Source organism: Castellaniella sp. (assembly GCF_049671645.1).
Taxonomy (GTDB): Bacteria; Pseudomonadota; Gammaproteobacteria; order Burkholderiales; family Burkholderiaceae_B; genus Castellaniella.
The window spans coordinates 1-57,671 of record NZ_JBATVG010000017.1 but is presented as its reverse complement, the minus strand read 5'-3'; the positions used below and the strand labels follow the sequence as shown (position 1 = coordinate 57,671).

The 57,671-nt window shown below is 63.3% G+C and carries 47 protein-coding genes, 1 tRNA gene and 1 pseudogene (1 of these 49 running past the window's edge); 12 read left to right on the top strand and 37 right to left on the bottom strand.

The genetic code is table 11. From position 1 onward, the window contains the following. The 16 genes from cpaB to metE all read right to left on the bottom strand — a co-directional run. Positions 1-704 carry the 5' portion of a Flp pilus assembly protein CpaB gene (cpaB, locus tag WBG56_RS08235; RefSeq protein WP_424267128.1) on the bottom strand. It extends 337 nt beyond the left edge of the window, so only the first 704 of its 1,041 coding nucleotides appear in the window; it begins with the start codon at positions 702-704; its stop codon lies off the left edge, out of view. Next, the gene (locus tag WBG56_RS08230; protein WP_424267126.1) at positions 701-1,411 is read right to left on the bottom strand and encodes a hypothetical protein; all 711 of its coding nucleotides are present in this window, start codon (positions 1,409-1,411) and stop codon (positions 701-703) included. The genes cpaB and WBG56_RS08230 overlap by 4 nt, the downstream gene beginning before the upstream one ends. Further along, positions 1,408-2,127: a hypothetical protein gene (locus WBG56_RS08225; RefSeq protein WP_424267124.1), complete on the bottom strand. Its 720-nt coding sequence runs from the start codon at positions 2,125-2,127 to the stop codon at positions 1,408-1,410. Before WBG56_RS08225 ends, WBG56_RS08230 begins: the two co-directional genes overlap by 4 nt. A 1-nt stretch (position 2,128) precedes the next feature. Next, complete coding sequence (locus tag WBG56_RS08220; RefSeq protein WP_424267122.1) at positions 2,129-3,430, bottom strand: hypothetical protein; 1,302 nt, start codon at positions 3,428-3,430, stop codon at positions 2,129-2,131. Between the two features lies 1 nt (position 3,431). Next, a complete protein-coding gene (locus WBG56_RS08215; protein ID WP_424267167.1) occupies positions 3,432-3,662 on the bottom strand; it encodes a hypothetical protein in 231 nt (76 codons plus the stop codon). 287 nt (positions 3,663-3,949) lie between these two features. Next, positions 3,950-4,648 carry a fumarylacetoacetate hydrolase family protein gene (locus WBG56_RS08210; RefSeq protein WP_424267120.1) on the bottom strand — a complete coding sequence of 233 codons (699 nt, stop codon included), beginning with the start codon at positions 4,646-4,648 and terminating at the stop codon, positions 3,950-3,952. Positions 4,649-4,817: 169 nt separating this feature from the next. After that, positions 4,818-5,354, bottom strand: a complete 537-nt coding sequence (gene ppa / locus WBG56_RS08205; RefSeq protein WP_424267118.1) for an inorganic diphosphatase — start codon at positions 5,352-5,354, stop codon at positions 4,818-4,820. Between the two features lie 36 nt (positions 5,355-5,390). Beyond that, entirely contained in the window at positions 5,391-6,869 is a 1,479-nt protein-coding gene (locus WBG56_RS08200) for a heme biosynthesis HemY N-terminal domain-containing protein (RefSeq protein WP_424267116.1), read from the bottom strand. A 9-nt stretch (positions 6,870-6,878) separates the two neighbouring features. Beyond that, complete coding sequence (locus tag WBG56_RS08195; RefSeq protein WP_424267114.1) at positions 6,879-8,150, bottom strand: uroporphyrinogen-III C-methyltransferase; 1,272 nt, start codon at positions 8,148-8,150, stop codon at positions 6,879-6,881. A gap of 8 nt (positions 8,151-8,158) precedes the next feature. Beyond that, on the bottom strand, positions 8,159-8,941 hold the full coding sequence (locus tag WBG56_RS08190) for a uroporphyrinogen-III synthase (protein ID WP_424267112.1): 783 nt from the start codon (positions 8,939-8,941) through the stop codon (positions 8,159-8,161). A 4-nt stretch (positions 8,942-8,945) separates the two neighbouring features. Next, on the bottom strand, positions 8,946-9,878 hold the full coding sequence (hemC, locus tag WBG56_RS08185; protein ID WP_424267110.1) for a hydroxymethylbilane synthase: 933 nt from the start codon (positions 9,876-9,878) through the stop codon (positions 8,946-8,948). Between the two features lie 104 nt (positions 9,879-9,982). After that, on the bottom strand, positions 9,983-10,693 hold the full coding sequence (locus WBG56_RS08180) for a TerC family protein (RefSeq protein ID WP_424267165.1): 711 nt from the start codon (positions 10,691-10,693) through the stop codon (positions 9,983-9,985). 147 nt (positions 10,694-10,840) lie between these two features. Next, positions 10,841-11,722: a succinate--CoA ligase subunit alpha gene (gene sucD / locus WBG56_RS08175; RefSeq protein WP_424267108.1), complete on the bottom strand. Its 882-nt coding sequence runs from the start codon at positions 11,720-11,722 to the stop codon at positions 10,841-10,843. Between the two features lie 19 nt (positions 11,723-11,741). After that, a complete protein-coding gene (gene sucC, locus WBG56_RS08170; protein WP_424267106.1) occupies positions 11,742-12,902 on the bottom strand; it encodes an ADP-forming succinate--CoA ligase subunit beta in 1,161 nt (386 codons plus the stop codon). Positions 12,903-12,980: 78 nt separating this feature from the next. After that, positions 12,981-13,541, bottom strand: coding sequence for a DUF2889 domain-containing protein (locus WBG56_RS08165; protein WP_424267104.1), 561 nt, complete (start codon positions 13,539-13,541; stop codon positions 12,981-12,983). 167 nt (positions 13,542-13,708) lie between these two features. After that, complete coding sequence (gene metE, locus WBG56_RS08160; protein WP_424267102.1) at positions 13,709-16,006, bottom strand: 5-methyltetrahydropteroyltriglutamate--homocysteine S-methyltransferase; 2,298 nt, start codon at positions 16,004-16,006, stop codon at positions 13,709-13,711. Positions 16,007-16,108: 102 nt separating this feature from the next. On the opposite strand from metE, the gene WBG56_RS08155 reads away from it, so the two are divergent. Beyond that, on the top strand, positions 16,109-17,023 hold the full coding sequence (locus tag WBG56_RS08155; protein ID WP_424267100.1) for a LysR family transcriptional regulator: 915 nt from the start codon (positions 16,109-16,111) through the stop codon (positions 17,021-17,023). Positions 17,024-17,118: 95 nt separating this feature from the next. Here the strand turns inward: WBG56_RS08155 and recX are convergent, their stop codons facing one another. Beyond that, the gene (gene recX, locus WBG56_RS08150; RefSeq protein ID WP_424267098.1) at positions 17,119-17,616 is read right to left on the bottom strand and encodes a recombination regulator RecX; all 498 of its coding nucleotides are present in this window, start codon (positions 17,614-17,616) and stop codon (positions 17,119-17,121) included. Continuing rightward, on the bottom strand, positions 17,606-18,679 hold the full coding sequence (recA, locus tag WBG56_RS08145) for a recombinase RecA (protein WP_424267096.1): 1,074 nt from the start codon (positions 18,677-18,679) through the stop codon (positions 17,606-17,608). The genes recX and recA overlap by 11 nt, the downstream gene beginning before the upstream one ends. Before the next feature lie 262 nt (positions 18,680-18,941). Between recA and WBG56_RS08140 the strand changes: the two genes are divergently transcribed. The 4 genes from WBG56_RS08140 (at position 18,942) to WBG56_RS08125 (ending at position 23,968) form a co-directional block, all read left to right on the top strand. Beyond that, entirely contained in the window at positions 18,942-19,643 is a 702-nt protein-coding gene (locus WBG56_RS08140) for a response regulator (protein ID WP_424267094.1), read from the top strand. A gap of 7 nt (positions 19,644-19,650) precedes the next feature. Continuing rightward, positions 19,651-21,111 carry a sensor histidine kinase gene (locus WBG56_RS08135; RefSeq protein ID WP_424267092.1) on the top strand — a complete coding sequence of 487 codons (1,461 nt, stop codon included), beginning with the start codon at positions 19,651-19,653 and terminating at the stop codon, positions 21,109-21,111. Between the two features lie 50 nt (positions 21,112-21,161). Then, positions 21,162-22,790 carry an MFS transporter gene (locus tag WBG56_RS08130; RefSeq protein ID WP_424267163.1) on the top strand — a complete coding sequence of 543 codons (1,629 nt, stop codon included), beginning with the start codon at positions 21,162-21,164 and terminating at the stop codon, positions 22,788-22,790. A gap of 272 nt (positions 22,791-23,062) precedes the next feature. After that, complete coding sequence (locus WBG56_RS08125) at positions 23,063-23,968, top strand: recombination-associated protein RdgC (protein WP_424267090.1); 906 nt, start codon at positions 23,063-23,065, stop codon at positions 23,966-23,968. A 133-nt stretch (positions 23,969-24,101) separates the two neighbouring features. Here the strand turns inward: WBG56_RS08125 and WBG56_RS08120 are convergent, their stop codons facing one another. The 4 genes from WBG56_RS08120 to WBG56_RS08105 all read right to left on the bottom strand — a co-directional run bounded on the left by WBG56_RS08120 (position 24,102) and on the right by WBG56_RS08105 (position 34,607). After that, on the bottom strand, positions 24,102-25,394 hold the full coding sequence (locus WBG56_RS08120) for an aspartate carbamoyltransferase (protein ID WP_424267088.1): 1,293 nt from the start codon (positions 25,392-25,394) through the stop codon (positions 24,102-24,104). Positions 25,395-25,637: 243 nt separating this feature from the next. Then, a complete protein-coding gene (locus WBG56_RS08115; RefSeq protein ID WP_424267086.1) occupies positions 25,638-26,222 on the bottom strand; it encodes a hypothetical protein in 585 nt (194 codons plus the stop codon). A gap of 85 nt (positions 26,223-26,307) precedes the next feature. Further along, positions 26,308-28,596: a penicillin-binding protein 1C gene (pbpC, locus tag WBG56_RS08110; protein WP_424267084.1), complete on the bottom strand. Its 2,289-nt coding sequence runs from the start codon at positions 28,594-28,596 to the stop codon at positions 26,308-26,310. Beyond that, positions 28,593-34,607, bottom strand: coding sequence for an alpha-2-macroglobulin family protein (locus WBG56_RS08105; RefSeq protein WP_424267082.1), 6,015 nt, complete (start codon positions 34,605-34,607; stop codon positions 28,593-28,595). The genes pbpC and WBG56_RS08105 overlap by 4 nt, the downstream gene beginning before the upstream one ends. A 166-nt stretch (positions 34,608-34,773) precedes the next feature. Between WBG56_RS08105 and WBG56_RS08100 the strand changes: the two genes are divergently transcribed. Together WBG56_RS08100 and WBG56_RS08095 are read left to right on the top strand one after the other, a co-directional pair. Continuing rightward, positions 34,774-34,852, top strand: a tRNA-Ile gene (locus tag WBG56_RS08100). 156 nt (positions 34,853-35,008) lie between these two features. Further along, a complete protein-coding gene (locus tag WBG56_RS08095; protein ID WP_424267080.1) occupies positions 35,009-35,269 on the top strand; it encodes a hypothetical protein in 261 nt (86 codons plus the stop codon). A gap of 172 nt (positions 35,270-35,441) precedes the next feature. Here the strand turns inward: WBG56_RS08095 and WBG56_RS08090 are convergent, their stop codons facing one another. From WBG56_RS08090 to WBG56_RS08075, 4 genes are all read right to left on the bottom strand, one after another. After that, positions 35,442-35,756: a DUF4148 domain-containing protein gene (locus WBG56_RS08090; RefSeq protein ID WP_424267078.1), complete on the bottom strand. Its 315-nt coding sequence runs from the start codon at positions 35,754-35,756 to the stop codon at positions 35,442-35,444. Positions 35,757-36,228: 472 nt separating this feature from the next. Next, entirely contained in the window at positions 36,229-37,293 is a 1,065-nt protein-coding gene (locus WBG56_RS08085; RefSeq protein ID WP_424267076.1) for a glycosyltransferase, read from the bottom strand. A gap of 83 nt (positions 37,294-37,376) precedes the next feature. Continuing rightward, entirely contained in the window at positions 37,377-38,207 is an 831-nt protein-coding gene (locus tag WBG56_RS08080) for a flagellin (protein WP_424267074.1), read from the bottom strand. Positions 38,208-38,345: 138 nt separating this feature from the next. After that, entirely contained in the window at positions 38,346-39,608 is a 1,263-nt protein-coding gene (locus tag WBG56_RS08075; protein ID WP_424267072.1) for a tyrosine-type recombinase/integrase, read from the bottom strand. A 274-nt stretch (positions 39,609-39,882) separates the two neighbouring features. On the opposite strand from WBG56_RS08075, the gene WBG56_RS08070 reads away from it, so the two are divergent. After that, a complete protein-coding gene (locus tag WBG56_RS08070) occupies positions 39,883-41,055 on the top strand; it encodes a FliC/FljB family flagellin (RefSeq protein ID WP_424267070.1) in 1,173 nt (390 codons plus the stop codon). 126 nt (positions 41,056-41,181) lie between these two features. Here WBG56_RS08070 and WBG56_RS08065 read toward each other — a convergent pair whose 3' ends face one another. The 3 genes and pseudogenes from WBG56_RS08065 to WBG56_RS08055 form a co-directional block, all read right to left on the bottom strand. Continuing rightward, positions 41,182-44,409 carry a glycosyltransferase gene (locus tag WBG56_RS08065; RefSeq protein WP_424267161.1) on the bottom strand — a complete coding sequence of 1,076 codons (3,228 nt, stop codon included), beginning with the start codon at positions 44,407-44,409 and terminating at the stop codon, positions 41,182-41,184. Between the two features lie 15 nt (positions 44,410-44,424). Further along, a pseudogene (locus WBG56_RS08060) lies at positions 44,425-44,808 on the bottom strand (glycosyltransferase family 2 protein); the annotation flags it as partial. 31 nt (positions 44,809-44,839) lie between these two features. Next, positions 44,840-45,508 carry a class I SAM-dependent methyltransferase gene (locus tag WBG56_RS08055; RefSeq protein WP_424267068.1) on the bottom strand — a complete coding sequence of 223 codons (669 nt, stop codon included), beginning with the start codon at positions 45,506-45,508 and terminating at the stop codon, positions 44,840-44,842. Between the two features lie 129 nt (positions 45,509-45,637). Between WBG56_RS08055 and WBG56_RS08050 the strand changes: the two genes are divergently transcribed. From WBG56_RS08050 to WBG56_RS08035, 4 genes are read left to right on the top strand one after another with little or no spacing between them, the layout of a single operon-like run. Further along, positions 45,638-46,756: a DegT/DnrJ/EryC1/StrS family aminotransferase gene (locus WBG56_RS08050; protein WP_424267066.1), complete on the top strand. Its 1,119-nt coding sequence runs from the start codon at positions 45,638-45,640 to the stop codon at positions 46,754-46,756. A gap of 2 nt (positions 46,757-46,758) precedes the next feature. Continuing rightward, positions 46,759-48,036, top strand: coding sequence for an ATP-grasp domain-containing protein (locus WBG56_RS08045; protein WP_424267064.1), 1,278 nt, complete (start codon positions 46,759-46,761; stop codon positions 48,034-48,036). Positions 48,037-48,052: 16 nt separating this feature from the next. Next, positions 48,053-48,511 carry an adenylyltransferase/cytidyltransferase family protein gene (locus WBG56_RS08040; RefSeq protein WP_424267062.1) on the top strand — a complete coding sequence of 153 codons (459 nt, stop codon included), beginning with the start codon at positions 48,053-48,055 and terminating at the stop codon, positions 48,509-48,511. A 16-nt stretch (positions 48,512-48,527) separates the two neighbouring features. After that, positions 48,528-49,787: a CDP-glycerol glycerophosphotransferase family protein gene (locus WBG56_RS08035; protein ID WP_424267060.1), complete on the top strand. Its 1,260-nt coding sequence runs from the start codon at positions 48,528-48,530 to the stop codon at positions 49,785-49,787. A gap of 4 nt (positions 49,788-49,791) precedes the next feature. On the opposite strand, the gene WBG56_RS08030 is transcribed toward WBG56_RS08035, so the two are convergent. The 8 genes from WBG56_RS08030 to WBG56_RS07995 all read right to left on the bottom strand — a co-directional run. Then, on the bottom strand, positions 49,792-50,817 hold the full coding sequence (locus tag WBG56_RS08030) for a glycosyltransferase family 2 protein (RefSeq protein WP_424267058.1): 1,026 nt from the start codon (positions 50,815-50,817) through the stop codon (positions 49,792-49,794). 56 nt (positions 50,818-50,873) lie between these two features. After that, positions 50,874-51,902: a glycosyltransferase family 2 protein gene (locus WBG56_RS08025; protein WP_424267056.1), complete on the bottom strand. Its 1,029-nt coding sequence runs from the start codon at positions 51,900-51,902 to the stop codon at positions 50,874-50,876. Positions 51,903-51,925: 23 nt separating this feature from the next. Continuing rightward, positions 51,926-53,410 carry a glycosyltransferase family 2 protein gene (locus WBG56_RS08020; protein ID WP_424267054.1) on the bottom strand — a complete coding sequence of 495 codons (1,485 nt, stop codon included), beginning with the start codon at positions 53,408-53,410 and terminating at the stop codon, positions 51,926-51,928. Positions 53,411-53,440: 30 nt separating this feature from the next. Next, positions 53,441-54,724 carry a glycosyltransferase family A protein gene (locus tag WBG56_RS08015; RefSeq protein WP_424267052.1) on the bottom strand — a complete coding sequence of 428 codons (1,284 nt, stop codon included), beginning with the start codon at positions 54,722-54,724 and terminating at the stop codon, positions 53,441-53,443. Between the two features lie 43 nt (positions 54,725-54,767). Continuing rightward, entirely contained in the window at positions 54,768-55,550 is a 783-nt protein-coding gene (locus WBG56_RS08010; RefSeq protein ID WP_424267050.1) for a cephalosporin hydroxylase family protein, read from the bottom strand. After that, on the bottom strand, positions 55,537-56,253 hold the full coding sequence (locus tag WBG56_RS08005) for a metallophosphoesterase family protein (RefSeq protein WP_424267048.1): 717 nt from the start codon (positions 56,251-56,253) through the stop codon (positions 55,537-55,539). The genes WBG56_RS08010 and WBG56_RS08005 overlap by 14 nt, the downstream gene beginning before the upstream one ends. Continuing rightward, entirely contained in the window at positions 56,234-57,241 is a 1,008-nt protein-coding gene (locus WBG56_RS08000; RefSeq protein WP_424267046.1) for an ATP-grasp domain-containing protein, read from the bottom strand. Before WBG56_RS08000 ends, WBG56_RS08005 begins: the two co-directional genes overlap by 20 nt. Beyond that, a partial coding sequence (locus WBG56_RS07995) for a hypothetical protein (protein ID WP_424267044.1) occupies positions 57,238-57,671 on the bottom strand: 434 nt, incomplete at its 5' end. The genes WBG56_RS08000 and WBG56_RS07995, both read right to left, overlap by 4 nt.

Genomic DNA, 57,671 nt, shown 5'->3' with positions numbered 1-57,671 from the left:
CCCCGAACCGCCCGGCGATCGGCCCGGTCGTCCTCGGGATTGCGCAAAATGGCTGTCAGGGCGCCGGCCTGGCGAGCCGCTACCAGCTTGACGACATCCTCGGGCGCGGCATCCAGCGTCACGGTGGAATAAGAGGCATCATCGGTCCCAGACCCCGTCGTCCGCGTCTCCCGGCCAGTCGCCAGCACCAGCACACCCTGCAGCAAGGGAGCGGTCAGGCGCTTGCGTTGATGGTCAAAAGACACATACAGATCGATCAGATCGCCGGGCTGCAACAGACCGGAGAGCGAATTGACCTGATCCACCGGCAGCGTGATGGCCCGCCGCCCCGGCGCAAGATGGGCGGAAAACGCGGGCGGCGGCGCCAGTGTGTGCACGGACAGGATCGCTTCTCCGGCCCGCAGCGCGCTGGTCAGCACCCGGCCTTCCAGGTCCGCATAGCGGGCCGCCGGCAAGGCCCCGCTCCCTACCCACTGCGCGGGAAACTCGCGCAGCGCCAGATGCTCGGAGAGCAGACGTGTGCCAGCGGGCAGATCACGCGCCGCCACGATCCGTTCGACCATGGTCAGGCGAGCCTGGTCCTCGACCTGCTGGATGCGCTCGCGTACGTGCAGGGACAGAAAGGCGGCGGCCATCGCCCCGATGCCTAGAGCCAGCGAGGCCAGGATGGCCGCTCGGGGAATCCGGAGGAAAGGCAAGGTCATGAGGGCTCCTGGGGATGATGCCAGAATGTCAGGGCGACGGACTGGCGGCGCGCATGCAGGTGGACGGACAAGCGCCCGTCCCCGGGATGGCGCCAGTCTGTCGGCAACGGCACGGCAGCCGAGGCTGCATCGTGCCCTGCCGCGCCAGCGGGCGCTTCGGCCACGGACCAGCCGGCGGCGAGCAAGGCGCGCCGCACGGCGACTACAACCTGGACCAGGGTCCCCGGACAGTCAAAGCTGCTGAGCGATGCCGGATCGGCGGCGGCACGGCCCTGGACCTGCAGCACCCGCCGGGACCCTGGCGGCGCCAGCACGGCAGGATCGAAGCGCACGGCCGTAGACACCGCAGGCTCCAGGCGGGAGACCAGCCCGACGGTGCCGGCTGCCTGCGGCTGCAACTGCGCCAACCAATGTTCGGTTCCCCGCCCACCCGACAGCAACAGCATGTCCCCCACCCACTGCAGCCGCGTCAACCGCCGCCCGGCCCCCGCGGCCAATCGCCGCGCGGCCTCAGGGGGCGGAACCGGAGCCTGGAAAGACTGCACCGACAATCGCACCTGCGGCAAATCCAGCCGTTGCAAACCGGCCCAGACCCAACCGGGCTGAGCCACAGTCCGGGCAGGGTCCCACGGCTGGGCGGACACAGGCCCCGACAGGCTGAGAAGCGCCCCCAGCCACCAAGTCACTACCTGGCGCGGCCTCATCATGGCGCGCTCCGGCGCTGCAGATGTCGCTCCGGCACCCGGCCTGTCCAGGGACCGAGCCAATCCCAGCGCGGGCGCTCACGCCCCCAGGCGGCATCCACGCCCTGCAGCCGGCGATCCACGTCGCTGCCCGCCGCCTGAGCAGCCTGCCAGGCTTGCCCCCATACCTGTCCGCTACCTCCCAGCGCGCCTTGCACGGCAGCATCGTCCGCCGCAGCGCCGGCCCCTCGCATGATCGCCGTATGCCGTTGCAGGAACAAGGCCTGGTCGTCGAAATCCCGCAAGTCGCCCAATGTCCGATCCTGACCCGCCGTACGGGCGTGGGCCCGGAGCCGCCACAGAGTCTCATCGCCCAATTCCAATTCCCTGCGGATGTCCGCCGCCCCGGGCACAGGGTCGCCTGGACGACGACCCTGCCAGCCTGGCAGCGCGTCCAGGCGCACATGCATGCCATCGGGCAGCAGCGCGGCTCCGGACCGGGTCCGTCCGCGCTGCCCCGGAGCCAGACTGTCGGCCTTCGCCTGCGAGGAAAGATCGACTGCCGGCAGATCCTGGAGAGCCCAGGCAAAGGCCGCCTGGCGGCTGGCATGCGATAGCTGCAATGCGGCATCCTGGGTCCGTCCCAGCCAGGCGATTCCCAGGCATAAACCGGCCAGCGCGGCCAGCACCACCAGAGCTTCCGCCAAGGCCTGGCCGCCTTGATCGATCATCACGGTCATGTCAGTCTCCGGGAAGGGGCAATAGCGGCCGGGCCAACCGCGCCTGCCAATAAGGATGAAACAGATTGGCGGCTTCGGCCGCACCGTCGGTCCGGGGCACGGGACGGGAAAACAGGGTTTCCGCCGCGCTGCGGGCATGGACCGGCATGCCGGCGGCATCTGGCAGCGTCAAATGGACGACAAAGCCAGCCGTGGCCTGCGGCCCGGCCTTGGAATCGACGTCCAGATATCCCGCCAGTCCGCGTGAAGGCCATTGCTGGCGATATTGCATGGCATAGGAATTGGCCAGCGGATTCGCCTGCCGGCCCAGCAGATCCCATTGCGTCGAGGCCTGCACCCAGCGCCAGAAATCCTGCCCGGAAAAATCCGCCGGGGCGTCATCGGCGTGTTCGGCGCTGATGGCCTGACCCGGCTGGGAAGGCATCCAGGCCCAGCCCATGGCATATTCGCGGTAATAACAGCCCACCCAGCGGTTGGACCGCACGGCGTGGAAGGACTGCGTATCCCCCGACTGCCAGCGCCCCGACGCATCCAGCTCGGTGCCGCCTCGGCGGCGCAGTTCGTGTCTCAGCCCCGGGCAGCGCGCGTCCACCGACCAGGCATTTTGCGCCGTGGCATTGCGCGGCTCCAGAAAGGCGTACAGGCCGGCAATGCTCCGCACCAGGTCGAACAAGGCGGCATCGGGCGGATGCTGGCGCAGCAGCGCAGGCCAGGTATCGTGGGATATCCGTGGCTGCATATGCTGAACAGGCCGGTCGGGATAATGGGCGGCCAGCACGGCCCGGATCGCATCCAGGCGCGCTTGCGGCAGGCCTTGCGCCAGAGCGCGGGATAGGTCCTGGGCATAGTCATGGACAAAGGCTTCATGGGCTGCAAAGGCCTGCGCCAAGGCGCCGCCCGGCCGCGCCTGGAGATCCAGCCCGAGCGCACTCGCCGCCGCCAGATAGGCCCGACCCTGTTGCGCCCCGAACAGCATGCCGATCAGATACGCCGGCGGATTGCCCTGCGCCAGGCGCCGGGCCTGTGTCCCCCCGTAATGCGCCCAACCGCCCAGCGTCAGCAGGTGCGCCATGGCCAGTTGATGGGCCAGTTGGGCGCGATTCAGATAGGACAGGAAATTCAGGGTGCGCGCCTGAACCAGCGCCCCGCTATAGGCGGCGGCATCCAGGCCATGCACCATCCGAGCCTTCGCGGCGGTCACCTGCCCCGTGGCGAAATAGCGCAGCCATGCCAGACCGAGCACAGCGGCCAACAGCATGCCCAGCACCAATACCTGCCCGCGTTGGGAACGAAGGCCCGCCATGCTACTGGCCCGCCGCCGCATTGCCGGTAAAGGATTTCAGGCTCTTGGCAGCCGCCTGCGATGCGGCGGATTCCGCGGCGGTCTGGGCCATGCGGGATTGTTCACTGCCGTCTTCGCCGGCGATTTCCCGCGCCATGGCGGCCGTCTGCGCCCGGATGACCTGGCCGAACAGCTGGTAGACGGCAATCGCGGCCACGGCGACCAGGGCCACCACAATGACGTACTCGACCATGGCCTGGCCGCGCTGACGCGCATGCGCCGCCTGGCGGCAGCGTGGCCGCGCGAAAGGCCGTGGCCCAGGCGCTGCCTGGCGACAACCGCGCCCGGCAACGCCCGGACGTAGAAACGACAAGAGCAAACGGCGGGAACAGGCGGACATGGCGGACTCCGGCGAAACAGGACAGGAGCCCAGTGTGCCCCGCCCCGCCCGCGCCGCCTATTCGCACTTTCCGTCTGGGGTAAAAGCAGCCAAACGCCCTAAATCCGCTGGACGCCGGGCCGCCTTCGTGCCTGCCGGTATCAGGCGATACGCACCTGCAAGGCCCCCAGGCCCTGGATTTCGCCGCGCAACCGGTCTCCCGCCGCCACGGCGCCGACACCCGCCGGGGTGCCGGTGAAGATCAGGTCGCCCGCCTTCAGTTCGAAGAGCGTGGACAGATAGGCGATCGCTTCCGGAATGGACCAGATCATGTCCGACAGATCGCCCGATTGACGCGGCTTTCCGTTGACCGACAGCGTGATGCGCCCGGAGATCATCGGGCCGGTCTCGGCGATCGGATGCACGGGGCCCAGTACGGCGCCGTGATCGAAGCCCTTGGCGGTGTCCCAGGGGCGCCCGGCCTTTTTTGCCTCGGCCTGCAGGTCGCGACGGGTCATGTCCAGCCCGATGGCATAGCCCCAGATGGCGCGCGCTGCCTGGTCCTCCGTCAGATCCCGTCCACCGGCGCCCAAAGCCGCCACCAGTTCGACTTCATGATGCAGATCATGAGTGGCCGGCGGATACGGCAGCACTCCTTCGGCGCCGTCCGCCACATTCAGGGCCGCATCCGCGGGCTTGCCGAAGAAAAACGGCGGTTCGCGGCCGGTGGCTCCCATCTCGCGGGCGTGATCCGCATAGTTGCGGCCCACGCAATAGATGCGGCGGATCGGAAACCGGGCCGCGCTACCCCGCACTGCCAGGGATGCCGGATCCGGACGGGGAATGACTGTCTCTTCCATGAGGATTGCTCCAGAAAAGCCCCCACGCTGCGCCTTTGGCTTGCTGCCCCCCGAGGGGGCGCTTTTTGCCTTGGGGCGGCCCGGCGGCAAAAAAGCCCGGATCGGCGGCCCGTTCGATCAATCGATCACGGAGCGCCAGAACCGGGCGGATGCCCTTGCGGCCCTGGGATCAGGCCTTGCCTTGTTCGTAGCGGGCAGCGGAAGCGCGGATTTCCTGCTTGGCTGCATCCAGGCCCGACCAGCCCTGCACCTTGACCCACTTGCCCTTTTCAAGGTCCTTGTAGTGCTCGAAGAAATGCTGGATGCGCTGCAGTTCCTCGGCGGGCAGATCCGCCGTCGATTCGATGTGGCGGTACGGGGGATAGAGCTTGTCCACCGGGCGGGCCAGGAGTTTGGCGTCCTTGCCGGCTTCGTCTTCCATGTTCATCACGCCCAGGGCGCGGCAGCGGATCACGGACCCCACCTGCACCGGGAACGGCGCGATCACCAGCACGTCCACGGGATCGCCGTCCTCGGACAGGGTCTGGGGGATGTAGCCGTAATTGCAGGGATAGTGCATGGCCGTCAGCATGAAGCGGTCGACGAAGACCGCGCCGCTGGCTTTATCGACCTCGTACTTGACGGGGTCCGCGTTCATCGGGATTTCGATGACCACATTGAATTCTTCAGGCAGCTTGTCGCCGGACGGCACACGATCTAGGCTCATAAAAGTTCCTTGGTTGCTTGTTCCACGAAATAGAATTTATTTTTGCCCGCTACGGTCGGACGTCAACGACATGTCCACCCCCGGGATGGGGGCCGTGTCGAAATAGTCGTCCTCGGGGGCGGACGGCGCCGGGCGCGACGCGGATGACGGTGCGGCGGGGGCCGGCACGGCTTCCAGGATCTCGTCGGCGGCATCCTGCAGATAGGCGCCGCTGGCCGCCACCGGCACGTCGGGGGGCGGCGCATCCACGTCCCGCAGACCCTGCAGGAATTGCGGATCGCCCCGGGTATCGGCCGCCGGCAGCGGCCGCTGGATCTGCGGCAATTCGGCATCCGCCGCCTCGCAGGCCTGGCGCCAGTGCCGCAAGGCCTGATCCGGGTGGCCCAGGGCGTCGTGCAGATTGCCCAGCAAGGCATGGATGTGGATATCGGCCCGCAGCGCGAGGCTGCGTTCCAGGTAATGCGCCCCCTGCCCCCAGAGCTGGGCCGACAGGCAGAGCTGGCCCAATGCCGCCAGCAGGCCGGCATGATCGGGATGGGATTTCAGCCACAATTCGGCATGGCCCAGGCGCTGGCGGGCCTGTTCCGCATCGCACAGCGCATAGGCTCGCAGCAGTCGGTCGTCGATCTGACGGTTCAGGGCGGCTTCCAGGATGCGGGCGGCCTCGGCGGGGCGACCCAGGCGTGCCTGGGCCCGGGCGCCGGCCAGCGCCACCACGGGCGTCAGACGTTCATCGGCGGTCAGGTCGCCCCAGAGGGCGTCCCAGCCGGCGGCATCGACGACATCCAGCCGCTGGGCAGCCGATTCGCAGATGAACAGCCGCGCCTGGGTCTCATCGATGGCGCTGCGCCGCAACAACAGCCGCGTCAGGGCATAGACGCGATCCGCGTGACCCAACTGACGATGCGCCCGCAGCAGCAGCCGCGTGGCATGCAGGAACCGGGAAGAAGCGTCCTGCAGGGGCTCCAGCAGATCCAGGGCTTCCTGGGCGCGATTCTGGTCCAGCAGCATTTCAGCCGTGACTGTGTCGACCGCCTGCCGCAGGCGGCCGTCCTGGCCGGCCGCATCCTGGGCCAGCTGCAAGGTCTGGTCGCGGCGGACATATTCGCCCAGCAGATGCAGGGCCCTGGCTGCGCTGAGCCCGGCCAGGACCTTGCGGTCGGCCGAACGGGTGCGCGCCAACAGGCTGGACAGGTCTTTTTCCGCCTGCACGTAGCGGCCTTCCAGCACATTGATCCAGCCGCGCTCCAGCAGCTCGACATCCCGGCGCTGGGCCCGCCGGCCGCGCCAGGCCCGCAGGCGGTCCGGGCTGTTGCCCATCCAGCGCAGCAGACGCAACAGCCAATGCAAGGCCACGAACGCCACCAGCATCAGCACCACGGCCAGCGGCAAGGACAACTCCAGCCTCCACGGCTGGGCCACGATGATGACGTTGCCGCCATGGTCATGCACCGTCAGGGCCAGCGCCACTGCGGCCGCCAGCAGAATCAGGGTCCAGATCCAGGATCGCATCATGTCTCCCTGTCAGACCGCGCCGGCGCCCGTGGGCGCGGCGGCGGGCGTCTGAACGGCGGGATCGGCCGGATCTTGGGCGGGAGCATCGGGCGCGCCTTCCGAATCATCGGGGGCGGCGCTGTCATCCTGGGCCGTTTCGGCATCCCTCGCGGCGGCGATGGCCGCCAGGCTGTTGTCCAGGGTGGGCAGCGCGACCTCGATGGGTGTATCAAGCAGGGCGCGGACCAGTTTCAGGGCCTGGCGGGAAGATTCCGACCGCATGTCGTAGCGCTGATCAATGGCCCGTGCGACCCGGTCGAGTTCGGTCTTCCAGATGCGCGACTGGTGCATCATGAGCGCCAGCTGCGCGGTCACCGCCCGTTGTTTCAGGCCTTCGCGAAACCGCAGCGCCTGGTCGGGAGACATCAGCAAGGCGGCGGAATCATCCACCCTGCGGACATCGAACAGGCCGCGCAGGTCCTGGCCGACCTGGGCCGCGGCATCCCGCGTCCAGTGCCAACCGTCCTGCAGCATGCCCTGCCACCCTGTCGAAGACGCGGCGCCGGCATCCTGCCCCGCCGCAGCCCCGGCCGGCGGGGCCGAGGGCGCGGCTGCGGCCGGGCCGGCCGTCGCCACCGTGTCGGGCACCAGCAGAGGCGCGCTGCCGATCAGACCGGACAACTGGTCCAGTTGCGCTGACAGGGCGGGCAGATTGATGGTGGCCACCGCCCGCAGACGGTCGAGGTCGCCGTTGATGGACTGCTGCAAAGCCGCCAGGTTGGGACGGTTGGCCCGTGCCAGCTGGGCCTGGGCCGCTTCCAGGGAAATGATGGCGTTGGCGACGTTGCCGCCCAGCGACAGTTGCTGCTGGGCGATGGTGACCAGATGGTCGATGTCGTTGAGCAGCAGCAGATCGGAGCCGCTGTCGGTCACCAGTTGCAAGGCCTGGTCCAGTTCCTGCACCTGATTGCTGGTGGCATCCAGCGTGTTGCGCAGGTCTTCGACCTGCGCCGCCTGCTCGCGAGCCATCGACAAGGCCTGGGCCGCCTGGCTGCGGGCGTCCTGGATCAACTGGGAATTTTCGCTGTGCTGCCGCTGAAAATCAGCCTGCAGGACGCGGTACTGGCGGTTTTGTTCGTAGAGCGCCGCCCCCAGCACCAGGGCCAGCAGGATCAGCACCACCAGCAGCATGCGCCCGATGCCGCTGGGCTGGCGCGGCGCGGCCTGCGCGCTGGCCGGGGCCGATGTCGGCGAGGCGGAATCAGGGGAAGAAGACGGCGTGCTGTGATCGGATTCGCTCATGACGGCGTTCAGGTCCTTCGGGAAAGCTGTCGGGATGCTGCCACTATAGCCTGAAACAAGGCAGCCCCATCGGGACTGCTGAGCGTGACGTGCAACACCCCATCCGGCCGGTCAGCGTACCGATATTGTAAACGGCGCGCGATGCGTTCGTGCAGCGTGACCACGTGCAAGACCCGCGGCCAGTCCAGCCCGCAGGCCTGCAGGCTGGCCTCGATCGCCGTCAGCGCCTCCAGGCTGGTCAACAGCAGCACCAAAGGTTCCGGGGCCGCCAGCCGGGCGCAGATGGCGGCATCCCACAAACAGGGATCACGCCGGTACAAGGCATGGCACGTCACCTGCCAACCCAGTTGGCGCAACCGATCCGCCAGCCAATCCCGGCCCTGCTGCGCCCGCAGGATGTGCGCCCGCCCTGCCGGCAAGGCCTGCGACTGGATCATCGCCAGCAAGGACTCGGAATCGGGAGGCAGATCATCGGCGGGGGATAGAATCCGGGCCGGCGGCACGTGCGCCCGCAAGGCCTGGGCCGTGGCATCCCCTACGGCCCCGGCCCAGGCATCGGGCGGCCAAGGGGCCGCCTGGACCGAAAAATATGCGGCAACCGCCTGCCCGCTGACAAAAATGAACAGGTTTCCGGGGTGCGCGGGCGGACGCGGAGTGTCCAGCCATTCAATGGCCAGGGCGGGAGCCTCGGTGACCGCCAGCCCCGCCTGGCACAGCGCCTGCGCCAGCGCTTCGTTGCGCCCCCTGGGGCGCGTCAGCAGCACCTGGACGGCGGATGGCTGGTCATTCATGGGGTCAGACGGATAAGCGAGCCAGGATGTCGCTGGCGCCTTGGCCCAGAAGGTCCTGCGCCACCGCAGCGCCCAGCGCCTGCGCCTGATCGGCGGCACCCCGCCCTTGGGCCCGCAGCACCCGGCTGCCATCCGGCTCGGCGACCAGCGCCCGCAGCCACAGGCCATCGGCCTGCAACACGGCATAAGCCGCCAGAGGCACCTGGCACGACCCCCCCAAAGCACGGGACACGGCGCGTTCCGCCAGGGCGCAGGCCGTGGTATCCGCACTGGCCAGCGGCGCGAGCCAGGCGCGGAGATCCGTCCGCGCCGCCAAGGTTTCGATGCCCAGGGCGCCTTGCCCGGCCGCCGGCAGGCTGAGATCCACAGGCAGCGTGGCCCGGACCCGATCCCCCAACCCCAGGCGCTGCAGGCCGGCGGCCGCCAGCACGATGGCGGCATAATCGCCCCGGTCCAGCTTGGACAAGCGAGTATCCAGATTGCCGCGCAGGGGCTTGACCACCAATTCGGGATACCGGGCCCGCAATTGCGCTTCGCGGCGCAGGCTGGATGTCCCCACGACGGCTCCGGCCGGCAGGTCATCCAGGCTGGCGGCGGTGTTGGACACCAGCGCGTCGCAGGGATCGGCCCGGTCCAGGATCGCGGCCAGCGTAAAAGGATCGTGCAGCTCGACGGGCACGTCTTTCAGGGAATGCACGGCCAGGTCCGCGCGCCCATCGAGCAGCGCGGTTTCCAGCTCTTTGACGAACAGCCCCTTGCCGCCGACCTTGGACAGGGTGCGATCCAGGATCTGGTCGCCTCGCGTGGTCATTTCCAGCAGTTCCACCCGGCAGTCCGGGTACAACTGTCGCAGGCGGTCCTGCACATGACGAGCCTGCCATAGCGCCAGGCGGCTGGCCCGCGTGGCAATCACGAGTTTTTCAGGGGTGGAAGGCATCACAGCGTTATCCTGGAAAGCAGCAAACGGGCAATCAGGCCAATGGCGGCCAACGCCACCAGAACCTGAAGCAAAGAGGGACGTTTCAATTTCATGGGCAAAACCTATTCCTGTGCCTGCGTCCGCGCCGAACGACGCCGCGCCCACCACAGGCCCGCCGCCACGACCAGCGCCGCACCGGCAATTTCCGCGATCAATCCGACCGGCGCATCCACCCGGCCCAGCCAAGGGTCCAGAGCGATGTCCGTGACCAGCATGCCGCCGGCGATCCAGCCCAGCAGCCCCGCCCCGAACGTGACCAGGAGCGGGAAACGATCGATGAGCTTGAGCACCAGGGTGCTGCCCCAGACGATGATGGGCACGCTGAGCAACAGGCCGAAAGCCACGTACAGAACCTGGTGGTCCGCAATGGTGTTCTGGGCCGCGGCTGCGATGGCCACGACATTATCCAGGCTCATGATGAAATCCGCCACAATGATCGTGCGCACGGCCGCCCAGATCGACGTCGCGCCGGTCACTGAGTCGTGGGTTTCATCGTCGGGCTGCATCAGTTTGATGCCGATCCACAGCAGCAGGACGGCGCCCGCGATCTTCAGATAGGGCACCGTCAGCAGCGCCAAGGCAAAGGCGATCAGGGTGACCCGCAGCACGATGGCCCCGGCCGTACCCCATAAAATGCCCTGCAGGCGGCGCCGGTGTTCCAGTTTGCGGCACGCCAGGGCAATCACGACGGCATTGTCGCCCCCCAGCAAAATATCAATGAGGACAATCTGCAGCACCGCTCCCCAATGCAGTTGCTCCAGCCAAGCCAGCAGCATGTCTGAAATCCTATTCTTTTGAATCCATGGACAGGCCGCGCCCACCCCTCGGCGGGAACGACGCGGCCGTGAAAAAGGCCCGCCTGGCGGGCCTTTTTCACACGAGGGCCAGGCAAGGCCTGGCGCCTCGTCAGCACGAGAACATTACAGCACGGTTTTGAGCAGCTTGCCCATTTCCGAGGGATTGCGCGTCGTGCGGATCCCGCAGGCTTCCATGATTTCCAGCTTGGCATCGGCCGTGTCGGCGCCGCCCGAAATCAGGGCGCCGGCGTGACCCATGCGCTTGCCGGCCGGGGCGGTGACGCCCGCGATGAAGCCGACCACGGGCTTTTTCATGTTGTCCTTGGCCCACTGAGCCGCGTTGACTTCGTCGGGGCCGCCGATTTCGCCGATCATGATGACCGCATCCGTGTCCGGATCGTCATTGAACATCTTCAGCACGTCGATGTGCTTCAGACCATTGATCGGATCGCCGCCGATACCCACGGCGCTGGACTGGCCCAGGCCGAGTTCCGTGACCTGAGCCACGGCTTCGTAGGTCAAGGTGCCGGAACGGCTGACGATGCCGATGCGGCCCTTGCGGTGGATGTGGCCCGGCATGATGCCGATCTTGATTTCGTCGGGCGTGATCAGGCCCGGGCAGTTGGGGCCCAGAAGCAGGGTCTTGCGGTTTTCAGCCCGCATGCGGTTGCGCACTTCCAGCATGTCGCGCACGGGAATGCCTTCGGTGATGCAGATCGCCAGATCCAGATCGGCCTCGACGGCCTCCCAGATGGCGGCCGCGGCGCCCGCGGGCGGCACGTAGATGACGGAGACGGTCGCGCCCGTGGCCGATTTGGCGTCCTTCACGGAAGCGTAGATGGGAACGCCCTCGAAGTCCTGGCCGGCCTTTTTCGGGTGCACCCCGGCGACGAACGCGGCCTGGCCGTTGGCGTACTCACGGCACATGCGGGTATGGAACTGACCGGTCTTGCCGGTGATCCCCTGGGTGATGACCTTGGTGTCCTTGTTGATCAGAATCGACATGTTCTATTCCCTGTAATGCTTATTTCGCAGCGGCGACGGCAGCGGTCGCGGCTTCGGCCATGGTGTCAGCGCTGATGATGGGCAGGCCCGAGGCCGCCAGCATCTTCTTGCCCTGTTCTTCGTTGGTGCCGCGCATGCGGACCACCAGCGGCACGCTGAGGTTGACCGCCTTGCAGGCCGCGATCACGCCTTCCGCGATCACGTCGCAGCGCATGATGCCGCCGAAGATGTTGACCAGGATGGCCTTGACACCCTTGTTCTTGAGCATGATCTTGAAGGCTTCGGTGACCTTTTCCGCCGTGGCGCCACCGCCCACGTCCAGGAAGTTGGCCGGCTCGCCGCCAAAGAGCTTGATCGTGTCCATGGTCGCCATGGCCAGGCCCGCGCCATTGACCAGGCAGCCGATGTTGCCGTCCAGCTGGATATAGGCCAGGTCGAATTTGCTGGCCTCGATCTCGGCGGGATCTTCCTCGTCCAGGTCGCGGTATTCGACGATTTCGGGGTGGCGGAACAGCGCGTTGGAATCGAAGTTGAACTTCGCGTCGAGGGCGATGATGTTGCCCTTGCTGTCGCGATTCAGGGGGTTGATTTCAACCAGCGAGGCATCGGTTTCCATGTAGCACGTGTAGAGCTTCTGGCACACGTCGATGAACTGGGCCACGGAATCGGCGGGCATGCCGACACCCTTGGCCAGCGTGTCGCCATCGGCTTGAGAGAAACCCGTCAGGGGATTGACCTGCACGGTGATGATCTTCTCGGGGGAGGAATGGGCGACTTCCTCGATGTCCATGCCGCCCTCGCTCGACGCGATGAAGGCCACTTTCTGGGTGGCGCGGTCGGTCACGACGGACAGGTAGTATTCCTTCTGGATGTCGGCGCCGTCCTCAATGTACAGGCGGCGCACTTTCTGGCCTTCCGGGCCGGTCTGGTGCGTGATCAACTGCATGCCCAGGATCTGGCCGGCCAAAGTCCTGACCTCGTCGAGCGACTTGGCCAGCTTCACGCCGCCGCCCTTTCCACGACCACCGGCATGGATCTGCGCCTTGACGACCCAGACGGGCCCGCCCAGCTTTTCAGCCGCGGCCACGGCCTCGTCGACCGAAAACGCGGGGATGCCACGCGGGACAGTCACGCCAAACTTCTTCAGCAATTCCTTGCCTTGATATTCGTGAATTTTCATGAGTTACCTGTCAGTGAAGAAAAAAGAAAACCACCCGCGGGCCGTTTCGGACCACAGGCCTGGGCCAGGCCCGGAAGTCTAGCCTTCATGATGCGGATCCGAGGGGACATACCAGGGCGCGTAATGCTTGCGCACCACCGGCCCATCCACCCGGAGCGCGTGGCAGCCGTCCAGCTGGAAGGGGCGCTGGCCGTCTGGATTCTGCCGCCGCCGGCCCGCCATGGTCTGGACGGCCGCCGTGGGCAGAACGTTGGTGAGTTCGGTGACGTGCGTGCAGCCGGCCGTGCGGCCGAAGCGCTCGCGCACGTGCTTGCGGAACTGGTTGAGCAGATTCAGGCCGATCAGATCCCGATAATCGGGGGCGATGGCGCTGCAGAATTCGCCGTAGGGCGCCGCATCGTAGGCAGCCTGCGCGTCCGTGATGGTGAATTGCGCATCGATGGTGATGCGCAGGTGCATGTGATGGATCGGGGAGCCCGCCGCATGGACGTGCCCATCATGCATCGGAAAGTCGTAGGCCTTGGTATCGATGAGCTCGGCTTCCAGGTCCCACAGACCGTCGTCCCGGGCATAGGACTGCACGCGAATGGATCGCGTATGCAAGGGTTGACGGGGGCACGCCGGCGCGGACAAGGGCATGGGAATGCGAAAGGCTAGAACGAAGCCAGAATCTGTTTAACCTTTCGATTATACCGTGCATAAGCATCCGCTTATGAAGCCCGCGCCCAGAACCGCCGGCGCGGGCCCGAATGCGCGCGCCGCGCCCGGCGCAGCGCGGAGGATCCGGCGGCTTCACCGCGCGGCCGTCAGGCAGCCTCGCGCAGGGTCCTGGCCGCATGCACCATGGATTCCAGGGCCGCGCGCGTCTCCGGCCAGGCGCGGGTCTTCAGGCCGCAGTCCGGATTGACCCACAACCGTTCGGCCGGCAGGCGCTGGGCCGCCCTGCGCATCAGGTCCACCATCCAGTCTTCCTTGGGCACATTGGGCGAATGGATGTCATACACCCCGGGGCCGATGTCGTTCGGATAGGCGAAGTCCTCGAACGCGCCCAGCAGCTCCATGTTCGAGCGCGACGTTTCGATGGTGATCACGTCCGCATCCATGGCGGCGATCGCCTGGATGATGTCGTTGAATTCCGAATAACACATGTGGGTGTGGATCTGCGTGTCGTCGCGCACCCCGCTGGTGGACAGGCGGAAGCTGTCCACGGCCCAGCCCAGGTAGGCGGCCCAGTCGCCCCGGCGCAGCGGCAGGCCCTCGCGGAAAGCAGGCTCGTCGATCTGGATGACGGTGATCCCGGCCTGCTCCAGGTCCTGGACCTCGTCGCGCAAGGCCAGGGCGATCTGGCGGCAGGTCTGGTCCCGCGGCTGGTCGTCGCGCACGAAAGACCACTGCAGAATGGTCACCGGCCCGGTCAGCATGCCCTTGACCGGTTTGTCGGTCAGGGATTGCGCATAGGACGACCAGCCGACCGTCATGGGCGCCAGGCGGGCCACGTCGCCATAGATCAGCGGCGGCTTGACGCAGCGCGACCCATAGCTCTGCACCCAGCCATACGCGGTGAAGGCAAAGCCGGCCAGCAGCTCACCGAAGTATTCCACCATGTCGTTGCGCTCGGGCTCGCCGTGCACCAGCACGTCCAGGCCGATGTCTTCCTGGAAGCGGATGACGCGCTCGATTTCCTCGCGGATGGCCTTTTCATAAGCGGCGTCGCCCAAGGCGCCGGAACGCCAGTCTCGGCGCAACGCCCGGATGTCCGGAGTCTGCGGGAAGGAACCGATCGTGGTGGTCGGGAAGGCCGGCAGGCCCAGGCGCTGCTGCTGGCTGCGGATGCGCCGGGCAAATGGCGTGCGCTCACGGCCAAGCGCGGCGGAATCCGCCAGCCGGCCCGCCACGTCCGCCCGATGGATGCGGGTCGACGCAATGCGATCGCGCACGGCCTGGCGGGCCGCATCCAGCGCCAGCCGATCCTCGGCATCGGGCGCGCCATCGACCAGAACCTGCAGCAGATGCAGTTCATCCAGCTTCTGGATGGCGAAGGACAGCCAGCTGCGCAATTCGGCATCCAGCCCGGTTTCCAGGGACAGATCGATCGGGGTGTGCAGCAAGGAGCACGATGGCGCCAGCCATAGCCGTTCCTTCAGCCGGGTAGCGGCGGCCTCGATCCGGGCGTGGACACGGTCCAGATCGGCGCGCCAGACATTGCGCCCGTCGATCACCCCCAGCGACAGCACCTGATCGTCCCGCAGGCCCGACAGCACCGCCTCCAACTGCCCGGGCGCCCGGACCAGGTCCACGTGCAACCCCTGCACGGGCAATGCGCAGGCAGTCTCCAGATTGTCGCCCAGGCCGCCGAAATAGGTGGCCAGCAGGACCTTGGGGCCCTGCGCCGCCAGGCGGGCGTAGACCTCCGCGAACGCTTTGCGCCAGGCGGGCGGCAGGTCCAGCGCCAGGATCGGCTCGTCGATCTGCACCCAATCCACCCCTTGCGCGGCCAGGCGCTGCAACACCTGCTCGTAGACAGGCAGCAAGGCCGCCAGCAAAGCGAGCTTGCCCGTGTCCGAGGCGCCCTGTGCGAAGGCATCGCCCTTGCCCAGCCACAACCAGGTCAGCGGCCCCGGGATCACGGGGCGCGCGCGGTGCCCCAGCGCCTGCGCCTCGGACACCTGCTCGAACAGGGACTCCCGCGCGATCCGGTAGGTCTGGCCCGGATGCAGTTCCGGCACGATGTAGTGGTAGTTGGTATCGAACCATTTGGTCATTTCGCAGGCGGCCGCCGGGGTGCCGGACGGCGCGCGACCGCGCGCCATGCGAAACAGCGTGTCCAGCTCGACAGGGGCGTCGTCCGCTTGGCCGAAGCGGGCCGGCACCGCGCCCAGCAAGGTGGTCCATTCCAGAATATGGTCGTACCAGGCGAAATCGCCCACCGGCACCCATTGCAAGCCTGCCTGCGCCTGCACCTGCCAATGGCGGGCCCTCAGTTCGCGACCGGCGTCCAACAGGCTGTCCCGATCGGCCTTGCCGGCCCAGTACGCTTCCTGCGCCCGTTTCAGTTCTCGAGCGGCGCCAATACGCGGAAAGCCAAGATTATGAATTACAGTCATGATCAATCCTGATAACATTAAAAATATTCAATGAACAGTATTGTGCATGGGAGATATGAAAATAAAAAATCAAATCCCGCACCCATAACATGAAGGAAATTCATGATAGAAGTCCGGCATCTGGAAACCTTGCTGGCCATCAGGGACGGCGGCAGCCTGCAGGAAGCGGCCGAACGCCTGCACCTGACGCAGTCCGCCCTGTCGCACCAGTTGCGCGATCTGGAAGTCCGCCTGCAAACGCCGCTGCTGAACCGGCGCACGCGCCCCGCCCGGCTGACCACGGCGGGCTTGCGCCTGGTGGCCCTGGCCGAAGACGTGCTGCCGCGCATCCGGGCGACCGAACTGGAGTTGCGGCGCCTGTCGGCGGGACAGGCCGGGCGGCTGCACGTCGCCATCGATTGCCATTCCTGCTTCCAGTGGCTGATGCCCACCCTGGACGCCTTCCGCAAAGACTGGCCGGAAGTTTCCCTGGACCTGTCGGCCGCATTTTCCTTCGCCCCCCTGCCCGCCCTGGGCCGAGGCGACCTGGACGTGGTGATCACGTCGGACCCGGAGATGCTGGACGGCGTGCACTACGCCCCGCTGTTCGCCTATGAACTGGTGCTGGCGGTTTCCAGCCAGGGGACGCTGGGCACGGCCCGCCGGATCGAAGCCGAGGACCTGCGCGACCAGATCCTGATCACCTATCCTGTGGAGCGCGGCCGGCTGGATGTCTTCACCGCATTCCTGGACCCGGCCGGGATCGAGCCCGCAGGCATCCGCACGGCGGAACTGACCCCGATGATCGTGCAACTGGTCGCCAGCGGGCGCGGTGTGGCCGCTCTGCCCAGTTGGGCGCTGGAGGAATATCGCGACCTGCCCGGCCTGCACATCTGCCGGCTGGATGACGGCATCTGGCGCACCCTGCAGGCCGGCATCCGGACGGAAGATACGGATACCGCTTATGTACAGGCCTTTCTGGAACAGGCCCGGCGCACGTGTTTCGACACGCTGCCAGGAATCCGTCACGCGGGTTGATCCGCCCGGACCGGGTCAGCCCAGGCCGCCATCCCGAGGATGCACAACGCCGCAGGCCGCCCGAATCCGCAGACGCCCGCGACGCGACGACCGGTTCAGAGATCCCCTGGGGAATCGTCGCAATCAAAGCCGTCGGAACGGCCTCGATCGGACAGCACACGCCGGATCACGTCGCTGGAAAACCCGCGCCCTGCCAGAAAACGGTATTGCCGGGCATAGTCTCGGGCGTCCTGGGGCGGCGCGGAAAACTTTCGCCCCCAGACGGCCCGGGCGCGTTCGGATTCAGTTGCGCGCAGAGTGTCCTGCAGGCCGGCCAGTTGTTCGTCGGCCACCCCCTGCTGACGCAGGGCCCCCAGGATGCGCTGGGCGCCCTGTCGCCCGGCGGTGCGGTGCACGTAGGCCTGGGCGTAGCGTTGGTCGGACTGCCAATGGGTTCGCTGCAGATCGTCCAGGACAGCTTCGATTTCCGCCGGGTCGTCGCTATAGGCGGACAGTTTGCGCTGCAATTCCAGGCGGGAATGTTCCCGCCTGGACAGATAGGCCACAGCCCGTGCTTTCAGGCTGGGGCCCCGACGGGAGGGGTCATTCGCCATCCTGCGGGAGGGCAGCTGCGGCGGCGGAACCGCCGGCAGGCGCGGCCCGCAGCGCGATCCCCAGGTGTTCCCGCACCCGGTTCTCGATTTCAAAGGCCAGATCGGAATGTTCCTTCAGGTAGTCGCGGACATTGTCCTTGCCCTGGCCGATGCGGTCGCCGTTATAGCTGTACCACGCGCCGGCCTTGTCGACGAGGCCCGCCTGCACGCCCAGATCGATGATTTCGCCTTCGCGCGAAATGCCCGCGCCGTACATGATGTCGAACTCGACCTGCTTGAACGGGGGAGCGACCTTGTTTTTGACGACCTTGACGCGGGTTTCGTTGCCGACGACCTCGTCGCCCTTTTTGATGGATCCGATGCGACGGATATCCAGGCGCACCGAGGAATAGAATTTCAGCGCGTTGCCGCCCGTGGTGGTTTCGGGGTTGCCGAACATGACGCCGATCTTCATGCGGATCTGATTGATGAAGATCACCATGCAATTGGCGCGCTTGATCGTGGCGGTCAGTTTGCGCAGCGCCTGGCTCATCAGGCGGGCCTGCAGGCCAGGCAGGGAATCGCCCATGTCGCCTTCGATTTCGGCCTTGGGCACCAGGGCGGCCACCGAGTCGATGACGATCAGGTCGACGGAGCCGGAGCGCACCAGGGCGTCGGTGATTTCCAAGGCCTGTTCACCAGTGTCGGGCTGGGAGATGAGCAGGTCTTCCAGATTGATCCCCAGCCGCGCCGCATACTGGACATCGAGCGCGTGTTCGGCATCGATGAAGGCGCAGGTGCCGCCGATTTTCTGCATTTCGGCGATGACCTGCAGAGTGAGGGTGGTCTTGCCGGACGATTCCGGGCCGTAGATTTCGACCACCCGGCCACGCGGCAGACCGCCTACGCCCAGGGCGATGTCCAGCCCCAGCGAACCAGTGGACACGACCTGGATGTCATGTTCGATCTGATTGTCGCCGTAGCGCATGATGGAGCCTTTGCCGAATTGCTTTTCGATCTGCGACAGCGCGGCGGCCAGCGCCTTGGCGCGTTCGGGGGTGGCCTTGCCGGTGCGTTCGTCCATGGGGGGTTTCCTTTTACTGGGAGCTGAAGATGACATGGGAGAAATTATGGCATTAAATTATACTGTATAAAAACCCAGATGTGATGCTTACGTCCCGGCGCGCATGCTTTCCGGCTCCGCCAGACCCGCGCTCCGCGCGGCGCGGCGCTCCATCGTTAACCCTAAATGACGGTCCGGCGCGGCCATGCGACAATCCGCCACGTCAGGGGTGCCGAGGGATCCTCGCCGCCCCATCCCTGCTTCCCTGGATGTCAATCCCGCCATGCGTATCCTGATTGCCGAGGACGACAGTATTCTCGCGGACGGGCTATCCCGATCACTGCGCTACGACGGCTACGCCGTGGACGTGGTCCACGACGGATCCAGCGCCGATTCCGCCCTGCAGCTGCAGACCTTCGATCTGCTGATCCTGGACCTGGGCCTGCCCCGGATGAGCGGCCTGTCGGTGCTGCGCAAGCTGCGCCAGCGCGGCACCCCCCTGCCCGTCCTGATCCTGACCGCCGCCGATTCCATCGAACAGCGCGTGGAGGGCCTGGACCTGGGCGCCGACGACTACATGTCCAAGCCCTTCGCGCTCAGTGAACTCGAAGCCCGGGTGCGCGCCTTGATCCGCCGCCACGGCGGCGCCCGCGCATCGGTGCTGCACCACGGCCGCCTGACCTTCGATCTGAACGGCCGGATCGCCACGATCGACGATGCGCCTGTCGAACTGTCGGCCCGCGAAACCAGCCTGCTGGAGATCTTCCTGTCACGCAGCGGCCGCATGATCAGCAAGCATCAACTGGTCGACCTGCTGTGCGAATGGGGTGAAGAAGTCACCACCAATGCCATCGAAGTCTACATCCACCGCCTGCGCAAGAAAATCGAACCCGCCGACATCCGCATCCTGACGGTGCGCGGGCTGGGATACTGCCTGGAACCGGAGAATCGCAACCAGGCGGCCGACACGGCCACCGCCGGCTGACGCCCCCATGTTCGCGGACCAGCGTCCCGCCCACGCACGGCGTCGCCGGCGGCGCCATTCCACATTGCTGGGCCGCATCCTGATGTGGATGATCGTGCCGCTGTTCGTGCTGTGGTCCATCGGCATCCTCATCACCTACTTCATTTCCCTGAACATCGCCAACTCGCCCTATGACCGCACTCTGGCCAGCCATCTGCGCCTGCTGCGCCACGAGGTCGAACAGCAACGCCTGGCCACCGGCATCGCCCTGTCCGAATCGGCCCGAACCGTCCTGGCGGGCGGCGGCGACGACACCCCCACCACCTGGCAGATCCTGGATGCCAACGGCCACCTGATCGCCGGCGACCCCAACATCCCCACCCCGGAGAACTGGACCTACGACATCGACCAGATCCGCTACCGCAATGCCACGCTGGACCACCAATCCATCCGCATGGCTTACCTCTGGGGGGGGCGCGACCGCGACGGCACCGGCTTCCTGACCGTGGTGGCCGAACCCGGCGAAGCCCGCGCCACCCTGCAGCAGGAAATCCTGACCGGCATGCTGACCCCGCAGTTGATCATCCTGCCGCTGGCGGCCATGCTGGCCGGCCTGGGCCTGACGCAAGGCCTGGAGCCCTTAAGCCTGTTGCAGGAACATATGCGCCGGCGCAAACCCAGCGACCTGTCCCCCATCCGGGACGACCTGGCTCCGGCTGAGATCGTGCCGCTGATCGCCGCCATGAACAACGTGCTCCAGCGCCTGTCCGCATCCATCGAATCCCAACGGCGCTTCGTCGCCAACGCCGCCCACCAGCTGAAGACCCCGCTGGCCGGCATCCGCACGCAATGCGAAATCGCCCTGCGCGAACAGGAACCTGCCCGCATGCGCGAAAGCCTGGAACAGCTGATCACCGGGTCCCAGCGCGCCACGCGCCTGGTCAACCAATTGCTGCTGCTGGCGCGCGCCGAATCCCTGGACCCCACCCAATCCCGCACGACCGAACAGCTGGACCTGCACGAGCTGGCCGCCGAAGGCACGGGCGAATGGGTGGAAGCCGCCCTGCAGCGCGGCATCGATCTGGGTTTCGAATCCCCCGAAGAAGCCTTGCCGGTGTTCGGCAATCGCACCATGATCCGCGAGCTGCTGAACAACCTGATCGACAACGCCCTGCTGTACACCCCGGCCGGCGGCCAGGTCACGGTGCGGGCGCTGCCCGATGGCGACCGGGTCTGCCTGGAAGTGCAGGACACCGGCCCCGGCATCCCACCTGAAGAACAGTCCCGGGTCTTCGACCGCTTCTACCGCATCCTCGGCCACGAGGCCGAGGGCAGCGGCCTGGGGCTGGCGATCGTGCGCGAAGTCGCCGAACACCACCAGGCCGACATCGCCTTCCTGCCACCCGGCAACCATCGCGACCCGGTCAGCGCCGGCACGCGACTGCGAGTCTCCTTCCCACGCGATCACGTCCCCAGGACCCGCACATGACCCGCTCCTCCTTCATGACGCCCGATCCCCTGGATGATTCCCGGCGGCCCATGACCCACGAAGAACGCAGGGTCATCCTGGCCTCGTCCATGGGAACCGTCTTCGAATGGTATGACTTCTACGTCTATGGATCGCTGGCCGCCATCATCGCCCAGCACTTCTTCTCCGGCGTGAACCCCACGGCGGGGTTCATCTTCGCCCTGCTGACCTTCGCCGCCGGCTTCGCCGTACGCCCGTTCGGCGCCCTGGTCTTCGGCCGCCTGGGTGACATGGTCGGGCGCAAATACGCCTTTGTCGTATCCATCCTGATCATGGGCCTGTCCACCTTCCTGGTGGGGGTCCTGCCCTCGTCCGCATCGATCGGCACCGCCGCCCCCATGATCCTGCTGCTGCTGCGCCTGCTGCAGGGCCTGGCCCTGGGCGGGGAGTACGGCGGCGCGGCCGTCTATGTGGCCGAACACGCCCCCAATCACCGGCGCGGCTTTTTCACCAGCTGGATCCAGACCACAGCCACCACCGGTATGTTCCTGTCGCTGGTGGTGGTGCTGGGCACCCGGGCCACTCTGGGCCAGGAAGCCTTCGAATCCTGGGGCTGGCGCCTGCCCTTCCTGATTTCCGTGCTGCTGCTGGTGATTTCCGTCTGGATCCGCCTGCGCCTGCACGAATCCCCGGCCTTCACGCGGATGAAATCCGAAGGCCTGATTTCCCGCGCGCCCATCAAGGAAGCCTTCGGCCGCTGGCCCAACCTGCGCCTGATCCTGCTGGCGCTGATTGGCCTGACGGCCGGCCAGGCCGTCGTCTGGTACACCGGTCAGTTCTACGCGCTGTACTTCCTGACGGAAACCCTGGGGGTGGATTCCAACATCGCCAACATCCTGGTGGCGCTGTCGCTGCTGCTGGCCTGCCCCTTCTTCCTGGTCTTCGGCGCCTTGTCGGACCGGATCGGCCGCAAGCCCATCATCATGGCCGGCTGCCTGATCGCCTGTCTCAGCTATTTCCCGGTCTTCAAGGGCCTGACGCACTATGCCAATCCGGCGCTGGAACGCGCCCAGCGCCAGGCGCCCGTCTACGTGGTGGCCGACCCCGGCAACTGTTCGCTGCAGTTCAACCCCGTGGGGATCGCCTCGTTCACCAGCTCCTGCGATCTGCTCAAGGCCTTCATGGCCAGCCATTCGGTGCATTACATCAACCAGGCCGCGCCCGCCGGCACCGTGGCCTACGCGCTGATCGGCGACGAGCGTGTGGATGCCTTCGAAGGGACTGTGCTGCCGCGCGCCGAGTTCGCGCGACGCAGCACCGCGCTGCAAAACACGCTGCGCAAGGCCGTTCGCAGCCACGGCTATCCCGCCCACGCGGATCCTTCGCAGATCAACTACGCCATGGTGCTCCTGCTGCTGTTCTTTCTGGTCCTGCAGGTCACGATGGTCTACGGGCCCATTGCGGCCATGCTGGTGGAAATGTTCCCCACCCGCATCCGCTATACATCCATGAGCGTGCCCTACCATATCGGCAATGGCTGGTTCGGCGGCTTCCTGCCGCCAGTGGCCTTCGCCACGGTGGCGACCACCGGCAATATGTACGACGGCCTGTGGTACCCCATCATCATCTGCGCCATGACGCTGGTAATCGGCATGCTCTTCATCCGGGAAACCCGGCATAACGACCTGGATGCTTTGTGATTCAGAGTACCGTCAGGGATCATCATTTAGAATTTTGATGTGCATCAATGTTGGTCCCTGGTCCCTTGTTCCCCCTTGAGTCCAGGCTCCGTTCAGACGTGATGCTCCGTCGTCCCCGCACCCCCCGCGAGCCTTTTTGTGCGCGGACGACTGCTTCTCCTGGCCCGGTTCACATACCGGGCCATTTTTTTGCCGCCGGGCCGCCCCCAAGGCATCGCGTACAATCAAAGCCCTCTTTTCACTGCCGCTTGCCGGCCCACCCGCACACGACCATGTGGTTCAAGAATCTCAAGCTCTATCGTCTCGCTCCCAACGCCTCCCTGACCGCCGCCGATCTGGAAGCCGCCCTGGAACCCCTGGCCTTCCAGCCCGGCGGTAGCCAGGACAGCCAGGTATCCGGCTGGTTGCCGCCCCGGGATGACAGCGGTCTGGCCTACGCCCAGCACGGGCAGATCCTGCTGCGCCTGCAGACCGAAAAGAAACTGCTGCCCAGCACGGTGATCAATCAAGCCAGCCGTGCCCGCGCCCAGCAGATCGAAGAACAGCAGGGCTACAAGCCCGGCCGCAAGCAGATGAAGGAAATCAAGGAACAGATGACGATGGAGCTGCTGCCGCGCGCTTTCGTCATCGGCCACGACACCCGCGTCTGGATCGATACGGTCAATGGCTGGGTCGCCATCGACGCCGCTGCCACCGCCCGCAGCGATGAAGTTCTGGGCCTGCTGGCCAAGACCCTGACGCCCTTTCCCATCGTGCCCCTGCACGTGGAGATGTCGCCGGGCGCCGCCATGACGCTGTGGCTGACCGAAGACGAAGCCCCGGCCGGTTTCACGATCGACCAGGACACCGAACTGCGTTCCACGGGCGAGTCCCGCGCTACCGTACGCTACGTGCGCCAGACGGTGGACGCCGAGGAAGTGCGCCGCCACATCCAGGCCGGCAAGCAATGCACGCGCCTGGCGATGACCTGGAACGACCGGGTGTCCTTCGTGCTGACGGACACCCTGGATATCAAACGCGTGGCCCCGCTGGATGTGCTGAAGGAACACCAGGACGCCCAGGCCGCCAACGAAGCCGAACAGTTCGAGGCCGATTTCGCGCTGATGTCGGGCGAGTTGACGCGCATGCTCGACGATCTGGTGACGGCGCTGGGCGGCATGCGGGCGGATACGAAATAAGGGCATAAGCCCACCTCGCGGCCTGCTGGCCGCTCGGATTCGTCAGGCGTAGAGGCGTAGGCCAGTCCTCAGGGACTGCCCTACGTCCAGGCTCATCCCCCTCGCGGCGCCTACGGCCTGCATGCCGCTCAGGTCAATCAATCCCGTGGAAGACGCTGTCGTCGGGGCCGACGTGGGACGGCGGCGCCCAGGTGACGTCGCGCAGCGAATGTTGCACCAGGCCTTCCACCCCCAGCAGCACGGCGAAGATCGCCATGCGCACCGGGATGCCGTTGTCGGTCTGGCGGAAGATCGCCAGGCGCGGATCGTGGTTCAGGTCGGTGCTGAGGTCATGGGCGCCTTCCCGGCTGTCGCGCGGCAGGGGGTGCATGACGATCACGTCCGGCCCGCAGCAAGCGTCGACGATGGCGCGATTGACCTGGAAATCGGCCGTGTAGCCTTCCAGGCTCTCTCCGGTGAAGCGTTCCTTTTGCACGCGGGTCGCATACACCACGTCCGCGCCTTTCAGGCCGGCAGCCAGATCGTGGGTCTGTTCGATCACGTGACCGTTCTTGCCGACGGTCTCCAGCAGATAGTCCGGCATCTCCAGCCCGGGCGGCGACACCAGGGTGAATTTCAGCCCCCGGTACAGGGCCAGCAGCTTGATCAGGGAATGCACCGTGCGGCCGTATTTCAGGTCGCCCGCCATGACGATGTGGGCGCCATCCAGCAGTTTCCCCAGGCGGGAGAATTCCGTCAGGATGGTGTAGAGGTCGAGCAGCGCCTGGCTGGGGTGTTCGCCCGCGCCGTCGCCGCCGTTGACCACGGGGATATTGGTGGCGGCGGCGAATTCCGCCACCGAGCCTTTTTCCGGGTGGCGGATCACCATGGCGTCCACATAACCGCTCATGACGCGACTGGTGTCATAGATGGATTCGCCCTTGGCCATGGACGAGAAGGTGAAACCGGTCGTATCGCAGACGGAACCGCCCAATCGGCAGAATGCCGCTCCGAAACTGACCCGGGTGCGTGTGCTGGCCTCGAAGAACAAATTGCCCAGCACCGCACCCTCCAGCACCCGCGAGACCTTCTGGCGGCGGGCGATGGGCTGCATCAGATCCGCCACGCGGCACAGCTCTTCCACGGATTCCCGCGTGAACTGATCCACGGACAGCAGTTGGTGCTTGTTGTCGATGGCGATGCGATCACGCAGCGCGCCGGATTGCGCGCTTTGCGCATACTTTTCCATCAGCGCGCCATTTTCCACGATTTCGGTCACGAAGCGCGACACGACCTCCGGCATGGCGCGGGATTCCTGGGAGCCTTCCGGCAGCAGCCAGGTATCCAGCGCCCGGCGCTTGACGCCGATACGGGCGGCGAATACATCGCGGGTCAGGTTCAGGCGACGCATGGCGTCACGCAAGAAAACTTGTTGGGAAACGGCCACGATTGACTCCTGTATACGCAATGCGTAGATTTTCACTGAATCCACAACATCAACGCAAGCGGAAAATCATTTCACGAGCACGCAACAGCCAAAAAGCAACACGGCCCGGCAATCCAGGTAGTGTTGCGTTTCAGCCATCGCATCCCAGCCATCCAACCGTCCAGCCGCAGGGCCAGAGTCAGGGCCAGGGCCGAAGCCGGCCGATCACCCCAGCCAAGCGGGAGTTTCCCGCCGGGGCTTCCCTTATTGCACCCCGGCCACTGAACGAGCGGCGACATCCGCATTGCGGGCGGAACCCACGCCAAAGGCCAGCTGCTGCTCGCGGATGGGCGACGCATAGGCGGGGGCCGCCAGCATCAGTTGCCCGACGACCAAGGCCAGGCGCATCCCGGGATTGGCCGCAGTCGTCTTGCGCAGCTTGGTCAGGCCCTCGTCCTTCAGGATCAGGACCAGCACCCCGCCGCCCGACTGATCAGTGGCCGACTGGATGCCCATCAGGTCGTCCCGGCCGATGATGGCGTCCGTGCGCACATACAACAAGCCGGACGGTTTCAGGGGCACAGGCGTCCAGCCGGGATGCGGCCGCGTATCGGCCAGGAATACCCGCAGATCGCTGGCCTCGCGGTTGGGATTCACGGCACGGACCGGATCCGTGTGCGTGGGCTTGGCAGCGCTCAGGCTGCCGGTCGTCGCGCTGGATGCGCCCGACGCCCCTGCGCGAGATCCCGGCACAGTCTGGCAGGCCGACAGCGCGCACGCCAGCAATAACAGCAGTCCCATCCGCAGATGGCGCCATGGCAGACGAGTCGTGCATTCTGGTGAGTTCATGGTCAGGCCCTCCTTGCTTCGATTCCCATGCCCCGATGATGACACACTTCGGCAACAGCCTCGTGACCGCGTATGTCCGGGGCGCTCACCGGTCCGGAGCCCAGCTCCCGGCGCGCACCGTGACCCGAGCCTGATCCAGCACCCGGCCATCCCCATCCCGCAACTGAAAGACATGCAGCCCCGGCTGAGGCGTCCAATCCGGCGCCCTGCCTGTCCCATAGACGCGGCCATCCAGGAACCAGCGGGCATCGGCCACCGGACGCGACATGGCATCGACCGCTCGCACTCGCAGGCGCTGGCGATCCCAGGGGATGTCCGGGTCCAGCGCAATCAACGTGCCGTCGACCGGCTCGGCGATCCGCGGGCGTCCGGCCGGCGTGGCGTCGAGCCCGGGCGGAGCGAACACCGTCTGGGCGGTATCCCCCAGGAAATACTCGGTGCGGGCCGGTTCCAGGCCGGCGGCGAACGTCACCGGCGCCGGGGTCACGTCGGCAGGCTGATCGGGCTCGCCAGCCAGCAAGCCGGCGACACGGCCCACCGGAGCCACTGCCAAGCTGCGCCCCGCTGCCACTGGAACAGCACGATCCACAGGCGGCGTTGTCGACGCTGCATTACGCTGCGCCAGCCAATCCATCAGGTCGTGCCAGATCGGCCCGGCCCCGCTGACGCCGGACACATTGCGCATGCTGGCCCCCGCGCTATTGCCGACCCAGACGCCCACGGTATAGCTGGCCGACCAGCCCACGCACCAGTTGTCGCGCATGTCGCGGCTGGTGCCGGTCTTGACCGCCGCCCAGGATTTCGTGGACAAAGGACTGTCCAGTCCGAAGGTCCGCGCCCGCGCCTGGCGGTCCGCCAGGATATCGCCGACGATCCAGGCAGCGCCTCTTGAAAACAGGGGCCGACCGGCCTGCGGCTCGGCCGCCCCCGTCGCGCGGATCCGCACCGGCGCGTAATCGCCACCCCGCGCCAGCGCCCGATAGGCATTGCTCAGCGACAGCAGCGTGACATCGGCCGAGCCCAGCGCCAGGCTGTAGCCGTAATAATCCCCGCCCTGCGTCAGCGGCAGGCCCAGGGCCGTCAGGCGTTGCGCCAGCACGTCCGGCCCGACCAGCATCAGCGTGCGCACCGCCGGGATGTTCAGGGACGAAGCCAGCGCCACGCGCGCGCTGACCCAGCCGCTGAAGCGGTGATCGTAATTGTCGGGAATGTACAGGCCGCTGCCGCCATCCAGATCCAGCGGCCGGTCATCCAGCAAAGACGCGGCCGTCAGCCGCTGCTCATCGAGCGCCAGGGCGTACAGGAACGGTTTCAGGGTCGAACCGGCCTGGCGCAGCGCCTGGGCATGGTCCACGTCGGCCGCCTCGGACAGCGCGCCGGAAGATCCCACATAGGCCCGCACGGCCCCCGACCGGTTATCCAGCACGACCACGGCCGCATCCGTCACGCCCGTGCCTCGCAGATCCCGCAAGTGGCGGCGCATCGAGCGCACTGCCAGTTGCTGCAGATCGGCGTCCAGCGTGGACTGGATCTCGCCGCCGGGCGATGCCAGCCCCTCCCGGATCAACTGGCGGGCCCAATGCGGCGCCAGGCCCGGAGTCTCAAAACGGGACGCATGCGCGCGGGACAGCGACAGCCCGATGAAGTCCCTCAAGCCGTCGCAGCCCTCCGGGCGCCCCAGGTCGCGCAGCAAAGCGCAACTGCGTTGGGCCAGCACCGCCAGCGGCGCATTGGGTCCGCGCAGCAGCACGGCCGCCAGGGCCGCCTCGCGCAACGTCAGCCCCGAGGCCTGCTTCTGGAACATCACCCGCGACAGAGCGTCCACGCCACGCAGCTCACCCCGGTAACTGGCCAGATTCAGATAGGCTTCCAGGATCTGCGCCTTGGACCAGCGCGATTCGAGCTGGCGGGCCGCCTGCATCTGGTCCAGCTTCTGCCAGATTCCCCGGCCCTGCGGGCCGCGCCGCAGATCCGCATCCAGCATGGCGGCCAGTTGCATGCTCAGCGTCGAAGCGCCGCGTTTGCCGTCGCCCCACGCCGCCGCCCAGGCCGCCGATGCGCTGGCCAGCCAATCCACCCCGCCATGATCGTAGAAACGATGGTCTTCGGACTGGATCACGGCCCGTTGCAACGCGGCGGAAATATCCTGCAGCGGCACCCAATCCCCGCGCCGGGCGGAAAAATCCGCTCGGATGCGCTGGATCACCCGGCCATCCATCGCCAGCACCCTGATGTCCGACGGACGCCAGGCCTGACGCACGGCCGCATAAGCCGGCAAATCGGCTGCGGACACGTCCAGGCCCGCAGCCGGCCCCGGCTGCGGCCACAAGGCCGCCGCCAGCAGCCAGGCGCCCAGGTCACGCCAGGCGATCAATCCGCCGCCACCTGGAACGGTTCGTTGGGCAGGCTGCCGAATATGTCCGGCTGGTACAGGGCCTCGATCCGCGTCGGGGGCAGCTGATAATTCCCCGGCGTATTCAGCCGCACCGTGTATTCCAGCGTCTGGACGCCGGCATCCAGCACCTCGAAATACGCCCGATACATGCCCGCATCGCGTTCGACAAAAGCGGGCCGGTCCCAGGCGGGCTGATCCTCGGATTCATCCCTGACGGCAATGACTGAATCCCGCCCCAGCCCACCGCCCAGGATGGATGCGCCGGCAGGCACCGGATCGCTGATCACGGACCAGACCACGGGTTCCCGGCTGTGGATGCTCAAGCTGACCCGGTAGACATCGCCCACCGACCAGCGGTCCGGCCGGGCGCGGGACACCGGCGTGACCGTGCGCTCCACCCGCATGCCGGCATCCACGGCCCGCGTCTGCGGCACCGCCGCCCGGGCCGTGACGGTCGCCCAGCCGCTGCCGGCCCCCTGCTGCGTCAGGTCCACCGTCCCCTGGCGGGACGGCGGCCACGGCAGATCCAGGGCCTGGCGGTGGATACCGTCGGCCTGAGGCATGTCTGCCCAGGTCAGCGTCCGCCCGGGGGCCGGCGCCAGCGCCACCGAGACGGCCCCCTGCCCGGCCTGCGTTTCCACCTGCCGCGCATAGTCGTTGACCGCCAGCACCCCCAGGACATTGGCGGTCGTGGTCGACCAGGCCCCCTGGCTCTGGAACGACAGCAGGCCGGTCAACAGCCGCGGCAGATCCTGACGCCATTCGGGGCGCGGCAAGACCGTCATCAGCAAGCGCGCCTGAGCGGTCGCGACGTTGCTCATCAGCCACCAGCCTTGATCCGCCGTCGCGTCCGACAGGATCAGGGACGTCCCGTGGCGACTGAGCCGCGCCCGCAACACGGCATCGGTTTGCGTCAACAGGGCCGCGCGATCCGGCAGATCGGGCACATGCTGCAGAATGGACAGCCACGTCACCACGGCGGGCGTCGGCCAGTCGCTGACGTCCAGGGCGAAAGAATCCAGCATCCCCGGCTGCCAGGCCCCTGCCAGGGCCAGGGCATCCACGGCGATCAGCTTGCGCCAGAACAGATCCTGCACCGGCGCCCAGGCGGTCTCGTCCAGGCGGCCCAGGACGAAATCCTGCAAGGCGGACAGCATGCGTCCACGCGCCTGGGCAGGCAAGGCATCCGGCCAGCCAAGGGCCTGCGCCCGCGCCGACACTTCGACCAATTGCGCGGTCAGGATCACGCTGCCGCGCCCGCCGGGGAAATACGCCAGCAAGCCGGTATCGCCCTGATAATCCGGCAACCGCTGCATCAAGGCCTTCCAGGCCGCCGCATCCCGCATGCCGATGGCCTTGGAGCTGAGCTGTTCCATGCAGGCGTAGGGATAGGCCGCCAGCCAATCCCGCACCCCCGGCAAAGTCCCCGCCAGACTGGATTGCAGCTGCACCGTCACCCCGCCACGCGGTGCGCCCTGCGCACCCGGCAAGGCCCGGGAAGAAGCATCGACCGGCAGATGCTGCGGCACGCCCTGGCGAATTTGCAGCAAGGTTGCCTGGCGCACCGTCACCGGCACGGCCGGCTGCAGCGTCTGCCGCACCACGATCCGGTCCGACGCCTGCTCGCTGCCCCGCCGGGTTCGCGCCGCGAAGGTCCACTGCAAGGATTCGCTATCCTGATTGTTCCCCAACAAGGGCGCATCCACCGGCCAATCCAGCGTGGCCGACGAGCCCGCCGACAGGTCCAGCGCCTGCGCCGGCAGCGATTGCTCCGCGCCGCCCGCCCCCTGGACACTGGCCGATACCGTCAGCGGCAGGGTCGCCTGAGTCCGGTTGCGCACGGTGACCCGAGCCTGATAATGGTCGCCCTCGCGCACCACCTGGGGCAAGCCCGACACCACCTGCAGATCCTGGGTGCTGACGATATCCGTCGAGCCGGTGCCGAAGCCGCCCTGCCCATGATCCACCACGGCCACCAGCCGGAATCGCGTCAGAGAATCGTTCAGCGGCACCCGGACCCGCGCCCGCCCCTGCTCGTCCAGGGTCAGGTCGCCGCGCCATAACAGCAGGGTATCGAACAATTCCCGCGTGGCTCCGAAGCCCCCGCCGCCGCCCGCCGGCACCGCCTTGCGGCCGTAATGCCGGCGGCCTACCACCTGGCCCTGGCTGGTGGCCGTGCGCACGCCTTCGTCGCGTTCGACGCGCATGGCATCCAGCAGGTTCCAACTGCTGTTGTCCATCAGCTCGAGCAAGGCCTCATCCACGGCGGCGAACGCCACCCCGGCCCCTGCTGCGGGCTTGCCATCGGGCAGGAAAGCCTGAATTTCGACCTGCGCGGTGTCGCGCACCCGGTAGGTGTCGTGGTCGGCCTTGACCTGCACTTTCACACGATCGGCATCGCTGCTGACGCGGATCTGCGCCAGGCCGAAGCGGAAGGACGGTTTGGCGAGGTCGATCAGCCCGGTCGGAGCCGGGGCGTCATCGACCTGAGATGCCCAAGCCCGCGCCCAATCCACCGGATGACGCCACCCCCAATCCAAGAAAGACGACCAGGGCACAGTGCGAATGCGACCGCGCACCGCCAGCACCGAGACATAGACGTTCGGCCCCCATTCCGCCTTCACCGGCAGGCGCGCCACAGGCTGGTCGCCGTCCAGGGAGACGACATGGGTTTCCAAGACGCCTTCGCGTTCCACAGCCACCAGGGCCTCGGCCTGGCGAAACGGCATGCGAACGGTGAACTCGGCGGTTTCGCCAGGCCGGTAGCTGGCCTTGGACGGAATCACGTCGATGCGGTCATCATCGCCCCCCGAAAACCAGTTCTCGCCGCCCCAGACCCAGATCGAGGTGGCTGCCCGGGACAGCCGGCCCTGGGCGTCGCCCGCCTGGGCGAACAACTGGATTTCCCCGTCCCGATCCAGGCTGATCGTGCATTCCAGCAAGCCCTTGGCATCGGTTTCGCCCTGGCACAAAGTGCCCAGGGAGGCGATCTGCGCATGCGTATCGTAGGCGTAGAACCCGCCCACCAGGCGCTTGCGCGTCGAATAGGTGGTGCGGACCCGGCCGTCCAGCCGCACCGGCACGCCCGCCTGTGGGCGCCCCTGGGGATCCACGGCCAGCAGCTTGATCGTCGATTTGTCATTGCGCGACATCCAGCGGCCGGTCTGCAGGCCCACCACGACGGCGGACGGCCACACCTGCGCCGTCTGTGCAATCGTCTGGATTTCCCCATTGGGATCGGCAAACGAGGCCTCGAACAGCCAGGACTGCGGGCTCTCGATCGCAGGCAGGTCCTTCAGATCGACCCGCGCCCCGCCCCGCGCGTCCAGGCGCAGCGGGCGCTTGTCCAGGATCAGACGGCGCAGCGTATCGGACGAGGCCTGGTCCGCCTGGTCCCGCAAACTGTCCGGCACCCCGAAGCTGAAATCCGGATAAGCGTCGAAGCCGGGGACCAGCGGCTGCGCCACCGCCGACAAGGAGGCGTCCAGATCCCGGGCCGGGCCGCCGGACTGCCAGTTCAATTGCAGATCGGCCTGAATCGCGGCAGGGGCGATCAAGGCGCCTGCGGGCGCAGGCGCCTCTCCACCCGGCGCGGCATCCGCCGAGGCGGCCTGAGCCGCGATCTTCAGCGACCCCGTCAGCAAGGGCAGTTTGAAAGCCTCGACACGGAAACTCCCGGCAAAGAGCGCGGGCGCCCAATCATCGTCCCGGCTGGAGGCCGCCTCCGGCGGCGCCAGCTGAATGGCGTACTGCCCCAGGCGCGCCGTGCGGGGAATCGCATAATCCAGCACGGCATACAGTCCACCGCTGGGGCTCAGTTTCCATGCAAGCGGCAGCTTGGCGGTATCGCCCGAGCCCTCGTGCACGATGTCCACCGTCTGCGGCAGACACTCGGGCTTGCCCGCCGCCAGGCAGCCGGTCGGCGGGTTGCGCACCCCGTCACGCGTCAGATCGCGCAGGAACAGCTTCATCGACACGGTTTCCCCGGCTCGCAACAGGGAGCGGTCCAGCACCGCATGGGCCACCTGGTCCGGCACCGGCGACTGGCTGACGGGCACATCGAAGCGCCAGGGCTCGATGCCCTGGTCCCAGCTGGACCAGGCAAAGGAAAAATCCGCCTGGCCGTGCGCTGCCGGATGATCGGCGGCAATCCGCGCCGTCACGAAGACGCCCGATTGCGCCGTGCCATCGCAATAGGCGTCGGCCGGCACCGCCCCCAGCGAATGCCAGAGCCCGTGATCATCAGTCTTGCCCTGGCGGATGCGCGTCCCATCGCAGCCCAGGATCGCCACCTGGGCGCCGGGCACCGGTTCCCCGCCATCCAGCGTCGTGACCCAGACCAGGGCATCATCGCGGCCGGTTTTGACATGCACCGCCAGATTCGTCACCAACACGGCCGAGCGCACATACATGGTGCCCCCCGGCTTGCCCTTTTCAGTCAGCAATGCCGTTCCCAGCCGGGGGGACGCGGCTTCCAGCACATGCAGGCCCGGCGCCGCCACCGGCACCCCGATCACTTCGATATCTTTGCCCTCGGCATCCTGCAGCCCCGGCAGCGTCAGCGCGCGGGCCGTATCCTGCGGACCGAACACGGATCGCGAGCGCACGTCGATCAGAGGTTCACCCCGAACCGCATCGCGCGCAGGGCGCGATGCCAGCACGTCGGCGAACTGGCCCGCCGTCATCTGCCCTTCCTGCAGCCGCTGGACCTTCGCCATCCACTGCAGGGCCTGCACATCGTCGGTCGTCACGTGATCATCCACCCGCCCGGCGGAGATCATCATGTCCCGGGTGCGCAATTGCGGCCCGACCCGCCGCAGCGCCAGAGGCACCATGGCCGGCAGGCCCTGGGCGGGCGGCCCATCAGCGAAGCGCTCCACGATTCCGAACGGTCCGGAGGCGAATTTCACCAGCGGCGGCAAGGCGTCGATGGGCACGTCCAGCGGAAAACGCGAGGCATTGGCCAAAGGCCGCCCCGCGTCATCGCGCAAATCTTTGGGCAGCACCAGCCGCAACGTGGAGCGCTCCGGGAAAGGCGCGCCGAACGTCAGGCTGGAGAGCGCGTCATGCGCCGCCCCGCCGTCATCCGCTGCCACCTGCGTCGGCCCGTCGGGGGTTTCCAGCACGACCTGGCTGGCCAAGGCGCGCGGCACCGGACTGGAAAACGTCAATCCGATCGGGAACAGCGGCGAACATGGCGCCTGAGCATTGACGCGGGTGCAGTTCATCGTCGCCCGGAAGGGATCGCGGACCTTGAAATCCTGCGCCAGCACCGCCCGGCCCACCATTCCCGGCTGGCCGGGCAGATCGGCAGATTTCACCCCAGGCCCCACCACCAGCCGCACCTGGGCCGAAGACGGCAGCAGGCGCTTGCACTGCAGCAGACGGGCATTGTCCAGGCGCTGGGCGCTGTCCCGATTCCAGCCGATGGCATGCAGGATCTGGTCGCGCTGATCGCCGGTGATGATGCGCACCGGCACGGATTCCCCCAGCCCCTGGACCTCGCAATGCGCGTGGTCCAGGATCGACTGCGGATCCGTCGCAACATTGAAGCGCAACACGAAGACCTGATCTTCCGCGATCTGACCTCCCCAGGGGTACGACAGCTGCGCACGCGGCCCGCCCGTGGTGAAGGCATAGGTCTTGCCGACGTCCAGCGGCCGGCCCTGCAAATCCCTGAAATCAGGATTCGGATCCGCCTGGCAGGATACGGCGCCCGTCAGCGGCTTTTCGAAGGAATAGACCCAATGCTGCGGATCCACCCAGCGACCCGAGCCCTTCGCCGCATCCGAGTCGCACTGGATCCGATAAGGATCCGCCGCCAGATCATCGCCCAACGCGATGGCCGGCGCATCGAAATCCACCTGCGCCTGCATGATCCGGGCCATCGCCCCCTGGGGCGTGAAACGCACGACTTGCGCGGCGGACGCCGAGACGACCCAGCCCAGGGCCAAGCCTGCCAGCAGAGTACGGGAAAGGATCGGATGCATGGGGCGGCCCTGTTCTATTGTTCTGCTTGCGCCAGGCCCGGCGCGGGGCGCCCGGGACTGGCGGCGATGCAGGCAGATTACCATCACCCGCCGCCGTCACAAAGGCGTCTTATGCGATAATTCCCGCTTTCCCGGCGACCGGCCATCGGTGCCCGTCGCCAACGGAGGGCCTCTAGCTCATGCCTGGTTAGAGCAGCGGACTCATAATCCGTTGGTGCCGAGTTCGACTCTCGGGGGGCCCACCAATTGCCCGCGACACGTCGGGTTGCCGCCACACTCCACCTGCAAAGAGTGTGTCAATTCTTGATGAAAGCCGCCCAAGGATGGAGAACCTCTGGAGCTGTGTAACCGGCGGCAATATCCCGCGCCGGGGCGCGAATATTGCGACCATAATTCCAGCCATGAAAACATCCATCGCACATCGCGCCAGCCGGTTCGCGGTCCTGCTGGTTGCCGTATCCGCTCTGGGCGGATGCGCCGTCTACGAACCCGCGCCCGCCTACTACGGCGATGGCGGCGGGGTCGTCTACGCCGGGCCGTCCGTCTACGTCGCGCCGCCCGTGTATGTCGCACCGCCCAGCTTTTACTTCGGCTATCGGTCGCGGGGCTGGGGGCACGGAGGTTACCACCGCGGCTGGCATGGCAGGCGCGGCTGGCGGTAAGCGCCACAGAAAGCGAACGCCCTCCTCCGGACCGTAAAACCGCGGATAGATGAAAGCGTCAGACTGACAAGACTTGAGCGCAAAGCCAGAGCTGGAAATCGCGCTTGCAAACACAGACGGAAAAGCCCGCTGCGCATCATGCGCGGCGGGCTTTTCCAGCTCGAAGCAGTGATTACAGCATCTGGGGATACTGTCCGCTTTCCCCGATAGTCAGCAGACCGGCGCTCTTGGCTTCCTTCAGCTCGTTCAGCACCTGGGCGCGGGTCAGGGCCGGGCCTTCGGATTGCAGCTGGGGATAATCGGCCTGCTCACTCACAGTGACCAGCCCCTGGGACTGCGCCACGCGCAACGCCTGGACGACTTCCGCACGGGTCTGGGTGCTGGGCGTCACGATTTCCGGATAGTTGGCTTCATCGGCTTGCGCGATGCCGACAGAGGCAAGACCCAGGGACAGGATGGCGATGGAGGCGGCGGTAGTGACTTTCATGATGGTTTCCTTCACGTTTAAGTGTGTGCAAAAGCAGGACTACGCGGGTTTTCCGCTGAGGGATTCATGTCCTGCCCTGTTGGAAACAGTGTGCGCTTTTGCTGCGCCGCGATAAACCGGGCTGCGGCCAATTCATCTTTCTATTTTTGTCTGTAATACCATATAGATTTACACAATTAAACCGTAACATCATTGAATAAAAAGGCTTTTCCCCCAAAGCCAAAGCAGGTCAAAACCGCCGGGACTCACAGGCACAGCCTGGATATTGGGCAATGGCACGGTTTGTTGCGCACTCTGATTCAGGCCGTGCGCCAACAGCTCGCGCACGCAGAACTGAACCGCAGCCTGACCATCTGGCGGCAACACATGGCGCAGCGCAGCACCCCACAATTGAAAAACTGATCTCCCAACATCCTGGACGCCACCTCGCTGAGCGAGGTCTTTCTGGACCCGCATTAACAGCGCAGAAAGGTTACGCCCCTCTTTTCCTCATCGCCGCCGCCTCGCGCCTGAACGCTTCCGCCTCATCCGGCCTGCCCGTGTTCTCGTACAAGACGGCCAGATTCTGTGCCGCCAGATAGCTGCCCCGGCCGGCAACAGAATCCGACAAGTCCGGCCGATCGCCGATCTCCAGACACTTCAGCCAACTGGATTCCACCATCGGCAGAAACTGGGACTCGGCCTGATCCGGGTGCCGTACCGCCCAATCCAGAAAGATATCCGCCACGCAGAAGAAGTAGTCCGGGGAATCCTGCCAACAGGGAAATTCGCTTTCCGCCAGCAGGATGGCGCTTTCCAATTGGCCCGCCTGCTTCAGAGAGTACAGGGTTCGCATGATCAGGTCGTGCCGGTAGGCCAAGTCGTTTGTCGAACGCTCGACGGCCTGCAGAAAATAACCGACAGCCTCGCCGTGGCGCTCATAGATGGACAGCTCCTTGCCCAACTGGAACAGCAGATAAGGATCCTGAGGAGACTCTGACAAAGCCAGGCGCAGCAATGCCTCATTCCGGCCCTTCTTGGCCTCCAGCCCTGCCGGCATGTAGCCATCATGGCCCAGCCGGATGTCCAGCCGCCTTCTACTCAGTCCCTGATCGTTGACAGGCTGTTCGTGGATCCTGCCGGCATAGCGGATGCCCCTAGGCAAAAGGCGCGGTACCCATTCCGTCGATTCCCGAACCTCATCGCCCTGCATGAAGCGATTGACGATAGCGATCTGGCCCATGAACGGCGCAGTGCCCAGGGAGCGCAACGCCTCATGGCCGGATTCCAGCCAGTTGTCGGCATCCAGGATCAAATTCCAATCCGCATCGGAATAAGCCAGCGCCGCATTTCGGGCAGCGGAAAAATCGTCGATCCACTCGAAATGATGCACTCGGGCGCCGAAGCGCCGCGCGATGGCCACCGTGTCGTCCGCAGAGCCCGTATCCAGCACGATGACGTCGTCGACATGGCCCTGCACGCTGGACAGGCAGCGAGCCAAGGTCGCCGCGCCATTCTTGACGATCATCACCAGAGCAACGGTTTGGGTTTTCATCATCAGCCTCAAGAAAAAAGCCACCGGCTTGCGCCAGTGGCTTCCACATGCCGGGGCGGCCGAGCCGCCCCAACCCACCGTGCGAATTAACGCAGCAGGGACAGCATGGTTTGCGGGACCTGGTTGGCCTGAGCCAGCACAGCGGTACCAGCCTGTTGCAGGATCTGGGCACGCGTCATGTTGGACACTTCCACCGCATAGTCGGCGTCTTCGATGCGCGAACGCGAAGCCGACAGGTTGGTGATGGTGTTGTTCAGGTTGGAAACCGTGGATTCCAGACGGTTCTGGTAGACACCCAGATCGCTGCGAGCGTTGTCGACCTTGACCAGGGCATCGTCCATCGCCTTGATCGTCGCTTGGGCAGCAGCGAAACCGCTGACCGTGGTACCAGCGGAACCCTTGGTCAGGCTGAGGCCGGACAGCGTCGCATCGGTCGTCTTGATCTGGATCGAGTCCGTGGAGTCCGTATTGGAGCCGATTTGCAGGTTGATCGTCGCCACGCCGGACAGCAGCGAGGTCCCGTTGAACTTGGCGCCCTTGGCCACGCGGTCGATTTCATCCAGACGAGCATTGATTTCGTTCTGGATCGAGGTACGGTCGGTTGAACCGTTCACGTCGTTGGCAGCCTGGGTAGCCAACTCACGAATACGTTGCAAGTTGTTATTGATTTCGTTCAGGTTGCCTTCAGCGGTCTGGGCCAGCGAGATGCCGTCGTTGGCATTGCGAGCAGCCTGGGTCATGCCACGGATCTGGGCGGTCATGCGGTTGGCGATGGCTTGGCCAGCGGCGTCATCCTTGGCGCTGTTGATGCGCAGGCCGGAGGACAGGCGTTGGATGGCAGTACCCAGGGAGGACTGGGACTTGTTCAGATTGTTCTGAGAGACCAGAGCGAGGTAGTTGGTGTTGATAACAGCCATGAGAGACTCCTAAGTTGTTCGGCGGAGATCCGCCCTTGTTGCCCAGGATGACAAACTGAGTGACCTCCTGTTCTGTCCCATTAACGGAGAGGGGGCGGGGAACTTTAGGGCTGTCCGGATGTTTTTTTGACTAAAGCTTCACTCCCGCTCGATTACGCTCAGAATCCTGGTCCTGCGCTCAGACAAAGGGCCGAATGTCTGGGAGAGCTGGGCATAACGCTTCCCATCGGCCAAGGCCCCTAAAATATCGGCCCAGTCCTGCATAAGCAGCATGCGAGAGCCGACGAACCGAGCGTGGTCGTAGGGCGCGCGAGACGTATCTCGCCTGCGGTGGGCAAGCTGCAAATCGACCAGCTTATCCGGATAGCCAAGCAAGCCCAGCAAAGTCGTAGCGGTCGCTCTGAATCCATGTGCGGAAAACCGTCCACCGTACCCAAGTCGCTCGATGGCATGATTGAAGCTGCTCGCGGCAAGCTCACGGCCTGCGTCCCGGTGGTTGGGAAACAGCATGGGACTATTAGACACTGTACGCAGAGAACTAAGTAGCGCCAAGGTTTGCCTAGAGAGTGGCACCATATGTGGCCTGCGCATCTTCATGCGCTCCTTGGGCACGGTCCAGACCGCATTGTCGAAATCGAACTCCGACCAACGGGCCAGCCGCAGTTCGGAAGGCCGTACGAACATCAGGGCCAACAAGCGCAGGCCAATGGCGATATCGGAATACCCACTCCAGCCATCCAGACGCTGAAAGAATTCCGGAATATCGGACCAGCTCAGCGGCGGATGGTGGCGGACAGTTGGCCGCCTGACAAGGCCTTTGAGCAGGCTGGCCGGATTGTCCTCGCGCAGCCCTTGCACAATGGCATAGGAGAAAACCTGTGATATCCATTGCTGCGCGAGTAGCGCAGCGCAGCGAGCGCCTCGCTCCGCGATAGACTCAATGAGTGCGCGGATGTCCGTGGGTGTGAGGTCGGCGACCGCCTCGCCTCCCACGGCGGGAAGAATGTCTCTTTCAAAATACCGTCGTATCTGACGGGAATAGCTTGGGCTCCATTGCGGATTGGCGACCAGCCAGGCTCGCGTAACCGATTCGAATGACGGCGGAACGGGCGACCCACCGACATCCTGCTCCAAGCCTTGCCTCCACAGGGGGTGAATGCCTTGCCGCACCAGATCTCGCACACGGTCTCGCTCGCGGCGTGCTTCAGCCAGAGTAATGTCGGGATACCTGCCGATGGCATACACCTGGGCCTTGCCACTCAGGCGGTAGCGGTAACGCCAAAGCTTACTTCCACTAGGTTGCACCGATAGAAACAGGCTGCCGCCGTCCCGAAGCTGATAAGGCTTGATCGCTGCTTTGGCCGAGTCGATTGCCCGTACCGATAGGAGATTCTGAGTCATGCGCTACTTTCCCCGTTACAAAAGAGCACACAAATATATACACACTGCCTTTCTATAAGGACATGGGAATTTCTCCTGAATGCCTTATTTGTCAATGACATATATGCATTGAGCGATATACACATTTATATACACACACGCTCCGCGCAAGGCGGTGGTGTCAAACATTCTCTCAAGAGATACCCCTATGAGAGAGACAAAACGTATCTACACATGGTGATTAGTTGAGGAAAATTCAGAGGGAACGATTATCAACACTAACTACCTTGCTCTGGTGTCCCAGAACAACCTGAACAAGTCTCAATCCTCCCTGGGTTCCGCGATCGAACGTCTGTCGTCGGGCCTGCGTATCAATAGCGCCAAGGACGACGCCGCTGGCCAAGCCATCGCTAACCGCTTTACCGCCAATATCAACGGCCTGACCCAGGCTGGCCGCAACGCCAACGACGGGATCTCCATCGCTCAGACGACCGAAGGGGCGCTGAACGAAATCAACAACAACTTGCAGCGCATCCGTCAGCTGTCCGTTCAAGCTGCCAACGGCACGAACTCCGATTCGGACCTCCAGTCCATTCAGGCTGAAATCACCCAACGTCTGGATGAGATCAACCGTGTATCCGATCAGACGCAATTTAATAGCGTCAAGGTCCTGGCTAGTGATCAGACGCTGACCATTCAAGTCGGCGCCAATGACAACGAGACGATTGAGATTGATCTGAAGAAGATCACCTCTAGTACGCTGAACCTGAGCAGCTTCAACGTAACCGGCCCGAAGATGGCTACTGGTGGTGCCCCTGTGGCCGCTGTTGCGGCTGATTTTCAAAAGGCTTACGGCTCCACGTCTAGTGTGACTGCCGCGACTGTTGATGAAAAGACACCTAACAAGCTGGCGGAACGCTTGGGCGTGGCCTCTGCCAGTGTTGCGGTGGATGCCACGAACGTGTACGTGGATGACAATGGCAAATTCTTTGCCAAGGTCTCTGTGACGCCGGCGGATGCCACTGAAGTAGGTAATCTTGAGTCGCGCGGCTTCACGGGCACGGCTGGGACGGCCAAGGACTACTACATTGCAGTTGAGCCGTCGACCGCCGATGTGACGGCGACTGCGGGCACCGCTGCTTTCACATTGGATACGGACACGATGTCTCTGAAGTCCTTGTCATCGGGCGCCACACCCAATGCCTTGGATACTTTGGACAAGGCCATTGCGCAGGTCGACGACCTGCGCAGCGACCTGGGCGCAATCCAGAACCGCTTCGAGTCCACGATTACGAACCTGCAAAACACCGTCACCAACCTGTCGGCCGCGCGTTCACGCATCGAAGACGCCGACTATGCGGTGGAAGTGTCCAACATGACGCGTGCCCAGATCCTGCAACAGGCTGGCACCGCCGTGCTGGCTCAGGCCAACCAGGTCCCGCAGACCATGCTGTCCCTGCTGCGTTAATCCACGCAGCGGATCGAGGCGGTTTCGGCCGCCCCGGCAACAAAGATAAAACCGCTGGACCTACCCGGTCCAGCGGTTTTATCTTTCCCCAACGCTCATCAACCCGTTCAGGGCGCTGCCTAGGACTCAGACACCATCGGGCGCCACGCCCCATGCCTGGGCCCACTGATCCAGGAAGGCTCCTTCCAGCATCCAGTCCCGCCGTACGGCTTCACGCAGCGCATCCCCCTGGCGCGCAGACGCCTCGGGGTCCGCCAGATGCCCGCGAATGGCCTGCACCCAATCCTGATGGCGATTGCGCACCCGGGTGACGGGCAGATCGCCCCGATAGGGGTCGATGTCCGTGCAGATGACCGGCACCCCGCAGGCCCCAAGCTCCAGCAGGCGCAGGTTGCTCTTACAGCGATTGAACGGATGCAATTCCAGCGGGACGACCGCCAGATCCAGGTCCAGGCTGGCCAGTTTGGCTGGATACTGGTCGATAGGAACCCCGGAATGGAACTCGCACGCCACATCGTCGGGCTTCATGCCCATGAAAACCCACTCGACCTCGCCCTGCAAATCCTTGACGACGGAGCGGATCTCGGCCAGATCCCCGGTATGGCCGCTACCGCCGGCCCAGCCCACGCGCATCTTCTTTCCTGCGCGGCGGCGCCCTTCCAGCCCCCCCCACCAATCAACCGGAAGGCCATTGAGCGCCACCCGGATATCGTGATGGAAGTCCGAGTATTCCTGGGCCAGGACAGGCGTGGACACCACCAGCCAATCCACCTGCTCGATGGCGCGGCGCATCTTCTTGACCCAGCCCTGCGACGCCTTTCCACGATAGACGCTGCGGGTCGGAATGTTGGGCAGATAATCGTCGAACTCCAGGACGACCTTGGCGCCGGTAATCTCGCGATAGCGCCGGATCTGGGTCAGGATGCCCTCGTTCAGCCATGCCCCCTGCAACACGATGACGTCCGGCTGGATGCGGGCCACATCGGTGAAGTGGAAATCGTGGAATTTGACGCCGCCTTCGGTTCGCAGTTCCCCAGCCAGCGCCGTGTAGGGCTGCAGAATCCGGTAATGGCCGCATCCATGCCAATCCGCATGCGAGGCCAGCACGACCGGCAATGGGCGACCTGGCAGCGGCTCGTGGATCCGCGAAGCATCCTGGCTCAAATTGAACCCGGGCGACAGCTTGCCAAAGGCGGGGTGGTAATAGGGATCGTGCGCCAGTTGCGGCAGCCAGCGGGCATACAGACGGTCGCGCTGCTCGTCGTCCGGGCGGGCGGCCAAGCCGAATTTTTCCGTCAGCAACCGCGTAGCCCCCCCCATGTGCAACAGGCCGGTGTCGGGCTCCAGCGCCAGGAGATAGCCGGCCTGGGATGCCTTCAGGGAGAGGTCCGTATCCGCGTAGTAGATCGGGAAATTCTGCGCATCGAAGCGGCCCAGTTCCTCGAACACGGCCCGCCGCATCATCAGGCACGATGCGCTCAAGGCGCTGGCATTCTGCTGAACAGCCAGACGGTACATATATCCATACTTGCCGGCGGGTTCCCCCCGAAAAGCAGGGCCGACACTATTATCCAAGCCGGGCACCTGGCCGTATTGATCGACCCGATTGTCCGGCAGATCGAGGCGCGCTCCCGCCATCCCGACCTCGGGACGCAAGGCCTGCCGCAGCAGGCGTTCCAGCCAATCAGGCCGCGTCTGCGACGAAAACTGAATATCATTGTTCAGGAACAACAGGACGTCGCCGCGCGCCTGGCTGACGGCAAAGTTGTTCATGGCGGCAAAATCGAAGGCCTGCGGCCAGCGCAGGACACGTACCTGATCCAGCGCCATGCTCTCGAGTTTCCCCAGGAACTGGACCGCGCCCGGCTCGACGCTGCCGTTGTCCACGATCAGAAGCTCGTAGTTCGGGTAGTCCGTGCGCTCCATCAGACCTTCGACGCAATCGCGCAAAATGAGGAACTGGTCACGGGTTGGCACGATGATGGACACCAGCGGCTGCGCCGGCAAGGGGTATTCCACACGGAACAAGCCCAAAACGGGTCCGGGTTGGACCTGGGCATCCAGCCCCATCCGCACGAAATGGGCCTGTGTCACCGCCGGAGACCAGATCAACGTTCCAGCATCGCATACCCAATCCATCAGGCCGCGAGCGCCATGCAGCAGAACCTCCGGCACGTGTCCCACGACAGACGGCCCAGCCTGTTCCACCATGCGCCAGATCAGATCGACCGGGGACAGATCGGCCAGACGCGCATCCAGGCCGCCCACCGCCTGAATGGCGGCCGTGCTGAGCACCAGGTTGCGCCCGACATAGGGGTAGCTGCGCAGCAGGTCGATACTGAAATCCGGCTTCAGCATGGGGTTGGCGGAGACACCGTCCTTCAAGATGGCTTCGTCCGCATACCAGACCAGAGGATTGGGCTGCCGCAGACGGTATTCGCCCATGGTCAGCGTGGCGTGCGGCAACAGTTGATCGCCGGCATGCAGGATCCAGAGGAAATCAGGCATGCCGCCCTGCTCGATCCGCTGGGACAGCAACAGGGGCCACGGGTCACGACCGCTCACCCGCTCGGCATCCTGCGTGATCTCTGCGGACGGAACGCCATCGCCAATCAGCCACACACCGCCCACAGGCCGATGCTGCGCACCCAGGCTGGCCAAGGTATCGGCCACAGCCCGTGGATCCGCATCATCCGACACGATGACGGCCACACCCAGTGTCCCTACGTCCGGGTTCGCCTGCAGCATGGTCTGGATTGCCAGGATGCGGGCAGCGGATGGAGACCGGTCAGCCATCCACTGAGGGACACCCCAGCGGTTGGCCTCATCTTCTTTCTCGGTCAACGCCTCGAAACGTTCACGAATACGCTCCCCAAGAGGGAGCGGTGTGAAGCCCCCGCCATCATCGAGCAAGGGCCGCGCGCGGACGAGATGATTGTCCTCGGACCGGCGCCAGCCCAGTTCACGGATCATTCGCTGGAAATCCCTGTGCCCCTTTTCCCCGATCCCGGGCCGATCGCGGCCCTGCTGACTGAATTGCTCCTTCGAGACACGGAAACTGGAATAAGGCTCGTGCAGCAAGGCCAGATCGCCGCGGCGCAGCAGCTTGACCGTCATCGTCAAGTCGCCGACCCATTCAATATACTGCCCCCCCAGTTTGAGCAACCCCCCGTGTTCCATGACGATGGGGCCGTAGTCTTCCCGGCGGAACATGATGGCGGAGGGTTCGCCAATGAAATTCAGAGTGACGTCACCCAGGAAAGATACTGCGTCCTGGCCATGGAGGATGACATCCTCGTCGAACAGGGGAACCGTCGCAATGTTGTCGGACAGCCGTTCGCCGAGCTCGCCCACCAGAAAGCGGCGGGAGCTGACAACGGAAACATGCTCATGCTGCGACAGAACCTGCGCGAACCGGGAAATCGCCCCCGGTAGGAGGACGTCATCATCAAACAGCGGCTTGATATACTTCCCGCGAGCCTTTTGAATACAAGAAGATAGATTTCCCCCGCCACTCAGGCGAGTCTCGTTCCTGTAGTATCGAAAATTCTTTATTTTCCCGTCTTCAACGATTCCCCTGAATAAATCAAATACATCATCCGTGGGGCAATCATCCCCCACCACGATCTCATAATCCGAAAAATCCTGGGCCAGCAAGCTATCAAGCGCGGCCCGGAGGTATTTCGGCCTGAATGCCGGGATCACTACGGAAACCAGAGGAGGACGCTCGCTCTGGGATGTTTCAAAATCCATTGCCATCAGTCTATTCCCGGAGCATGCCGAATCAAAATTTCTGGATCAGATAACTGTTCTCGAACCCGCGAACGGCCCCAAGCACATTGAATCCATTGAAATACCCCCCAGCCCGAAGCAAATCGACAGCCGGCCCGACTTCCGGGCTATACCTGGCATCCATATAGTCATCAAACACGACAAATCCCCCTGGAACCAGACTGGGGGAATACAGCAGGAAATCCAGCAGTACATTCCTGCCCTCATGCCCGCCATCGATATGCAACAACGCCACGCCGGGGGACAGTTCCTGAAACCGCTGTGCGCACAGTTCGGAAAAACCTCTCAGGATGACCGCATTCGGGAACAGCATTTCCTTGTAGTGGCTGAATTCCTCGTACTGCTTCGGCAACGCAAAAGGGTCGATCCCGATGACTCTTCTTTCGCGGTTGCATACCTCGTTCATCAAGGACAGGGATTTCCCTTTCCAGACACCGATCTCGACGATATCACCCGGCAAATCTTCCATCAGCGTGCACAAATAGGCTAGCAACCTGATCTGATCGTGAAAAGACAGCTCTTTGCGATCCATGGCCTGTTCCGGCGGCAGCAGCGCCTGGGCGTGCTCGAAGCTCTGGCCAAGCAGCCCCCAGATCGTGGCGACCATTTCATTCAACTGCGGATTTTCCAGAACTTCATACAGCTGTTTTCTGCTAACCATTTTCGCCTTTGAATGATTGAAATGACGCCTATCCGTCCCGGATGTTCCGTGGATTCCCGTCCATCCGATGGAGTATGATCGGTACGGTTTCCCACAGTACCTACGCGGCCCATCCGGGCACAGGACGACATGATCTCACAGCGCCCCGTTTTCGTCACCGAGCCGCATCTACCCCCCCTGCAGGAATTCATTCCGTATCTGGAAAAAATCTGGGCCAGCAAACGCCTGACCAATGGCGGTCCATTTCACCAACAACTGGAAAGCGAACTGGCGGCCTACCTGGGCGTCCAGCACCTGAGCCTGTTCGCCAACGGCACCCTGGCGCTGGTCACCGCCCTGCAGGCCCTGCGCATCAGCGGCGAGGTCATCACCACACCCTACACCTTCGCCGCCACCGCCCACTCGCTGCTGTGGAACAACATCAAGCCTGTATTCGTCGACGTCGACCCGGCCACCTGCAACCTGGACCCCGACCGCATCGAAGAGGCTATCACTCCCGCCACCACGGCCATCCTGCCGGTGCATTGCTACGGCATCCCCTGCAATGTCGATCGCATTCAACAGATCGCGGACACCTACGGGCTGAAAGTCATCTATGACGCGGCGCACGCCTTCGGCGTCAAGCAGGACGGCATCAGCATCCTGAATCACGGCGATCTGGCCGTCCTCAGCTTCCATGCCACCAAGGTATTCAACACCTTCGAGGGCGGCGCCATTGTGTGCCCGGATGCCAAGATCAAACAACGCATCGACTACCTCAAGAACTTCGGCTTCGCCGACGAAGTCACCGTGGTGGCGCCCGGCATCAACGGCAAGATGAACGAAGTCTGCGCGGCTATGGGGCTGCTGCAACTCAGGCACATGAGCCAGGCGCTGGAGAGCCGGACCACCATTCACCAGCGCTACCAAGATGCCTTCAAGGACATCCCCAGCCTGCGCCTGTTGCAAGGGCCTGTAGGGCTGGAATGGAACCATGCCTACTGCCCCCTGTTCGTCGGCCCAGACCATCCCGTCAGCCGGGATGCACTGTACACCCTGCTGAAATCGCACCACATCCACGCCCGACGCTACTTCTACCCCCTGGTCAGCGCATTCCCCATGTACCGCGGGCTCCCCAGCGCCGCCGACGGGCATCTGCCCCACGCGCACGCCCTGGCCGAGCAGGTCATCTGCCTGCCCATCTATCCCACCTTGCAAGACGAAGACCAGGAACGGCTGATAGACATCGTTCTACGCACAGCCCGATGACCATGAGCAAGCGCATTCTGGTCTTTCCCTGCGGGTCGGAAATCGGTCTGGAAATCCACCGCGCGCTGCGCTATTCCACGCATTTCGACCTGGTTGGCGCCTCCAGCGTCGACGATCACGGACGCTTTGTCTATGAAGACTACATCGGCGGCCTGCCTTTTCACAACAGCCTCGATTTCGCATCGCGCCTGACGGATATCATCCAGGCGCATCGCATCGACGCCATCTACCCCACCATGGATGCAGTGGCCGAAACGCTGCAGGACCTGGCTCAGCGCCTGGGTGTGCGCGTTATCGGCAGCGGCCTGGAAACCACCCGGATCTGCGCATCGAAGACCCTGACCTACGGCACGCTGGCGGACGTGGTCCCGACGCCCAGGCACTATCCGACCCTGGCAACCGTCCCTGCCTATCCCGTCTTCATCAAACCGGACCGCGGCTATGGATCGCGCCACGCATCCCTCGCGGTCGACGCCGCCGGCGCATCCGCGCTGCTGGCTCGTCAGCCCGGACTGGACATGCTGATCCTGGAATACCTGCCAGGCAGGGAATGGACCATCGACTGTTTCTCGGATCGCCACGGCACACTGCTGTTTCACGCGGCCAGGGGGCGCGACCGGGTCAGTAACGGCATCAGCGTCAACACCTCCCCCAGCACCGACTTCACCGGTATGTTCGCGGACTGGGCTGCAGCCATCAACCAGCGGCTGCATCCGCGCGGCGCCTGGTTCTTCCAGGCCAGGCAGGACAGCACTGGCCAACCCAGGCTACTGGAAGTCGCCACCCGCTTCGCTGGATCATCGGCCCTGCAGCGCGGCCTAGGGGTGAACCTGCCCCTGCTCAGCGCATTCGATGCATTCGACTGGCCCGTATCGATTGCCGCCAATCGCTATCCGATCGAACTGGACCGTGCCCTGGAAAATCGCTTCCGGATCCAGATTGATTACCGGCATGTCTACGTCGACCTGGACGACTGTCTGCTTATCAAGGGACGGGTCAACACCGAGTTACTGGCTTTCCTGTACAAAGCCATCGACAACGGCTGCACGATCACGCTGCTGACCCGCCACGCGGGCGATCTGCACGAGACCCTGCGCCGCACCCGCCTGCAGGCGGTCTTTGACCGGATCGTCCACATCACCGACGGCGGACTGAAATCAGATCACATCGACTTGCTTCCGGCTATTTTCATCGACGACTCATTTCGCGAAAGAGAGGCCGTAGCTCAGCTACGGGGCATCCCCGTTTTTGCACCGGACATGATCGAAACCCTGTCCTGAGAAACCCAGACTCGCCATGAAAACCATCCTGACCTACGGCACCTTCGACCTTTTTCATATCGGCCATCTGCGTCTGCTGCAGCGGTTACGCGCCTTGGGGGATCGCCTGGTCGTCGGGGTATCCACCGATGAATTCAATCACGTCAAGGGCAAGAAGACGGTAGTCCCATTTGCGGACCGGATCGAAATCGTCCGGGCTCTGACATGCGTCGATCTGGCCATTCCCGAAAACTGCTGGGAGCAGAAAACCAGCGATATCGAGCAGCACGGGGTTTCGATATTCGGAATGGGCAGCGATTGGTCAGGCCGTTTTGATGAATTGAAAGCACATTGCGAGGTTGTCTACCTGCCGCGCACCGAGGGAATTTCCAGCACACACATTCGGAAAACTCTGAAAATCCTCGATCAGACCCACGTAGAGGAACTCAAGCACGCACTTGACCTCATTTCCTCCATCATCGACCGTTTCGACTGAGCAGGGCTCCCGACACATGCCGCGGTTTCTTTTTTTCCTGCTTCACCCCTTATGGCTGCTCGTCGACCTGATGACCCCAAAAAGGGCTGATTACTGGGCCTTCTCGACACACCATCTGCATACCGATCGCTTCATCGAGAACCAACGCGCAATGTTCGAGCTGGTCAAAAAAGATCCCGCTATACACAAAGTCGTCTTTTACCGCGGCAAGACTCCCGATCTCCGGATACAGGATGCCGTCCAATACGAAATTCTCCGACACGGCACTCTGCGAGGCTTGCTGCTGCTGGCCCGCTGCAAAGTCGTTTTTCTGACGCACTCGGTCTCCATGGACTACTCGTTGCGCTGGCAAAATGGGCAATTCAGCATCCTGAAGCTTGCTATGCGCAACAGACTCGTGGTCAATCTATGGCACGGCATCCCGCTGAAGCGCCTGCTGTATGCGGCCAACGACGCGACATCCCGCCACACCGATCGCATCAAATACCGCACTAAAGAAAGATCAGGATACGCTGGCCTCATCGCCTCCTCGGATATCGACAGCTATGCCATGGCCAGCATGTTCTATCCCCTGAACTACCACCAGGTCTGGAACACCGGCCTGCCGCGTAACGATTTCCTGGCTCAGGCAGAGGAACGACTGCCCTCCTATATCCAGGATTCGCTACGGCTCATCCGCGAGAAACGCCGAGGCAAAAAACTGGTGATCTACGCCCCGACCTATCGTCAGACGGCCATCAGCGATAGCGCCCATTATTATCAGTTCTCAGCCGAGGAGATTGATCGGCTAAAATCCGTCTTGCGTTCGCATGACGCCGTCCTGGGCTATCGCCCGCACTACTTCAAGAACAGTGCTAATTATTTCAATATGGACGAGTACGTGGATGACGAATCCATATACGACATGTCACAGGATGCCATTCCGGAGTTCTCGGCTCTAGCCAGGGAGTGCGACCTGCTCATCACGGACTACTCCAGCGTCTATATCGAAGCGCTTTATCTCGACAAGCCCATCATCTGCTTTGGCTATGACATAGAGCACTACAAGGTTCACGAAGACGGGTTGCTCTATGACATGGAGCTTGCCTTCCCCGGCCCCATCGCGCAAGACTTCGGTACCTTGATCGAGCATATCGACAAGGCATTGCGCCACGATGACGGATCCGCCCATCAGCAACGGGCCACTGCCAGAAAAATATTCTTCAAATACAACGACTCGATAAACTCGGAGCGGGTCAGAAAGGAAATATCGAGGCGCCTTGAAAGTGAGGTATGAAGCGCTACTTGAACACCCTGCTTCTCAGTTTGTATATTTGCGCCCTCAGTCGATTCACCCGAACCGCCCACCCGGAAACCACGGAATACATTTTACTGTCCCCGGTGGCAGCGACCAGCGACAAGATATCCGGCCTCCATAATCCGAGCATGCGACGAAAATCCTTCAACAAGGCCGAAACATCTTTCAGATAGTCCCCTTCCCTGGCCTTTGGTATACGTGATCCGGTATTGATGACACCAAATAAGGTCGAGCGTACGTACCCATAAATCTTCGTTCCGTACCACCGACGATAATCCGCATGATCTTTCAGCAGAGCCTCGACGCGCCGGCACTCTCGGATGATATTGAAATGGCCGTCATGGGTCGTATGAAGGCTGGACTGAGAGTGTCGCCTGTAATTGTGCAGGACATCGGGTATGTAATAGAAAGCGCCAGCTTCGACTGTTGCTCGAATGCTCCACACCATATCCTCGTAATAAGTCTGACGAGGGAATAGCAACCCGTGATCCCTGACGAAGCCCATCCTGTAGGCTTTATTCCAGGGGACATGCAGATTCCTGATGGCGCCTTTCCTGACAGCCGGGTTGGTCAGGTCTGCCCATTGGCCTCCCAGATCGACATACCGGTTGGGCACATTGGGGATCTTCCTGCCATCCGGCCACACCTGCTGATGATTGAACATCAGAACATCCGGTTTCCATTCCTGCAAACGACACACGATGCGCGGAATGGCTTCGGGCTCGAACCAATCATCGCCATCGAGGAACATGCAATATTCCCCGGAGGCATGCTCCAGCCCTATGTTTCTTGCCTCGCCAGGTCCCTTGTTTTCATGGTTCTCGATGATTCTGAACGCCGATCTGCAGCCCGTCGCGATGGAACGGATCAGATCCAGGCTTCCGTCAGTCGAGCCATTGTCGACCACGATGATTTCGTGGTCCAACTCGGCAAGGCTCAGGCAGCTCGAAATCGCCTGCCCTATATATTTCTCGCCATTGAAAGAAATAATTATGATAGATAGCAGCATTGCAGAAATAGATCCATCCAGGATGAAGCAGACTTCTCACCCGCGAGAAAACCGGACTACTGCCGGACGAACTTCATTTTGAAATCAAACACGGCCTTCCCCACCTTTTTCATCCGGGCAGTCCAGGCCGCAGCGCGGAAATAGACGGCCCGGTGTCCCGTCATGGCCGCATAGAACAACAGATCGGGCTTCCATATCCCCAACAGGGATCGAAATTCCTTCAAGAGAACCACCATCTCCCGGAGATAAGCCTGTTCCCTCAGCTCCGGTATGCGGTATCTGGCATTGATCACACCATATAGCACCGATTGCGCATATCCGTACAGCTCCATCCCATACCAGCGGCGATAATCATCATGCTCACCCAGAAAATCCTTAAGGCGCCGACATTCATGAATTGCCGCGAAATGGCCTTCATTTCTGGTATTGATGCTGGACTGCGCGTGCTGGCGGTAGTTGCAGACAATGTCGGGCATGAAATGGAAGGAATCTGCGCACACCATCGCCTTGATGCTCCACAGCAGGTCTTCGTGATAGACAAGCCTGGGAAACTCAAATCCGTGCTTTCTCACGAACTGCCTGCCATAGGCCTTGTTCCATGAGATGTGAAGGTTTCTGATGGCCCCCTTCCTGATCTCCGGACTACTCAGGTCCGCAGGCTCATTGCGCAGATCGATGTACCGGTTCGGTATGTTCGGTATTTTCCTGCCATCCGCCAGGGCGCGCTGATGATTGAACATCAGCAGATCGGGACGACATTGGCGCAAACGATCCATCACCCGCCGGATCGCATCCGGCTCGAACCAGTCGTCGCCATCCAGAAACATGAAGTAGTCGCCGGACGCCTGTCTCATCCCTATGTTGCGCGCTTCCCCGGGCCCCACGTTCTCGTCGTTCGAAATGATCCTGAGCGGCCAGCCCCGCTTCTCCATCAATTCATGGATGACCTCGCCCGTGCGATCCGTCGAGTTATTATGGACGACGAGCACCTGGCAATCCGGATCATCGAAACACGCGCAGCTGGAGATCGCCTGCGCGATATAGCCCTCGTTGTTGTATGCGACTATGATTATGGATAACAACATTGCGGCAGCGCCATCATTTTATTTTATACATTACAAAAAGTGCGAAGCACGTCGACCACATCGCGCACATCTGAAAACGCACTGGATGAGAATATGAAAGGATGATGATTTGCCCAGTTCACCAAATCACCATCAACCCTCGGAAGACGGCGGGATCGCAGGGCATCGATATGCCAGCGATTGAACGCCTCGATATATCGCAGAATTTCCCTTGGAAAGCAGCCCCCCACAAATCCGGTCCCATCATCGGCCATGGTCAAGGAATCATCACGATGCGAAACCAGAGACAATATTCCAGGAACATTCCTGATAGCCTGATTTCCATACACCAGATTTATGCGCCAGATCAATTCCGTATCGGCCGCCGTGCGCGCGCAAGCATCCCACCCGCCGATTTCCGCAAGAACCTTTTCCCGGCGGAAAAGCAAGGAGGAATAATTGAGGTGCTCCAGATGCGCGCCCTGCCGGGCATCGACCACGCCGGCATCGGAGATGCGAACACAATTCGATGTGCTTGCGACGAGAGACTCATCCTCCAGCAACGGCTTTATTTGCAGCGCCAGCTTCAATGGGTGTGACCAATCATCTGCATCCATACAGGTTACAAAGGTACCGCCGGCATGCCGCAAGCCGACACTCTTGGCGCAATACGTGCCCACATTCCGGTCCAGCCGCAGCAAACGAATCCGAACATCCCTTCGGGCCAGCTTTTCAAGCTCATGAACCGTATCATCCGTACTGCAATCATCGACCACGATCAGTTCAAAATGACGGTAGCTTTGCCGTAGAATCGACTCGATCGCGGCCGGGACACGCCCCGCCACATTGAAAGTCGTCATCAGGATCGATACCAGCGGGCCATCGATCAAGGCCCCAGAATCGAGGACACATACATTACAGGGATTGAGTGGCACATCATCGCGACGAAGCGCCAGCCCTGGCAGGCCATATGCAGCATACACTTGGTTCAGGCAATCCAACTGCTGCGGCGGCGACATCGCCTCAGTGATGGTTCTGTAAAGAGGAAGCCTGGAATCACCCCGACCGGTTTCCGCGCGCAGCGATTCTCGGAGGAAACGCCGGGCCTGCTCCTTTCGGCCGGCATGCAATGATAGCGACACATAGACTGCTGGCGGCACACTCCCATCCAGCCCATCCAGCAAGCGATAAGCCTCTTGCGGCATATAGATGGACAAATACCTGGCAGTGGCGATACGCAGGGAATCTGGCAGACGGTCCCACGGCGCGGCATCGAGCAGTTGCCGAGCCGACGCATGCCGGCCCACGGCCGCGCGCGATACAACGAGAGGCAACAGCTGGCGCTCTGCGCATCCGGGATCACATGGGTCGATATCAAGAGACGCCGCCGTCTCATACATGACCAATTTGAAGTAGGCCCAGGGCTGCCAGATCTCCGGCTTGCCATCCGAACCGGCGGACGTGGAAGCGAGCGCCCGGGCGAACTGTCCCCTCTCGACATCGAATTGCACTGAAGAGTTTTTCAACATAAGAGCCGTCGCCGCGCTAAAACCAAGAGCCTACGCCAGACCCAGCAGATGTCTGGCATGAATGTTGTAGCGGTGCAAATAATCCATGGCATCCGAAAGCTCCAACGGCGTTTCCATGACGGATTTCCTAGGAGGCGCCAGGCCATCCAGCCAATGGATCTCAGCCAGGGCCTCCGGACTGGTGCCCGGTCTGAATTCATCAATCGGCGTCAACCCGGAATGATAGATCTCGCTGCGCGATCCCTTTCCGCATAGCGCGGCATGCTCATCCAATAACACACGACGCTGACGGCTCATGCCATCCAGAAAAGGCTCAAGCACTTTTCTGTAATTCTCCATCTCGCCAGATTGAAAATCAGTGATCTGTTCAAGGTCCTTCATGGCCCAATAGGCCAGGGACTCACGATCAATATCCAGGGATTTGATCAAACCATCCGGCGCCCTGGACTTTACCAATGCCAGATCCGCCGCAATGTAATTGTTATGTCCGATGGGAAAATTGGCGATCGGCAATTCGCGAGCATATTCATCAAAATCCAGCCCCAGATTTTCGACGGCTCTGCGGGTAGCCCGCATCGAGGCCCGCGTGTCTTCTCCGTTGGACATGCCTGCCGCATTATTCAAAAGCATCAGGCTTTTATTCATATCAACGCACCGACTGCTCTCATTCAATATGGCGGTCATGGAGGTGAAGTCCGGGCTGGTGGGCAGAAACACACTGCCGTATTTTTCCCGGACCTGTTCCAGCACCTCTGATCGGACGAACCCTGTATAGATTTTCCCGTAATTATTCTTCTGATATTCATACCTTGAGAACACAGGAAAATCAAAGCTGAATCTCCTCCGCAGTTCGAGATCGGGTTCATACGCAAAGGCATTGCCAGGCTTTATTTTCGGATGATATTTACCAAAGAACAACGCATCGCCCGCCTGCCTGGAATCAAAAACTTCAAATTGCCATGTCAGCACATCTGGAGGATTTTCCTGGATTTCCGCAGCCATGATCTCCAAGGCGTCCGGACACAAAATGAACTTTTCATTGAATATCGTGACATATCGTCCTCGAACCCCTTCAATGGCAAAATGCCAGTGATCCGGCATGCTCATGGGATGAGGCGGCTGTTTATAGCTGAATCTTTCGTCGCTCAGATAGGGCTGTACCACATCGGCACACGATACGTTCAGCGAATTATCGGAAACAATCACCTCGAAATCGACAAACGTCTGGGCACGCAAGGCTGACAGAACCCGGCTCAACAACAGCGGACGATCCCTCGTGGGTATGACGATACTGAACAGGATGGGGGGGGCCATGGAACTCTCGGCTTTCAGGCTTAGCAAGCGATCATTCAGAACATCACGCGACGCGCCGCAGGAATCCTTCTCGCGCCACCGTGATCAACAGCTTGTCCTCGATGCTCCGGTCAATCTCGAACTCCGGATGCTTTGCCAAATAAGCACGCGCGGCCGTCAGCGGACTATTCCCCGGCGCCCAGGGGCGCCCTTCGCATAATTCAGGCGGCATATCCTCCACAACGGTGTCAAACACGATGCAATAGCTACCTGCACTGACCAGCGGCGCATAAGCCTCCAGTTCGGCCAGCACATGCTCATGCGTGTGGTTGCTATCCAGGCTCACCAGGACGCGCTGGTAGCGACTTGCGATCTCACGAACCTGCGAAACCATGGCGGGGTCGATGCTTGAACCTTCCAGCATCTGGATACGCGTAGCCATGGGATGAGCCTCGATGGCCTCTCGGTTGTGCGCCCGGATATCGATATCGATACCCAACACTTTTCGGGTCGGCCGCGCGGGATCGAGCAACTGCCCCTGTGTCTGCGCCTCGCACAGATCCAGCAACGCCAGCAAGGACGCATTCATGATCAGGGAGCCGCCATGTGCGATTCCGGTTTCGATGATCAGATCTGGCTTGATCGACCAGATCAGTTCCTGCATCGCGACCATATCCTGGGGATACTGGATGATCGGCCGTCCCATCCAGCTGAAGTTATAAGTGTAGGCACCCGCCACCCCAGCTTTCAGCATCCAATCCAGGGATGCCCGCTTCAGGCTCGCATCCGCACCCAGATGCTCGATGTTGCCTCGGACCTCGGCCCGGAACTGTTCAATGGGATTCATGTCGATCATTCCTGTCGATATATTTGATCTTGTCGATGCGCCCGCCAATCTGGGCGCCATGATAGAGGTTTTCATAGAGGAATGGCTCAAACCCCGCTTCCTTCATCGCAACCACGGTTTCCTCAATGTCGTAGGCCACGCGCCTTAATTCGATCTGGTCCTCATTCAGAATCGCATAGGCGGCCCGGCGATCGCCGTCTCTGGGCTGCCCCACCGAACCAGGATTGCAATACCATTTCCCACCCGCCACCTGTATCAGCGCCTGCACGTGCGTATGCCCTGAAAAGAGCCGCTCAACACCCTCCGGAACCGTCTCATCATCAATGGCATAGAGATATTGATCCCTTGGATCCTCAGGGCCACCGTGCACGAACAGCGAGCCGGATTCCTTCAGACTGGGCAGGGAGCCTCGGAGCCACGCCAGTTGTGTCGGTGTCACGACGCGTTTCTGATAATCGATGATGCCAGCCACCACCTTCGAGCGCGAGCAATTCTCCTCGCTGATCAGATAATGATCGTGATTGCCCAGGATATTGACCGCACCATGCCGCGCAAGCAGATCGATGCACTGGCCCGGCTGCGCGTGATAACCCACCACGTCTCCCAACGACAGGATACGCACACAGCCACGCGCCACGGCATCATTCAGCACCGCGCGCAAGGCGGCCAGATTGCTATGGATGTCAGACAGGATCGCGATCATGGACGATGTAATCCTCGCTATAACGCCAGCCGATGCCATGACGGATCTCAGGAGCCGGTGGCATACGTTTCATCAGAAAATAATCCAAAGCCATCCGCGCCTCGTTGTATCCAAAGCCTGTGCGCAGAGAATTGCTGCTGGAGAATCTCGGGTTGACTTCCAACAGATAGGCCTCGCCCTCTTGCACACGGAACTGATAGTTCGTCGGCCCCACCGGCTTTAGCAGCATGTTCAGGTCCGCCACCTTTTTTTCGATCAAAGGGTGCTCGACCACCTCCGCCTGCAACGTGTTGCCCGCGCCGGACAGGCGCCGACGCATCACGATCGGTGCGACGGCCCGGCCACCGCCCAGGCCGAAGGAACCGACCGTATATTCTTCTTCGTCGCTACCCACGATGCGCTGAAGCATCCACGGCCCCACGGCCTTGCGAGTCCAGTAAGTGAAGTCCTCCCGATCATGCAGGCGCACGATGCCCCGGGAACCATTGCCCTGGCGCGGCTTGAGCAGAACCGGTGCGGCGCCAAGCCCCTCCAATGCATCATCCCAGCCGACCTCGATCATCGTCGGAATGGTCGGCATGCCGTAATCTTCCAGAAACTCGTGCATCAGCCACTTATCGCCCGCCAGGGAGATCAAGGCGCTGTGATTGAGCGCCAGGGCGCAACCGTCATTCTGTGACGCCAGTATTTCACGCTGCTCATCCAGGAACAGCACGTCTACCTCGAGTCCGGGCAGCACGAGATCAATGTGTTCCTTCCTGATCAGATTCCGCCAGAAATCCAGATACCCATCGGAACGTTCATCGCACGTCGGTTTTTGGACGAATACATCACACCAGTCGGCCCCCGGGGATCGGGCGCTGCGATCCAGCCCGATGATCTTCACAGGATGGCCGCAAGCCCTCAGACTACGGATGACGCCTTGTCCAATGATCGCACCGACGCCAGTGACCAGCACGTTGGCCTGGGAGATTTTTACCTCGCTCATGTCACATCCATGGGCCCAAAGGCGCCGGCGCATCCCGAATCTCGAATCATCCTCAAGCCCTGCTCCATGCCGATTTGCGGCCACAGGCCCAAACGATCAAACAGCATCTCTCCAGGAGGCAGCGTCAAGGCACGAAGCGGCTGCTTGGCCTGGGCTGTCGTGACCTGTCCACCCTTTCCGAAGACATCATAGGCGCACCGCGCGATCCACGAATAATCCAAAGGCTCGGGATGAACCGCATCCCACGCGCCACTCATTTCTTCTCGCCACGCGCGAATCAGCACGCGGACGGCATCCTGCACGTGCATGAAATTACGCGGTCCGCCAGACGCCGGCATGTTCAGGTCCATCCCCCGCGATGCATAAGCCACAATCCGCCCAAACCAGGGTTGATGGCGGCAGCAACGCCCCGCCACATCATAAAGCTGAG

Coding starts and splice junctions, on each gene's coding strand:
- WBG56_RS08230 (WP_424267126.1), bottom strand. CDS start 1,411: ATGATGAGGCCGCGCCAGGTAGTGACTTGGTGGCTGGGGGCGCTTCTC.
- WBG56_RS08035 (WP_424267060.1), top strand. CDS start 48,528: ATGCCGCGGTTTCTTTTTTTCCTGCTTCACCCCTTATGGCTGCTCGTC.
- WBG56_RS08025 (WP_424267056.1), bottom strand. CDS start 51,902: ATGTTGTTATCCATAATCATAGTCGCATACAACAACGAGGGCTATATC.
- WBG56_RS08095 (WP_424267080.1), top strand. CDS start 35,009: ATGAAAACATCCATCGCACATCGCGCCAGCCGGTTCGCGGTCCTGCTG.
- WBG56_RS08210 (WP_424267120.1), bottom strand. CDS start 4,648: ATGGAAGAGACAGTCATTCCCCGTCCGGATCCGGCATCCCTGGCAGTG.
- WBG56_RS08000 (WP_424267046.1), bottom strand. CDS start 57,241: ATGAGCGAGGTAAAAATCTCCCAGGCCAACGTGCTGGTCACTGGCGTC.
- recA (WP_424267096.1), bottom strand. CDS start 18,679: ATGGACGAACGCACCGGCAAGGCCACCCCCGAACGCGCCAAGGCGCTG.
- WBG56_RS08115 (WP_424267086.1), bottom strand. CDS start 26,222: ATGAACTCACCAGAATGCACGACTCGTCTGCCATGGCGCCATCTGCGG.
- WBG56_RS08195 (WP_424267114.1), bottom strand. CDS start 8,150: ATGAGCGAATCCGATCACAGCACGCCGTCTTCTTCCCCTGATTCCGCC.
- WBG56_RS08190 (WP_424267112.1), bottom strand. CDS start 8,941: ATGAATGACCAGCCATCCGCCGTCCAGGTGCTGCTGACGCGCCCCAGG.
- WBG56_RS08220 (WP_424267122.1), bottom strand. CDS start 3,430: ATGGCGGGCCTTCGTTCCCAACGCGGGCAGGTATTGGTGCTGGGCATG.
- metE (WP_424267102.1), bottom strand. CDS start 16,006: ATGACTGTAATTCATAATCTTGGCTTTCCGCGTATTGGCGCCGCTCGA.
- WBG56_RS08105 (WP_424267082.1), bottom strand. CDS start 34,607: ATGCATCCGATCCTTTCCCGTACTCTGCTGGCAGGCTTGGCCCTGGGC.
- WBG56_RS08225 (WP_424267124.1), bottom strand. CDS start 2,127: ATGACCGTGATGATCGATCAAGGCGGCCAGGCCTTGGCGGAAGCTCTG.
- WBG56_RS08055 (WP_424267068.1), bottom strand. CDS start 45,508: ATGGTTAGCAGAAAACAGCTGTATGAAGTTCTGGAAAATCCGCAGTTG.
- sucD (WP_424267108.1), bottom strand. CDS start 11,722: ATGTCGATTCTGATCAACAAGGACACCAAGGTCATCACCCAGGGGATC.
- WBG56_RS08040 (WP_424267062.1), top strand. CDS start 48,053: ATGAAAACCATCCTGACCTACGGCACCTTCGACCTTTTTCATATCGGC.
- WBG56_RS08015 (WP_424267052.1), bottom strand. CDS start 54,724: ATGGCCCCCCCCATCCTGTTCAGTATCGTCATACCCACGAGGGATCGT.
- WBG56_RS08165 (WP_424267104.1), bottom strand. CDS start 13,541: ATGCCCTTGTCCGCGCCGGCGTGCCCCCGTCAACCCTTGCATACGCGA.
- WBG56_RS08090 (WP_424267078.1), bottom strand. CDS start 35,756: ATGAAAGTCACTACCGCCGCCTCCATCGCCATCCTGTCCCTGGGTCTT.
- WBG56_RS08125 (WP_424267090.1), top strand. CDS start 23,063: ATGTGGTTCAAGAATCTCAAGCTCTATCGTCTCGCTCCCAACGCCTCC.
- WBG56_RS08200 (WP_424267116.1), bottom strand. CDS start 6,869: ATGATGCGATCCTGGATCTGGACCCTGATTCTGCTGGCGGCCGCAGTG.
- WBG56_RS08135 (WP_424267092.1), top strand. CDS start 19,651: ATGTTCGCGGACCAGCGTCCCGCCCACGCACGGCGTCGCCGGCGGCGC.
- hemC (WP_424267110.1), bottom strand. CDS start 9,878: ATGCCTTCCACCCCTGAAAAACTCGTGATTGCCACGCGGGCCAGCCGC.
- WBG56_RS08080 (WP_424267074.1), bottom strand. CDS start 38,207: ATGGCTGTTATCAACACCAACTACCTCGCTCTGGTCTCTCAGAACAAT.
- WBG56_RS08010 (WP_424267050.1), bottom strand. CDS start 55,550: ATGAATCCCATTGAACAGTTCCGGGCCGAGGTCCGAGGCAACATCGAG.
- WBG56_RS08140 (WP_424267094.1), top strand. CDS start 18,942: ATGCGTATCCTGATTGCCGAGGACGACAGTATTCTCGCGGACGGGCTA.
- WBG56_RS08020 (WP_424267054.1), bottom strand. CDS start 53,410: ATGTTGAAAAACTCTTCAGTGCAATTCGATGTCGAGAGGGGACAGTTC.
- WBG56_RS08050 (WP_424267066.1), top strand. CDS start 45,638: ATGATCTCACAGCGCCCCGTTTTCGTCACCGAGCCGCATCTACCCCCC.
- sucC (WP_424267106.1), bottom strand. CDS start 12,902: ATGAAAATTCACGAATATCAAGGCAAGGAATTGCTGAAGAAGTTTGGC.
- WBG56_RS08130 (WP_424267163.1), top strand. CDS start 21,162: ATGACCCACGAAGAACGCAGGGTCATCCTGGCCTCGTCCATGGGAACC.
- ppa (WP_424267118.1), bottom strand. CDS start 5,354: ATGAGCCTAGATCGTGTGCCGTCCGGCGACAAGCTGCCTGAAGAATTC.
- WBG56_RS08155 (WP_424267100.1), top strand. CDS start 16,109: ATGATAGAAGTCCGGCATCTGGAAACCTTGCTGGCCATCAGGGACGGC.
- WBG56_RS08075 (WP_424267072.1), bottom strand. CDS start 39,608: ATGACTCAGAATCTCCTATCGGTACGGGCAATCGACTCGGCCAAAGCA.
- recX (WP_424267098.1), bottom strand. CDS start 17,616: ATGGCGAATGACCCCTCCCGTCGGGGCCCCAGCCTGAAAGCACGGGCT.
- WBG56_RS08030 (WP_424267058.1), bottom strand. CDS start 50,817: ATGCTGCTATCTATCATAATTATTTCTTTCAATGGCGAGAAATATATA.
- WBG56_RS08005 (WP_424267048.1), bottom strand. CDS start 56,253: ATGATCGCGATCCTGTCTGACATCCATAGCAATCTGGCCGCCTTGCGC.
- WBG56_RS08085 (WP_424267076.1), bottom strand. CDS start 37,293: ATGATGAAAACCCAAACCGTTGCTCTGGTGATGATCGTCAAGAATGGC.
- WBG56_RS08045 (WP_424267064.1), top strand. CDS start 46,759: ATGAGCAAGCGCATTCTGGTCTTTCCCTGCGGGTCGGAAATCGGTCTG.
- WBG56_RS08215 (WP_424267167.1), bottom strand. CDS start 3,662: ATGGTCGAGTACGTCATTGTGGTGGCCCTGGTCGCCGTGGCCGCGATT.